This window comes from Frateuria sp. Soil773 (genome assembly GCF_001428405.1).
Taxonomy (GTDB): Bacteria; Pseudomonadota; Gammaproteobacteria; order Xanthomonadales; family Rhodanobacteraceae; genus LMSL01.
In genome coordinates, this window is record NZ_LMSL01000041.1 from 261,659 (window position 1) to 316,257 (window position 54,599).

50 protein-coding genes and 1 pseudogene are annotated in these 54,599 nt (G+C 65.5%); 32 read left to right on the top strand and 19 right to left on the bottom strand.

Translation table 11 applies throughout. From position 1 onward, the window contains the following. On the top strand, positions 1-86 hold an 86-nt coding region (locus tag ASG87_RS21105; protein WP_326937910.1), incomplete at its 5' end, for a Fe-Mn family superoxide dismutase. Between the two features lie 101 nt (positions 87-187). Here the strand turns inward: ASG87_RS21105 and ASG87_RS17000 are convergent. Further along, positions 188-1,348, bottom strand: a complete 1,161-nt coding sequence (locus tag ASG87_RS17000; protein ID WP_056007981.1) for a 5-(carboxyamino)imidazole ribonucleotide synthase — start codon at positions 1,346-1,348, stop codon at positions 188-190. Then, positions 1,345-1,848, bottom strand: a complete 504-nt coding sequence (purE, locus tag ASG87_RS17005; RefSeq protein WP_056007984.1) for a 5-(carboxyamino)imidazole ribonucleotide mutase — start codon at positions 1,846-1,848, stop codon at positions 1,345-1,347. The genes ASG87_RS17000 and purE overlap by 4 nt, the downstream gene beginning before the upstream one ends. Positions 1,849-1,909: 61 nt before the next feature. Between purE and ASG87_RS17010 the strand changes: the two genes are divergently transcribed. The 4 genes from ASG87_RS17010 to ASG87_RS17025 all read left to right on the top strand — a co-directional run bounded on the left by ASG87_RS17010 (position 1,910) and on the right by ASG87_RS17025 (position 5,950). After that, complete coding sequence (locus ASG87_RS17010) at positions 1,910-2,182, top strand: Trm112 family protein (RefSeq protein ID WP_056007987.1); 273 nt, start codon at positions 1,910-1,912, stop codon at positions 2,180-2,182. Positions 2,183-2,350: 168 nt separating this feature from the next. Beyond that, positions 2,351-4,594 (top strand): DUF1631 domain-containing protein, encoded by a 2,244-nt coding sequence (locus ASG87_RS17015; RefSeq protein ID WP_056009043.1) that lies wholly within the window; start codon positions 2,351-2,353, stop codon positions 4,592-4,594. After that, the gene (gene nadC, locus ASG87_RS17020) at positions 4,591-5,448 is read left to right on the top strand and encodes a carboxylating nicotinate-nucleotide diphosphorylase (RefSeq protein ID WP_056007990.1); all 858 of its coding nucleotides are present in this window, start codon (positions 4,591-4,593) and stop codon (positions 5,446-5,448) included. The genes ASG87_RS17015 and nadC overlap by 4 nt, the downstream gene beginning before the upstream one ends. A gap of 55 nt (positions 5,449-5,503) precedes the next feature. Beyond that, positions 5,504-5,950, top strand: a complete 447-nt coding sequence (locus ASG87_RS17025) for a DUF3301 domain-containing protein (protein WP_056007993.1) — start codon at positions 5,504-5,506, stop codon at positions 5,948-5,950. A gap of 34 nt (positions 5,951-5,984) precedes the next feature. Here ASG87_RS17025 and ASG87_RS17030 read toward each other — a convergent pair whose 3' ends face one another. The 5 genes from ASG87_RS17030 to petA form a co-directional block, all read right to left on the bottom strand. Continuing rightward, entirely contained in the window at positions 5,985-6,413 is a 429-nt protein-coding gene (locus ASG87_RS17030; RefSeq protein ID WP_056009046.1) for a ClpXP protease specificity-enhancing factor, read from the bottom strand. Positions 6,414-6,430: 17 nt separating this feature from the next. Next, entirely contained in the window at positions 6,431-7,057 is a 627-nt protein-coding gene (locus ASG87_RS17035; protein WP_056007996.1) for a glutathione S-transferase N-terminal domain-containing protein, read from the bottom strand. A 70-nt stretch (positions 7,058-7,127) separates the two neighbouring features. Further along, positions 7,128-7,859 (bottom strand): cytochrome c1, encoded by a 732-nt coding sequence (locus ASG87_RS17040; protein WP_056007999.1) that lies wholly within the window; start codon positions 7,857-7,859, stop codon positions 7,128-7,130. A 13-nt stretch (positions 7,860-7,872) separates the two neighbouring features. Beyond that, positions 7,873-9,174, bottom strand: a complete 1,302-nt coding sequence (locus tag ASG87_RS17045; RefSeq protein ID WP_056008002.1) for a cytochrome bc complex cytochrome b subunit — start codon at positions 9,172-9,174, stop codon at positions 7,873-7,875. Then, a complete protein-coding gene (petA, locus tag ASG87_RS17050) occupies positions 9,174-9,779 on the bottom strand; it encodes a ubiquinol-cytochrome c reductase iron-sulfur subunit (RefSeq protein WP_056008005.1) in 606 nt (201 codons plus the stop codon). Before petA ends, ASG87_RS17045 begins: the two co-directional genes overlap by 1 nt. Before the next feature lie 187 nt (positions 9,780-9,966). On the opposite strand from petA, the gene ASG87_RS17055 reads away from it, so the two are divergent. Beyond that, the gene (locus ASG87_RS17055) at positions 9,967-11,145 is read left to right on the top strand and encodes a trypsin-like peptidase domain-containing protein (RefSeq protein WP_056008008.1); all 1,179 of its coding nucleotides are present in this window, start codon (positions 9,967-9,969) and stop codon (positions 11,143-11,145) included. Between the two features lie 17 nt (positions 11,146-11,162). Here ASG87_RS17055 and ASG87_RS17060 read toward each other — a convergent pair whose 3' ends face one another. Further along, entirely contained in the window at positions 11,163-12,263 is a 1,101-nt protein-coding gene (locus tag ASG87_RS17060) for a lytic transglycosylase domain-containing protein (RefSeq protein ID WP_235499678.1), read from the bottom strand. Positions 12,264-12,554: 291 nt separating this feature from the next. Between ASG87_RS17060 and miaB the strand changes: the two genes are divergently transcribed. The 6 genes from miaB to ASG87_RS17090 all read left to right on the top strand — a co-directional run bounded on the left by miaB (position 12,555) and on the right by ASG87_RS17090 (position 19,255). Next, entirely contained in the window at positions 12,555-13,913 is a 1,359-nt protein-coding gene (gene miaB / locus ASG87_RS17065; RefSeq protein WP_056008010.1) for a tRNA (N6-isopentenyl adenosine(37)-C2)-methylthiotransferase MiaB, read from the top strand. A gap of 274 nt (positions 13,914-14,187) precedes the next feature. Further along, positions 14,188-15,171: a PhoH family protein gene (locus tag ASG87_RS17070; protein ID WP_056008013.1), complete on the top strand. Its 984-nt coding sequence runs from the start codon at positions 14,188-14,190 to the stop codon at positions 15,169-15,171. A gap of 77 nt (positions 15,172-15,248) precedes the next feature. After that, positions 15,249-15,692: an rRNA maturation RNase YbeY gene (ybeY, locus tag ASG87_RS17075; protein WP_056009051.1), complete on the top strand. Its 444-nt coding sequence runs from the start codon at positions 15,249-15,251 to the stop codon at positions 15,690-15,692. Between the two features lie 135 nt (positions 15,693-15,827). Then, entirely contained in the window at positions 15,828-16,676 is an 849-nt protein-coding gene (locus ASG87_RS17080) for a transporter associated domain-containing protein (RefSeq protein WP_056008016.1), read from the top strand. A gap of 130 nt (positions 16,677-16,806) precedes the next feature. Then, on the top strand, positions 16,807-18,030 hold the full coding sequence (locus ASG87_RS17085; protein ID WP_056008019.1) for a DUF4105 domain-containing protein: 1,224 nt from the start codon (positions 16,807-16,809) through the stop codon (positions 18,028-18,030). Between the two features lie 256 nt (positions 18,031-18,286). Further along, positions 18,287-19,255 (top strand): magnesium and cobalt transport protein CorA, encoded by a 969-nt coding sequence (locus ASG87_RS17090; protein ID WP_157511142.1) that lies wholly within the window; start codon positions 18,287-18,289, stop codon positions 19,253-19,255. Positions 19,256-19,432: 177 nt separating this feature from the next. On the opposite strand, the gene ASG87_RS17095 is transcribed toward ASG87_RS17090, so the two are convergent. Further along, positions 19,433-21,544: a S9 family peptidase gene (locus ASG87_RS17095; protein WP_056008025.1), complete on the bottom strand. Its 2,112-nt coding sequence runs from the start codon at positions 21,542-21,544 to the stop codon at positions 19,433-19,435. A 290-nt stretch (positions 21,545-21,834) separates the two neighbouring features. Here ASG87_RS17095 and tfpZ point away from each other — a divergent pair, with 290 nt between their 5' ends. The 14 genes from tfpZ (at position 21,835) to ASG87_RS17165 (ending at position 37,575) form a co-directional block, all read left to right on the top strand. Continuing rightward, entirely contained in the window at positions 21,835-22,617 is a 783-nt protein-coding gene (gene tfpZ / locus ASG87_RS17100) for a TfpX/TfpZ family type IV pilin accessory protein (RefSeq protein WP_056008028.1), read from the top strand. Between the two features lie 313 nt (positions 22,618-22,930). Further along, the gene (locus ASG87_RS17105) at positions 22,931-23,356 is read left to right on the top strand and encodes a pilin (RefSeq protein WP_056008031.1); all 426 of its coding nucleotides are present in this window, start codon (positions 22,931-22,933) and stop codon (positions 23,354-23,356) included. Positions 23,357-23,375: 19 nt separating this feature from the next. Beyond that, a complete protein-coding gene (locus ASG87_RS17110; RefSeq protein ID WP_157511143.1) occupies positions 23,376-25,346 on the top strand; it encodes a hypothetical protein in 1,971 nt (656 codons plus the stop codon). A gap of 322 nt (positions 25,347-25,668) precedes the next feature. Next, positions 25,669-27,750, top strand: a complete 2,082-nt coding sequence (locus ASG87_RS17115) for a hypothetical protein (protein WP_235499679.1) — start codon at positions 25,669-25,671, stop codon at positions 27,748-27,750. Positions 27,751-27,950: 200 nt separating this feature from the next. Beyond that, entirely contained in the window at positions 27,951-28,721 is a 771-nt protein-coding gene (gene rfbF, locus ASG87_RS17120; RefSeq protein WP_056008037.1) for a glucose-1-phosphate cytidylyltransferase, read from the top strand. Further along, positions 28,712-29,806 (top strand): CDP-glucose 4,6-dehydratase, encoded by a 1,095-nt coding sequence (rfbG, locus tag ASG87_RS17125; protein WP_200949136.1) that lies wholly within the window; start codon positions 28,712-28,714, stop codon positions 29,804-29,806. The genes rfbF and rfbG overlap by 10 nt, the downstream gene beginning before the upstream one ends. After that, on the top strand, positions 29,803-30,354 hold the full coding sequence (locus tag ASG87_RS17130) for a dTDP-4-dehydrorhamnose 3,5-epimerase family protein (RefSeq protein WP_056008042.1): 552 nt from the start codon (positions 29,803-29,805) through the stop codon (positions 30,352-30,354). The genes rfbG and ASG87_RS17130 overlap by 4 nt, the downstream gene beginning before the upstream one ends. Next, positions 30,351-31,574 carry a class I SAM-dependent methyltransferase gene (locus ASG87_RS17135; protein WP_082583050.1) on the top strand — a complete coding sequence of 408 codons (1,224 nt, stop codon included), beginning with the start codon at positions 30,351-30,353 and terminating at the stop codon, positions 31,572-31,574. The genes ASG87_RS17130 and ASG87_RS17135 overlap by 4 nt, the downstream gene beginning before the upstream one ends. Further along, positions 31,571-32,695 carry a DegT/DnrJ/EryC1/StrS family aminotransferase gene (locus tag ASG87_RS17140; protein WP_056008045.1) on the top strand — a complete coding sequence of 375 codons (1,125 nt, stop codon included), beginning with the start codon at positions 31,571-31,573 and terminating at the stop codon, positions 32,693-32,695. Before ASG87_RS17135 ends, ASG87_RS17140 begins: the two co-directional genes overlap by 4 nt. Before the next feature lie 5 nt (positions 32,696-32,700). Beyond that, entirely contained in the window at positions 32,701-33,354 is a 654-nt protein-coding gene (locus ASG87_RS17145; protein WP_200949138.1) for a formyltransferase family protein, read from the top strand. A gap of 1 nt (position 33,355) precedes the next feature. Then, complete coding sequence (locus tag ASG87_RS17150) at positions 33,356-34,075, top strand: WbqC family protein (protein WP_056009060.1); 720 nt, start codon at positions 33,356-33,358, stop codon at positions 34,073-34,075. Then, positions 34,062-34,838, top strand: coding sequence for a cephalosporin hydroxylase family protein (locus ASG87_RS17155; protein ID WP_056008051.1), 777 nt, complete (start codon positions 34,062-34,064; stop codon positions 34,836-34,838). The genes ASG87_RS17150 and ASG87_RS17155 overlap by 14 nt, the downstream gene beginning before the upstream one ends. Positions 34,839-34,846: 8 nt before the next feature. Further along, entirely contained in the window at positions 34,847-36,346 is a 1,500-nt protein-coding gene (locus ASG87_RS17160) for an oligosaccharide flippase family protein (protein ID WP_056008054.1), read from the top strand. A 14-nt stretch (positions 36,347-36,360) separates the two neighbouring features. Continuing rightward, positions 36,361-37,575, top strand: coding sequence for a glycosyltransferase (locus ASG87_RS17165; RefSeq protein ID WP_056008057.1), 1,215 nt, complete (start codon positions 36,361-36,363; stop codon positions 37,573-37,575). Here ASG87_RS17165 and ASG87_RS19655 read toward each other — a convergent pair. The 6 genes and pseudogenes from ASG87_RS19655 to ASG87_RS21110 form a co-directional block, all read right to left on the bottom strand. Then, on the bottom strand, positions 37,559-38,608 hold the full coding sequence (locus tag ASG87_RS19655) for a glycosyltransferase family 4 protein (RefSeq protein ID WP_162258385.1): 1,050 nt from the start codon (positions 38,606-38,608) through the stop codon (positions 37,559-37,561). The two genes, ASG87_RS17165 and ASG87_RS19655, sit on opposite strands and share 17 nt — an antisense overlap. Further along, the gene (locus ASG87_RS17170) at positions 38,605-39,792 is read right to left on the bottom strand and encodes a glycosyltransferase family 4 protein (RefSeq protein WP_082583085.1); all 1,188 of its coding nucleotides are present in this window, start codon (positions 39,790-39,792) and stop codon (positions 38,605-38,607) included. Before ASG87_RS17170 ends, ASG87_RS19655 begins: the two co-directional genes overlap by 4 nt. Further along, a complete protein-coding gene (locus ASG87_RS19660) occupies positions 39,785-40,498 on the bottom strand; it encodes a class I SAM-dependent methyltransferase (RefSeq protein WP_082583053.1) in 714 nt (237 codons plus the stop codon). Before ASG87_RS19660 ends, ASG87_RS17170 begins: the two co-directional genes overlap by 8 nt. Before the next feature lie 11 nt (positions 40,499-40,509). After that, positions 40,510-41,370 (bottom strand): glycosyltransferase family 2 protein, encoded by an 861-nt coding sequence (locus ASG87_RS17180; protein ID WP_056009065.1) that lies wholly within the window; start codon positions 41,368-41,370, stop codon positions 40,510-40,512. A gap of 118 nt (positions 41,371-41,488) precedes the next feature. Continuing rightward, positions 41,489-42,457, bottom strand: coding sequence for a DegT/DnrJ/EryC1/StrS family aminotransferase (locus tag ASG87_RS17185; RefSeq protein ID WP_235499680.1), 969 nt, complete (start codon positions 42,455-42,457; stop codon positions 41,489-41,491). Positions 42,458-42,482: 25 nt separating this feature from the next. Then, a pseudogene (locus ASG87_RS21110) lies at positions 42,483-42,713 on the bottom strand (DegT/DnrJ/EryC1/StrS family aminotransferase); the annotation flags it as partial. Between the two features lie 152 nt (positions 42,714-42,865). Here ASG87_RS21110 and pilB point away from each other — a divergent pair. The 4 genes from pilB to coaE all read left to right on the top strand — a co-directional run bounded on the left by pilB (position 42,866) and on the right by coaE (position 47,583). Next, a complete protein-coding gene (gene pilB, locus ASG87_RS17190; protein ID WP_056008063.1) occupies positions 42,866-44,587 on the top strand; it encodes a type IV-A pilus assembly ATPase PilB in 1,722 nt (573 codons plus the stop codon). A 176-nt stretch (positions 44,588-44,763) separates the two neighbouring features. Then, positions 44,764-46,032 (top strand): type II secretion system F family protein, encoded by a 1,269-nt coding sequence (locus ASG87_RS17195; protein ID WP_056009068.1) that lies wholly within the window; start codon positions 44,764-44,766, stop codon positions 46,030-46,032. Positions 46,033-46,111: 79 nt separating this feature from the next. Next, entirely contained in the window at positions 46,112-46,969 is an 858-nt protein-coding gene (locus ASG87_RS17200) for an A24 family peptidase (RefSeq protein WP_056008065.1), read from the top strand. Next, the gene (gene coaE / locus ASG87_RS17205) at positions 46,966-47,583 is read left to right on the top strand and encodes a dephospho-CoA kinase (RefSeq protein WP_056008068.1); all 618 of its coding nucleotides are present in this window, start codon (positions 46,966-46,968) and stop codon (positions 47,581-47,583) included. Before ASG87_RS17200 ends, coaE begins: the two co-directional genes overlap by 4 nt. A 114-nt stretch (positions 47,584-47,697) precedes the next feature. Here coaE and ASG87_RS17210 read toward each other — a convergent pair whose 3' ends face one another. The 3 genes from ASG87_RS17210 to ASG87_RS17220 all read right to left on the bottom strand — a co-directional run bounded on the left by ASG87_RS17210 (position 47,698) and on the right by ASG87_RS17220 (position 50,111). Next, positions 47,698-48,648, bottom strand: coding sequence for a Nudix family hydrolase (locus ASG87_RS17210; protein ID WP_235499681.1), 951 nt, complete (start codon positions 48,646-48,648; stop codon positions 47,698-47,700). Between the two features lie 15 nt (positions 48,649-48,663). Next, positions 48,664-49,152 carry a dihydrofolate reductase gene (locus tag ASG87_RS17215; protein WP_056008071.1) on the bottom strand — a complete coding sequence of 163 codons (489 nt, stop codon included), beginning with the start codon at positions 49,150-49,152 and terminating at the stop codon, positions 48,664-48,666. Positions 49,153-49,316: 164 nt separating this feature from the next. Further along, on the bottom strand, positions 49,317-50,111 hold the full coding sequence (locus ASG87_RS17220) for a thymidylate synthase (RefSeq protein WP_056008074.1): 795 nt from the start codon (positions 50,109-50,111) through the stop codon (positions 49,317-49,319). 255 nt (positions 50,112-50,366) lie between these two features. Between ASG87_RS17220 and ASG87_RS17225 the strand changes: the two genes are divergently transcribed. After that, the gene (locus tag ASG87_RS17225) at positions 50,367-51,383 is read left to right on the top strand and encodes a TIGR00266 family protein (protein WP_056008077.1); all 1,017 of its coding nucleotides are present in this window, start codon (positions 50,367-50,369) and stop codon (positions 51,381-51,383) included. Between the two features lie 40 nt (positions 51,384-51,423). On the opposite strand, the gene lgt is transcribed toward ASG87_RS17225, so the two are convergent. Beyond that, positions 51,424-52,239, bottom strand: coding sequence for a prolipoprotein diacylglyceryl transferase (gene lgt, locus ASG87_RS17230; RefSeq protein ID WP_056008080.1), 816 nt, complete (start codon positions 52,237-52,239; stop codon positions 51,424-51,426). Between the two features lie 195 nt (positions 52,240-52,434). Here lgt and ASG87_RS17235 point away from each other — a divergent pair, with 195 nt between their 5' ends. Next, entirely contained in the window at positions 52,435-54,390 is a 1,956-nt protein-coding gene (locus ASG87_RS17235; RefSeq protein ID WP_056008083.1) for a S9 family peptidase, read from the top strand. Positions 54,391-54,599: the final 209 nt, after the last annotated feature.

Below are 54,599 nucleotides of genomic sequence, written 5' to 3' on the forward strand. Positions count from 1 at the left end.
TCGACTACCGCAACGCCCGCCCGAAGTACCTCGAGGCGTTCTGGAACCTCGTCAACTGGGACTTCGCGGCGAAGAACCTCGCCTGACCGCGACGCCTGCCGCCAGGCAGGCCCATCGACAAACAAAAGGCGGAGCCGTTGCCGGCTCCGCCTTTTGTTTGTCCTCGACGCACCGGATGCGGGCGCGCCTACCGGTCCTTCAGGACCTGCAGCGCCGGCGCGACCTGCGCCCCGCGCCCCAGCGCCTGCGCCACCGCGTCCAGCCTCGCCGCGAGCTGGTGCGCATCCGGTGCGCACACGGTGGCGTGCCCCACCTTGCGCCCCGGCCGCGACTGCTTGCCGTAGTCGTGCCAGTGTGCATCGGCCGCGGCAAGCACCGGCGTGGCATCGGGCAGCTCGCCGATCCAGTTGAACATCGCCGACGACCCGCGTGCGGAGATGTCGCCGAGCGGGAGGCCCAGCACCGCGCGCACGTGGTTCTCGAACTGGCTGGCCAGCGCGCCCTCGATCGTCCAGTGGCCGGAGTTGTGCACGCGCGGCGCCATCTCGTTGCCGAGCAGCTCGCCGTCCTTCACGAACAGCTCCAGCGCGAACACACCCACGTAGCCCAGCCGCTCGGCCAGCGTGCGGGCCAGGTCGGTCGCGCGCGCCTGCAGGGCCCCCACGTCCGGCGCCGGCGCCAGGCTCAGCGAGAGCACGCCGTCGGTATGCCAGTTCTGGGTCAGCGGCCAGGTGCGGAAATCGCCGTCGCGGCTGCGCACCGCGATCACCGACAGCTCGCGCTCGAACGGCACGAAGGCCTCGAGGATCAGCCCGTGCGCGCTCGCCTGCGCGCCGAGCGCGGCCCAGGCCGCGTCGGCGTCGGCCAGCGCGCGCAACCGGAACTGCCCCTTGCCGTCGTAGCCGAGCCGGCGCGTCTTCAGCACCGCCGGCGCACCGATGGCAGCCAGCGCGCGGTCCAGGTCGGCCCGGGTTTCGATCGCCATGAACGCGGGCGTATCCAGGCCGCATTCGCGGAACAGGGTCTTCTCGGCCAGCCGGTCCTGCGCCACCGCCAGGGCCTGCGGCGCCGGGAACACCGCCACCCGCCCGGCCAGCCAGTGCGCCGTCTCGGCCGGCACGTTCTCGAAATCGAAGGTGACCACGTCGACCCGGCGCGCGAAATCCTCCAGCGCCGCGTAGTCGGTCCAGTCGGCCACCACCAACGGCGCGACCTGGCCGGCGCAGGCGTCGGCGGCGCTGTCCACCACCAGGGTCTTCACGCCCAGCGGCGCGGCGGCCAGGGCCAGCATGCGCGCGAGCTGGCCGCCGCCAAGGATGCCCAGTACGGGTTGATGGCGCTCGCTCACGTGCGCGGGTCCGGCCGGTCGAGCACGCCCTGGGTCTGGCGCCGGCGGAAATCGTCCAGCGCGTCGGCCAGCGCGGGATCGTGCAGCGCCAGCACCGCCGCGGCGAGCAGCCCGGCGTTCACCGCGCCGGCGCGGCCGATCGCCAGCGTGCCGACCGGGATGCCGGCCGGCATCTGCGCGATCGACAGCAGCGAATCCATGCCGTTGAGCGCCTTCGACTGCACCGGCACGCCGAACACCGGCAATCGCGTCTTGGCCGCCAGCATGCCCGGCAGGTGCGCGGCGCCGCCGGCGCCGGCGACGATCACCTCGATCCCGCGCGCCGCCGCTTCCTCGGCGTAGCGGAACAGCAGGTCCGGCGTGCGGTGGGCGGATACCACCCGCACTTCGTGCGGCACGCCCAGCTCGTCGAGTACGCCGGCCGCGTGCTCCATCGTTTCCCAGTCCGAGCGCGAGCCCATTACCACGCCGACGCGTGGTGATTTGGCAGTCGAAGTCATGGTCCCGCCATTCCAAAAAGGCTATTGTACGGGCTTTCCGCATTCCGGCACGATCCGCTCCATGGACAAGCGCCTGCTCGACATCCTGTGCTGCCCGGTCAGCAAGACTCCCGTCCGCCTGCTCGGCAAGAGCGAGCTGGACGCGCTCAATGCCGCCATCGAACAGGGCCAGGTGGACACGGTGGCCGGCGCCCCGGTGCGCCAGCGGCTGGGCGAGGGCCTGATCACGACCGACCGCAAGGTGATCTACCGCATCGACGACGGCATCCCGGTGATGCTGCCGGAGGAAGGCATCGGCACGGTGCAGCTGCGCGATTTCCCGCCGGCCGCCTGAGCGGCGGCCCGTATCCACGGAAATGGCGCTCCACGGCCGTTTCCGGTCCGCAAATGTGAGCCGTTCGACCCTGGCGCGACATGACATGGTCATGCCTTTTCGCTTATCGTCAGGCGTCGGACGGCGTTTTGTCCGCGATCGCAGACGGCACGCTTCAGGGGTGTGGCGGTGAAAGAAGCCAGTGAGCCATCCAAGATAGTCAACCTGAGCCAGCGGCTTGATCCTTCCAGCCAGCGGGTCGGCGACCTGCTGAACGCCGTGCGCGGCGTGGCCGGGCGCCGCCTGCAGCAGTTGCTCGGCAACATGTTCGAGCACGTCGACGACGCCCTGTTCGACCTGGCCGAGAAGGCCGAGAACAACGCCGCGCAGATGCACTACTTCGACGGCATGCGCGAGGTGCGCAAGCGCCGCCCGGCGGTCGAGCGCAACTACCTGACCCAGGTCAACCGCGAACTGGCCGACATGACCATGGGCCAGCGCCAGGCCGCGCCGGAAGCCCTGCCCGGCGGCCCGATCGAGCTGGCCCTGGTGGCCGACAACGAGCTGGAGGAGTCGCTGGCGATCACCAGCATGATCGGCAAGAACGAATCGCGCTTGGCGCGCGACCTGTTCGCGGTCAACCAGCGGCTGTCGGTGATCTGCGGCGGCCTCAAGATCGACGAGGCGAACAACCCGATCGCCCCGGCCGCGCTGGCCCAGGCCTTCCGCCAGGCGATGCGCGAGCTGACCGCGGACATGCGCGTCAAGCTAATCATCTACAAGCTGTTCGACCGCTACGTGCTGTCCGCGCTGGAAGACCTCTACCAGGACGTCAACGCCGAGCTGATCCGCGCCGGCGTGCTGCCGCAGCTACGCCACGAGATCGTCCGCGGCGGTGCGGCCAAGGCGGTCGGCGACGGCGCCCCGCGCGGCGCGGAGGGAACGCCCGGCGCCGACGAGGCGGTCGAGGTCTCCGACGACCTGCTGCAGACCCTGCGCAGCCTGTTCAACGCCCGCCGCCACCCGGCCGGCGAGACAGGCGCGATCGCCGGCTCGATGTCGATTCCCACGGCGAACGAGCTGCTGGGCGCGCTCAGCGTCCTGCAGAGCCAGCTCGCCAGCGGCCCGCTGCCGGTGCAGGACCTGGACACCGCGGCGCTGAACCGCGAAGTGGCCCAGTTGAAGGAGCACCTGCTCAGCCAGCTCGGTGCCCTGCGCGGCGAACGTCCGGGCCAGGTCGCCACGATCGACGAAGACACCATCGACCTGGTCGGCATGTTGTTCGAGTTCATCCTCGAGGACCGCAACCTGCCGGCCGAGATGCAGGTGCTGCTCGCACGCCTGCAGATCCCCTACCTGAAGGCCGCGATCATCGATCGCCGGCTGTTCGCCCATCGCCAGCACCCGGCCCGCCGGCTGCTGGACAGCCTCGCGGAACTGGCCAAGGGCTGGTCGGCCGAATCCGACCGCGACCACCGCGTCCACGAAAAGGTGAAGTCGGTCGTCGACCGCCTGCTGCACGACTTCGACGACGACATGGGCATCTTCGAGCGGCTCGGCCAGGAACTGCAGGAGTTCCACGACCTCAGCCGCCGCCGCGCCGAACTGGCCGAGCAGCGCGTGGCCGAGTCCACCCGCGGCCGCGAGCGCCTGGAACAGGCCCGCCGCCGCGCCGCGCGCGAGATCCTCGACCGCATCGGCGGGCAGACCCTGCCGCCGCTGGTCCACGGCGTGCTGGCCCGCGCCTGGGCCAACTACCTCGTGCTGACGATCCTGCGCCAGGGCGAGGAGTCGACGGAATTCGCCGAGGCGCTGCGCTTCATCAACGAATTCATCGCCAGCACCCGGCCGGCCCGCGACCCGGAGAGCCAGCGCCAGCTTCGGCAGATGCTGCCCGGCATCGAGCGCGCGCTGCGCCGCGGGCTGGCCAACGTCGCCTTCCAGGAAAGCGACATCGAGCGCCTGCTGGGCCAGTTGCACACCTATTACCGCCAGCAGCTCGGCGAGGTCGTCGAAGATACGCCCCAGGAAGCGGCACCGCTGCCGATCCCCGACAGCATCCAGCCGATCGTCGAGGCCGAGGCGCCGGTCATCGCCGCCGAGGCGGAGCAGCTCGCCAACCCACCGCAGGACCTGCCCGAACTGGAGCAGGTGGCCGCGCTGAAGCCGGGCACCTGGCTGGAGTTCTGCCCCACCGGCGATGCGAACGAGCGCGCCAAGCTGTCGTGGATCAGCCCGATGAGCGGCCGCTACCTGTTCGTCAACCGCCGCGGCCTCAAGGTGGCCGACTACGCGCCGCACGAGCTGGCCGCGGCGCTGGCCGCCGGCAGCGCGCGCGTGCTCGCCTCCGAACCGCTGTTCGACCGCGCCCTGGATGCCATCGTCGGCCGCCTCAGCCAGGCGGCCCCGGCCGATGACACGGATACCGAATGACTGCCAAGCTTGCGCTCGACCCGCCCGCCCCCCCGCTGATCGACGCCGACGTCGCCCGCGCCTTCGCCGAGGACCTCGGCAGCGGCGACGCCACCGCCGACCTGCTGCCCGCCGACGCCCAGGCGCATGCCGCGCTGACCTCCCGCGAGTCCGCGGTGATCGCCGGCATTCCCTGGTTCGACGCCTGCTTCCGCAAGCTCGACCCGGACGTGCGCATCGACTGGAAGGTCGCCGACGGCGAGCGCGTGGCGGCCGGCAGCGTGATCTGCGAACTGCGCGGCCGCGCGCGGGCCCTGGTCAGCGCGGAGCGTTCGGCGCTGAACTTCCTGCAGTTGCTGTCCGGCACCGCGACGATCACCGCCGCGCACGTCGCCGCCGTCGCCGGCACCGCGGTGCGCGTGCTCGATACGCGCAAGACCCTGCCCGGCCTGCGCCTGGCGCAGAAGTACGCGGTGCGCTGCGGCGGCGGCCACAACCACCGGATCGGCCTGTACGACGCGATCCTGGTGAAGGAAAACCACATCATCGCCGCAGGCGGCATCGACGCCGCGGTCGCGGCGGCCCGCCTCCGGCATCCGGACCTGCTGCTGGAAGTGGAGGTGGAAAACCTCGACGAGCTGCGCCAGGCGATCGCCGCCGGGGTCGACCGGATCATGCTGGACAACTTCACCCCGGACCTGATGCGCGAAGCCGTGGCCCTCGCCGCCGGGCGGGTTCCGCTGGAGGTTTCCGGCAACGTCGACCTGGACAGCATCGGCGAGCTGGCACGCACCGGCGTCGACTTCATCTCGGTCGGCGCACTGACCAAGCACGTGCGCGCCGTCGACCTCTCGCTGCGCCTGCGGCTGGACTGAGCCACCTTCCCGGCGCCCGCTTGCGTACGCCCGACCGCGTACCCACACTGCCGCGATGGGTAAATTCGGCGACCTTTTCCTGCTGCTCGCGTTCGGCGCCCTCGTCGGCCTGTGGCTGAAGCTGATCCGCGCGCGCGAGCATGCCGTGGCCGAGGCGCGCCGGCAGTGCGAACGCCACGGCCTGCAACTGCTGGACGAGAGCGTGGGCCTGCGCGGCCTGCGCCTGCGCCGCCGCGACGGGCTGAAGCTGGAGCGCTGCTACGGCTTCGAGGTGAGCGTGGACGGCGACGACCGCCAGCCCGGCCGGATCTGGATGGCCGGCGGCGCAATGAGCGGACTGAGCCTGCCCACCCTCGAATCGGGACCGGCGGAACATCCGCCCATCGAGCATCCGTCCGGCCTCCCTTCAGCCGCCGGGGCGCCCGACGAACCGGACTCCCGCCCGCTGCCGGACAACGTCATCTCGCTGCGCCGGTTCCGCGACGAGCGCAAGGGACAGTGAGCTTCTTCCGCCACCGGCGCAGGCCGGCGGCCGGTCATTTCACCACGCGCAGGTGCGGCGTGCCGCGGCGCGGCTTGTCGCCGTCGTCGTCGCCGGGAGGAACCGGCGGGGTGCCGTCCGGCTCCGGGGACGGCGGCGGCGGTGCGTCGCCTCCTTCCTCGGCGGGGAACATCATGCCCTGACCGTTTTCCTGCGCGTACAGCGCCAGCACCGCCTGCACCGGGATGTGGATCGCCTGGCTGACGCCGGAAAAGCGCGCCTGGAAACTGATCCACTCGTTGCCCAGGTCGAGGTTCGCCACCGCACGCATCGCCAGGTTGAGCACCACCTGGCCGTTCTTGACCACCTGCGGCGGCACGCGCACGCCGTCGACCGTGGCGTCAACCAGCACGTAGGGAGTGAGGTTGTTGTCGCTGATCCAGTCGTAGATCGCCCGCAGCAGGTAGGGGCGGTTGGAGGTCATCGGTACGGCTTCGTCGTTCATTGCGGCCGCATGGCCCTTTCTTCGGCGGTGAGACTGCGGGCATAGCCCTGGCTGTGGAACAGGCGCTCGCCGTAGTCGACGATCGGCTTGCCCTCGCGGCCCAGCTCCACGCCCAGCCAGGGCAGGCGCCAGACCACCGGGGCGACCAGGCAGTCGATCAGACTCATCTCGGGGTTGAGGAAGAACTTCGCGGCCTTGAACAGCGGCAGCGAAGCCAGCAGTTGCTCGCGCAGCCGCTTGCGCGCCGCGTCCGCAGGGCGGCCGCCGGCACGGATGGCATCCACTTCCGGCAGCCAGTCGCGCTCGATGCGCACCGCGGCCAGCCGCAGCCGTGCGCGCGACAGCGGGTCGATCGGCATCAGCGGCGGATGCGGATAACGCTCGTCCAGGTACTCGCAGATCACCGCGGTGTCGTACAGGCTGAGCTCGCGGTCGACCAGGGTTGGCGTATTGCCGTAGGGATTGAGGTCGATCAGGTCTTCGGGGGGACGGGCCGGGTCGACCTGCACCCGCTCGTAGCTGACACCCTTGGCGGCCAGCACCAGCCGGACACGATGGCACTGGATGTCATCGGCGGTGGTGTACAGGGTGAGTACGGCACGCGAACGAGCGCTTTGGACCATGCATGGTCTCCCCATCAACCGGCAGGGCGGCGCCAGGCGCCACCCTGCCCATCATGACCGGACGGCGTCCTCAGTGGACGTCCTTCCAGTATTCCTTCTTGAGCATATAGGCGAGCAGGCTGAAGCCGGCCAGGAACAGCAGCACCCAGATACCGTACTTCTGGCGCTGCAACGCGGCAGGCTCCGAGACGTATTCCAGGAAGCTGGTGAGGTCGCGCGTGGCCTGGCGGTACTGCTCCGGGGTCATCTTGCCCGGCGAGGACAGCTCGAGCTTCTCGATCTCATCCTCGCTGCCCGGCTTCTTCACCGCGGTCTGCACGCCCTGCAGCTCCCACATCGGGAACGGCATGGAGGCGTTCGGGAACACCGAGTTGTTCCAGCCCACCGGGCGGCTCGGATCGACGTAGAACGAGTTGAGGTAGGCGTTGACCCAGTCGGCGGTCTTCGCGCGCACTTCCAGCGACAGGTCCGGCGGTGCCTTGCCGAACCACTGCTTGGCCGAGTCCTCCGGCATGTGCGAAACCACCGTCTCGCCGAACTTGGCGCCGGTGAAGTTCAGGTTCTGCATCACTTCCTGCTCGGACAGGCCCAGATCCTCGGCGATACGCGAATAACGCACGTACTTCAGCGAGTGGCAGCCCACGCAGTAGTTGAAGAACAGCCGGGCGCCGCGCTGCAGCGAAGCCTGGTCGCTCACGCTGGTGCCGGCCGGCGGCAGCCCGCCCTCTTCCGAGGCCTGGACGGATGCGCTGCCCAGCAGCAGGCCGAACGCCAGCGCAAGCGAGAAGATGTAGTGCTTCATGTGGAGCTGCCGCTTAGTCATGCATCGTCACCCGTTCCGGAACCGGCTTGGTCTTTTCCCAGCCGAGGCGTGTATAGAACCAGAGGAACACGAAGAACCCGAAGTACAGCAGGGTCATCGCGCGGCCGAACAGGTTCTCCCAGAACGTGACGTCGACATTGCCGAACCACTCCGGAATCACCTCGGCGGTGATGCCCGCGCCGACGGCACCGAGCATGAAGAACGACACCACGAACAGCCCCAGCGCCACCTTGTAGCCGGTGCCGCGGTAGCGGATGGACTTGACCTTGCCCGCGTCGATCCACGGCAGCACGAACAGCACCGCGATCGCGCCGAACATGCCCAGCACGCCCCACACGGCGGTGCCGAAGAACGAGGGGATCATGCGCAGGATCGCGTAGAACGGGGTGAAGTACCACACCGGCTTGATGTGCGACGGCGTCGCCAGGTTGTTCGCCGGGATGAAGTTGTCGTGCTCCAGGAACCAGCCGCCGAAGGTCGGCGCGAAGAAGATGATGAACGCCGCGATCATCAGGAAGAAGCCCACGCCGACCAGGTCCTTCACCGTGTAGTACGGGTGGAACGGGATGCCGTCGGCCGGCTTGAGCGCGTCCCAGCGGTTGCCCTTCGGGCCCTTCTTGATCTCCACGCCGTCCGGGTTGTTCGAGCCCACCTCGTGCAGCGCGGCGATGTGCAGCACCACCAGCAGCAGCAGCACCAGCGGCAGCGCGATCACGTGCAGCGCGAAGAAGCGGTTGAGCGTGGCGTCGGCCGGGATGTAGTCGCCCATGATCCACTGCACCAGCGTGTCGCCGATGACCGGGATGGTGCCGAACAGCGAGATGATCACCTTGGCGCCCCAGAACGACATGTTGCCCCACGGCAGCACATAGCCCATGAAGGCTTCGGCCATCAGCACCAGGAAGATCAGCATGCCGAGGATCCACACCAGCTCACGCGGCTTCTTGTACGAGCCGTACATCAGGCCGCGGAACATGTGCAGGAACACCACCACGAAGAACAGCGAGGCGCCGGTGGAGTGCATGTAGCGGATCAGCCAGCCCCACTCCACGTCGCGCATGATGTACTCGACCGAGGCGAACGCTTCCGCCGCGCTGGTCTTGTAGTTCATGGTGAGGAAGATGCCGGTGACGATCTGGTTGACCAGCACCAGGATGGCCAGCGAGCCGAAGTAGTACCAGAGGTTGAAGTTCTTCGGCGCGTAGTACTCGGTCATGTGCTTGCGGTACGCCGGCATCATGTTCGGCGCGCGCTCGTTGACCCAGTTGCCGATGTTGGTGAAGACGTTAGCCATCAGCCGGCCTCCTTGGGATCGACGCCGATCTGGATGGTCTTGTCATCCACGAAATGGTACGGAGGCACCTGCAGGTTCTTCGGTGCCGGCACGCCGCTGAAGACGCGGCCGGACATGTCGTAGCGCGACTTGTGGCAGGGGCAGTAGAAGCCGCCCTTCCAGTCGGGATCGAACGGCTCGGGCTTGATCACCGGCACGTAGTCGGGCACGCAGCCCAGGTGGGTGCAGATGCCGACCACCACCAGCCATTCCGGCTTGATCGAGCGGTTCTCGTTCTGCGCGTACTTCGGCTGCTGGTCGGCCGAGCCCTGGTCGGACTTGGGATCGACCAGGCGGCTGTCCACCGACGGCAGCGCATCGAGCTGCGCCTTGGTGCGGTTGACCACGAACACCGGCAGGCTGCGCCACGCCACGATCAGCTGCTGCCCCGACTCGATCTTGGAGAGATCGACGGTGACCGGAGCGCCGGCGGCCTTGGCGCGCGCGCTGGGTTCCCACGACTTGATGAAGGGCACGACTGCCGCAACGACCCCCACGCCACCGACCACCGCGGTGGTCGCTGTGAGGAATCGGCGGCGGCCGTGATCGACGACTTCGTTCGCCATCAGGCTCTCCGGTACTTGCAATGCCATTGAGACGCAGGCTATCGGTGCCTGCAAAAATCGCGTTAGTGTAGCGTCAGGGCCTGCCCCGTACAATCAAACCCCACGGGGGAAGCCATGGTCCCGCCACGCTGCCCGTGGTCCCCGCCGCGGCGGCGCCGCCCATGGTCTGGTCAAGAAATCACTGCCTATGAAAGATGCCGCCGGCCTGCTCGCCTTCGTCGCCCGCTTCGTCGTCCTCGGACTGGCCGTGGCGTTCGTGGTCGGCCTGTTCTGGCCGGGCAGCGGCGACCGCCTGCGCGCGCGCTTCGGGCTCGCCCCGGCCGCCCAGGCGCCCGCCGCGACCGCGCCGGCCGGCCGCGGGCCGGCCTCCTACGCCGACGCGGTGGCCCGCGCCGCGCCCTCGGTGGTGAACATCTACGCCAACAAGATGGTCACCGAGCAGGCCGTGCGGATGTACAGCGACCCGGTCCTGCAGCGCCTGTTCGGGGGCCTGCCGACCGGCCCCGCCTACAAGCGCCCGCAGCAGGTGCTCGGCTCCGGCGTGATCGTCAGCGCCGAGGGCTACGTGCTGACCAACAACCACGTGATCGCCAACGCCGACGACATCCAGGTGCTGCTGTACGACGGCCGCATCGCCAAGGCCACCCTGGTCGGCGCGGACGAGGAGACCGACCTGGCCGTGCTGAAGATCGAGGCCGGCAACCTGCCGGTGATCCGCATCGCCGACCAGCACGCGGTGCGCGCCGGCGACGTGGTGCTGGCGATCGGCAACCCGCTGGGCCTCAACCAGACCGTGACGATGGGCATCGTCAGCGCGATCGGCCGCCAGCTCAGCAGCGGCAGCCCCGAGGACTTCATCCAGACCGACGCGGCGATCAACCTGGGCAACTCCGGCGGCGCCCTGGTCAACGCCGAGGGCGAGCTGGTGGGCATCAACACCCTCTTGATCGGCAAGGCCGCCAACGCCGAGGGGATCGGCTTCGCCATCCCGGTCGACAATGCCAAGAAGGTGCTCGACCAGTTGATCGCCACCGGCCACGTGGTGCGCGGCTGGATGGGCGCCGACTACGCCTTCGTGCCGGTCGCGGCGGACAGCGGCCTGCCCGCCGCCGCGCGCGGCGCCCAGGTCACCGACGTCTACCCCGGCGGCCCGGCGGCCCTGGCCGGCATCCAGCCGCACGACATCCTGCTGCGCATCGGCACCGACGACATCCTCGACCCGGCCGACCTGCGCCGGCACGAGGCGGCGCTGCAGCCGGGCAGCAAGGTGCAGGTGTCCGGCCTGCGCAACGGCGCCCCGTTCCACAGCGAGGTCACCATCGCGCAGCGCCCGCCGATGCTCGGCAGTAGCGCGCTGGACGGCTGATCCCTCAGACAGGCCGGCTAAAGGTCGCCGGCAATGCGCGCTGCCGGCTTCACCGCCGCCAGCGAGGGGTGCGCCGCCGCGCCGTAGCGCTTGCGCAGCGCGCCGACGCGCTCGACGTAGACCCGGGTCTCGGCATAGGGCGGCACCCCGTTGTAGCGCTGCACCGCCGCCGGCCCCGCGTTGTAGGCGGCCGCGGCCAGCCGCTCGTCGCCGCCGAAGTTGCGCAGCAGCAAGGCCAGGTAGCGCGCGCCGCCGCGGATGTTCTGGTCGGCGTCGAACGCGTCCAGCACGCCCATGTCGCCCGCCGTGGCCGGCATCAGCTGCATCAGCCCCTGCGCGCCCTTGATCGACAGCGCGCGGGGGTTGAAGGCGCTTTCGGCATGGATGATCGCGCGCAGGAACGCCTCGTCGACGCCGAACTCGACGCTCGCCGCGCGGATCGTGGCGGCATACGCATCGAAATTCAGCCGCACGCTGTTCCAGTTGATCGGCGAGTGCAGGTTGCAGGCCATGCAGGTGGAGATGTAGCTGAACAGCATGGTCACCGCGCGGCCGCGCTGCGCGGCCGGCGGCAGGTTGGTGTACTCGACGCTGCCGTCCTTGCGCACGACCCGGTAGACCGCCCCGCGCAGGACGCGGTCGCCGGCCGCGCCGCTGGCGGCCGCGGCCACCGCGGGATCGGGCTGCGCGCGCGATTCGCTGTAGCTCCAGCGCCCCGGCACGCCGGCCGGCGTCGGGGCCGTCGATACCAGCTCGACCATCCGCGCGGAGGTCCGCACCGAGCCTTGCACGTCGGCGAACAGGGTCTTGCGCGGCAGCGGCGCCCGGGCGGTGGTCTGCACCGAGCCCTCGACCCCGTCCAGCGACGCCGGGGCGGTGGGCCGGGCGGTGGTTTCGACCGAGCCGCGCACCGCCGCCAGCGAGGCTTCGGCTTTCCGCGCAACCGGCGGCGCGCGGCGCCCCGACGGCGCGTACGAGCCCAGCCGCCTGCAGCCGGCATAGCCGGCGGTGCTGCTGCTGAAGACGGTCTCGCCGCCGCTGCCGGTGCAGCGGTAGAGCGTGGCGGCATGCGCCGCCGGCAGCGCGCCGATGCCCAGCAGCAGCGCGCAGGCGGCCACGACCCTTTGCAGGATCGCATGGCGCGGGAGGGCCCCTGGAGGCAGGCCGACGCTATCCCCTTGGCGCACGGCGGCAGACATGGCGCGCAGTGTGCCGCCATCGCACGGGCGATCTCAAGCGCGGGTCGTCCGTTCCGTGCGCCGCGTAGCATCCCGCGCCCCGCCATGGATGGCGGCGCAAGTGCTTGATCCGCCTTGCCGCTTCACTGGCAGGCGGCCGGAGGCAGGGGTAGACTGCGCGGTTCGGCGCCCGGCGCCCTATGCCTCGCGAAAGAAACGGTAATCCATGCCATGAGCGGCAAGCCAGCTCTCCATAAACTTTTCATCAAGACCCACGGCTGCCAGATGAACGAGTACGACTCGGCCAAGATGGCCGACGTGCTCAAGGCATCGCATGGCCTGGAACTGACCCAGGACGAGTCCGAGGCGGACGTGATCCTGATCAATACCTGCTCGATCCGCGAAAAGGCGCAGGAAAAGGTGTTCAGTCAGCTCGGCCGCTGGAAGGAGCACAAGCGCGGCGGCAAGCCGGTGCTGATCGGCGTGGGCGGCTGCGTGGCGAGCCAGGAGGGCGAGGCGATCGTCAAGCGCGCGCCCTACGTCGACCTGGTGTTCGGCCCGCAGACCCTGCACCGGCTGCCCGAGCTGATCGAGAAGCAGCGCGCCAGCGGCAAGCCGCAGGTGGACATCAGCTTCCCCGAGATCGAGAAGTTCGACCGTCTGCCCGAGCCCCGCGCGGAAGGGCCGACCGCCTTCGTCTCGATCATGGAGGGCTGCTCGAAGTACTGCTCCTACTGCGTGGTGCCGTACACCCGCGGCGAGGAGATCAGCCGCCCGTTCGACGACGTGCTCGTCGAGGTGGCCCAGCTCGCCGCGCAGGGCGTGCGCGAGGTGAACCTGCTCGGCCAGAACGTCAACGCCTACCGCGGCCCCACCCACGACGGCGGCACCGCCGACCTCGCCGTGCTGATCCACGCCATCGCGCAGATCGATGGCATCGGCCGCATCCGCTTCACCACCTCGCATCCGCTGGAGTTCTCCGACTCGCTGATCGAGGCCTACGCCAGCGTGCCCAAGCTGGCCAACTTCCTGCACCTGCCGGTGCAGGCCGGCTCCGACCGCATCCTCAGCGCGATGAAGCGCGGCTACACCGCGCTGGAGTTCAAGCAGAAGATCCGCAAGCTGCGCGCGGTGCGGCCGGACATCTGCGTCTCCTCCGACTTCATCGTCGGTTTCCCCGGCGAGACCGACGAGGATTTCGAGAAGACCATGAAGCTGATCGACGACGTCGGCTTCGACCAGAGCTTTTCCTTCATCTTTTCCTCGCGCCCAGGCACGCCGGCCGCCAACCTCGCCGACGAGACGCCGGCGGCGGTGAAGCACGAGCGCCTCGCGCGCCTGCAGGCGGCGATCAACGCCAATGCCAGGAAGATCAACGAGGCGATGGTCGGCACCGTGCAGCGCGTGCTGGTGGAAAAGCCCAGCACGCGCAACCCGAACGAGCTGAGCGGCCGCACGGAGAACATGCGCTACGTGAACTTCCCGGGCAACGCCCGCCTGATCGGCCGGTTCGTCGACGTGGAGATCACCGAGGCGATGAGCAACTCGCTGCGTGGACGGGTGCGACTCGTCGACGAAGTGGCGGCTTGATGCGGGCCCGGAGAGGCCGCAGTAAAGCTCCCCTGCATGACCAGCCATCCCGTCATCCGCACTCCCAAGTCCGTCATCCCCGCGAAAGCGGGGCTCCAGCGTCTTGCGTGCCTCGCAAAGGCACTGGATCCCCGCTTTCGCGGGGATGACGGGTCCGGGCATCGCGGCACGACATGCGTGACATAGCCTCCTCCGGCATCGTCCCGCAGCCTCATCCGGCGCCCTGCCCCATCAAGCGCCCCGGCCAGAAATACCATCCATCCGACAGATTCCCATGACCGACGGCCTCAACCAGCGCGATTTCGCCCTCGACCCCGAGGACAACGCCCGCCTCTCCAACCTGTGCGGGCCGTTCGACGAACACCTGCGCCAGGTCGAACTGCGCCTCGGGGTGGAGATCAACCATCGCGGCAACCTGTTCGAGGTGATCGGCGAGGAAGCCGCCGCGCGCGCCGGCGAGAAGGTCCTGCGCGCGCTCTACGAAGCCACCGCAAGCGAGGCATTGACCGGGGCGAAGATCAACCTGCACCTGGCCGAATCGGGCATCGACGCGATCGCCGACGAGGCGGCCGAGGGCGCGCAGGAAGTCGTCATCAAGGTCAAGCGCGGCGTGATCAAGGGGCGCGGCCCCAACCAGGCGCGCTACCTGCACGCGATCACCACGCACGACATCAGCTTCGGCGTGGGCCCGGCCGGCACCGGCAAGACCTACCTCGCCGTCGCCAGCGCGGTGGAGGCGCTGGAAGCCAACCGCGTGCAGCGCCTGCTGCTGGTGCGCCCGGCGGTGGAGGCCGGCGAGAAGCTGGGCTTCCTGCCCGGCGACCTCAGCCAGAAGGTCGATCCCTACCTGCGCCCCTTGTACGACGCGCTCTACGAGATGCTCGGCTTCGAGAAGGTCGCCAAGCTGATCGAGCGCAACGTGATCGAGATCGCGCCGCTGGCCTACATGCGCGGGCGCACGCTCAACGATTCCTACGTGATCCTCGACGAGGCGCAGAACACCACCGTCGAGCAGATGAAGATGTTCCTCACCCGCATCGGCTTCGGCTCGGTGGCGGTGATCACCGGCGACGTCAGCCAGGTGGACCTGCCGCGCAACGTGCGCTCGGGCCTTCGCCATGCGGTGGAAGTGCTGCGCGGCGTGGACGGCATCAGCTTCACCTTCTTCACCTCGCGCGACGTGGTGCGCCATCCGCTGGTGGCGAAGATCGTGCGCGCCTACGAGGCGTTCGAGCAGAAAGACGAGGACGCCAAGTGAGGCGATCCGCGGCCGCGACGAAGTCCCCGGCGGACGCGGCGCGCCCGGAGCCGCTCGCGCAGGACTCCGCGGCGAGGTTGTCCGTCGGCTACGCCGTGCCGCGCGCCGGCCTGCCCTCGGCGGCGAGCTTCCGCCGCTGGGCCGGGGCGGCGCTGAAGGGGGCAAGGCGGCGCAAGCCCGCCGAGCTGGCGATCCGCATCGTCGGCCTCGACGAAGGCCGCACGCTCAACCGCGACTACCGCGGCAAGGACTACGCCACCAACGTGCTGTCGTTCCCGGCCGAGCTGCCGCCCGGCATCGCGCTGCCGCTGATCGGCGACCTGGCGATCTGCGCCCCGGTGGTGGCCCGCGAGGCCGCCGAACAGGGCAAGCGCGAACGCGACCACTGGGCGCACCTGACCGTGCACGGCGTGCTGCACCTGCTCGGCTACGACCACGTCGAGGAAGCCGAGGCCGAGGCGATGGAGGCGCTGGAGACGCGCATCCTGGCCGGGCTCGGCATCGCCGATCCCTACGCCTGACGCCGTGCAGGCCGGCGGAAGCGGTCCCGCGAATCGCCCGCACGCCCCGGCCGGCATGGCTTGTGCCCTGAATCGTCACGCTTTTTCCGCTAGACTCCGGCTTCCGCCCGCATCCGGGCCGAATACCCAAGAGTGATGAGCGACGACCCAGGCAGTACCAACGGCCCGGCCCACCGATCCTGGTGGGATCGACTGGGCCACATGTTTTCCGGCGAACCCCGCAACCGCGACGAACTGATCGAGGAACTGCGCGCCGCCCAGGCCAACGGCCTGCTCTCCAACGACACCCTGACCATGGTCGAGGGTGCGCTCAAGGTCACCGAGCTGAGCGTGGACGACGTCATGGTCCCGCGCGCGCAGATCGTGATGCTGTCGGAAGATTCCCCGCTCGCGGACATCCTCGCCGCCGTGGTCGAGTCCGGCCATTCGCGCTTCCCCGTCCACGGCGAGGACAAGGACGAGATCATCGGCATCCTGCTGGCGAAGGACCTGCTGAAGTACTTCGGCGACAGTTCCGGCTTCGACATCCACACCCTGGTCCGCCCGGCCGTGCTGATTCCCGAGTCGATGCGGCTGAACGTGCTGCTGGCGGAGTTCCGCCGCTCGCGCAACCACATGGCCCTGGTGGTGGACGAATACGGCGGCGTCGCCGGCCTGATCACCATCGAGGACGTGCTGGAGCAGATCGTCGGCGAGATCGACGACGAGCACGACGACGAGGAAGAACCGGACCTGATGCACGAGCAGGCCGGCGGCGGCTGGCAGGTCAGCGCGCTCACCCCGATCGCCGATTTCAACGAGGAAACCGGCGCGGCGTTCTCCGACGAGGAGTTCGACACGATCGGCGGCATGGTCACCTCGGAGTTCGGCCACCTGCCCGAGGTGGGCGAGGAGATCGGGGTCGACGGCTACCTGTTCCAGGTCACCCAGGCCGACGACCGGCGCGTGCAGCAGTTCCGCGTGACGCGGCAGAAGCCGGACTGAGCGCCCGCCCTCCCCTGCTTGCGGGGGAGGGCGGACGGGGTAAAGCTTCGGCCTTCGACGCGCCGGATCGCCGGCGCACCTCTTCCCTCCCCTGCATGCAGGGAAGGCACCACGGAGACTCCCCCGCGCCATGCGCCTCACCCGCTGCCTGCCACTCCTGTTCGCCCTGTTCCTGCTCGGCGCCACGGCCGCCCGCGCCGGCGTGGCCGATGCGCCGGGCGCCAACCTCGACGTCGCGCTGGTCACCTACGGACCCGGCGAAACCTACTGGGAACGCTTCGGCCACGACGCCATCGAATTGCGCGACACCGCAAGCGGCGAGGCAGTGAGCTTCAACTACGGCGTGTTCGATTTCGACGAGCGCGGCTTCCTGCTCAACTTCGCCCGCGGCCACATGCACTACCTGATGGACGCCGCCCCCAGCGGGCAGGACGAAAGCTACTACCGCGACGCCGGCCGCTCGATCACCCGCCAGCAACTGGCGCTGACCGGCGAGCAGGCCGCCGCCCTGCGCGATTTCCTGCTGTGGAACCTGCGCCCGGAGAACGTCGGCTACAACTACGACTACTACGCCGACAACTGCACCACGCGCGTGCGCGACGCGCTCGACAAGGCGCTCGGCGGCGTACTCAAGGCCCAGTTGGCCAACCGCCCCGGCGGCATGACCTATCGCCAGCAGACCGTCCGCCTGATGAGCGCCCAGCCGTGGCTGATGCTGGTGCTGGACCTGGGCCTGGGACCGTACGCCGACCAGCCGCTCGACGGATGGCGCGAAAGCTTCCTGCCGATGGTGCTGCAGCGCGAGCTGCGCAGCGTGCGTGTCGCCGATGCCCAAGGCCGTACACACCCCCTGCTGCGCAGCGAGCGGGAACTGTCGCCCAACCGCCTCGACGTCCCGCCCGCCAGCCCCCCCGACCTGCGCCTGCCGCTGGCACTCGCCGGCCTGGCGACGGCCGCGCTGTTGCTGGCCGTGCGCCGCTACTGGCCGCTTGGGTACGCCCTGCTTGGTGCGCTTTACCTGCTGCTGGCCGGACTGGTCGGGCTGGTCTTGCTGATCCTGTGGACCCTGACAACGCACCACTCCGCCTGGGCCAACGCCAACCTGCTGCTGTTCAGCCCGCTGGCCTTCCTGCTGCTGCCGGCCGTATGGCATGCCTGCCGCGGCTTGCCGCCGTCGCGCTTCGCCAATCTCGCGCTCGTGCTGCAACTGCTTGCCGCGATGATCGCCGTCCTGCTGCACCTGCTGCCCGGCACCGTGCAGCAGAACCAGCCCTGGCTGCTGTTCGCCCTGCCCTGCTGGCTGGCGCTGGCATGGTCGCTGCGCAATCCCCGCCGCCCGTCGCAGGGTTCGTAGGCAGCGGCCTCGGTCGCGGCGGCTCTGGCTACATGCCGGGCCGATCCCGTCGAAACCCCGGACGGTTACAACCGAAGCAGCCTCACGAAGCTCCAGGAGCGCCCCCATGCGCGATTGCCTGCAACCGAGTGTGCCTGGCAGCGAGAGCCCCTCGGGCGAAGCCGCCGCATTGCCCCCTCCATGCGGCCGCGTGCATCATGCGTCCATGGAACCGTCGAATCCGCTCGCTTCCGCGCAGCCCGTCGCCAGGCAAGACATGGTGGTCAACTGTGTCGCCTACCGGCGCGACGGGCAGCGCATCGGCGACATCACGATCGATGCGATCAGCGACGTGCTGCAGCAGCAGGACACCTTCGTCTGGGTCGGCCTGCACGAGCCGGACGAAGCGCTGCTGCTGAAGCTGCAGGAGGAATTCGACCTGCACGACCTCGCCATCGAGGACGCGCACAAGGCCCACCAGCGCACCAAGATCGAAACCTACGGCGATTCGCTGTTCATGGTCGTGCAGACCGCGCAACTGGTCGACGGCAACCTCGCGTTCGGCGAGACCCACATCTTCCTTGGCCCGCGCTACCTGGTCACCGTGCGCCACGGCGCGTCGCTCTCGTATGCGCCGGCGCGGCGCACCTGCGAGCACGCCCCGGAGCTGATGGCCAACGGCCCCAGCTACGGCCTGTACGGCGTGCTCGACTTCATCGTCGACAACATGCTGCCGATCGTGCGCGACTTCCGCGAGGAACTCCACGATCTCGAAACCGACATCTTCGCCGATACCTTCAAGCGCAGCACCGTGCGCCGCCTGTACGACATGCAGCGCGACCTGATGACCCTGCGCCTGGCCGTGGCGCCGCTGCAGGACATCATCAGCCAGCTCGTGCGCCTGCATCCGCAATTGATTCCCGACGAGCTGCGCCCGTACTTCCGCGACGTGTACGACCACGTGTTCCGCGTCAACGAATCGATCAGCGCCATGCGCGAGATGCTCACCGCCGCGATCAATGTCAACCTCTCGCTGGTCACCTTCGGCCAGAACGAGGTGATGAAGAAACTCGCCGGCTGGGCCGCCATGCTCGCCGCGCCCACCCTCATCACCAGTTGGTACGGCATGAACTTCCACCACATGCCCGAACTCGACAAGCCCTGGGCCTACCCGGCGATGATCGTGCTGGTGGTCGGCGTGGTGGGCGGGCTCTACGCGTGGCTGCGGCGCTCGAAGTGGCTTTGAGCCGGGCTTGAAAGTCCTGGCGGAAGCCACGCAGGCAGGCAAGGCCCGCCTGCGCCATGCTCCCCGTGGGACTTCGGCCGCGGCCACTCGAAACCCGCGGGCCTCATGGAGCCGGAATCCCGTCGCACAAAAAAACGGCGGCCTTCCGGCCGCCGTTCGTCTTCATCCGGGCATGGCTTACCGTGCCGCCGCAGATGTGTCCTTGTCCGTCCACTTCTTCAGCCACGCATTCACCGTCTCGTGCCACTGCACGCTGTTCTGCGGCTTCAGCACCCAGTGGTTCTCGTCCGGGAAGTGCAGCAACTGGCTCGGGATGCCGCGGCGCTGCAAGGCCGTGAACGCGCCCAGCCCCTGCGTGTCGGGAATGCGGAAATCCTTCGCCGAATGGATCACCAGCATCGGCACGCGCCAGTCCTTGACGTGGTTGACCGGGTTGAAGCGCTCGTAGTTCTCCGGATGCTCAAACTGGGTGCCGCCGCTCTCCTTCTCCTCGAACCACAGCTCCTCGGTGTCGTAGTACATCGCGCGCGCGTCGAACACGCCGTCGTGGTCCACCAGGCACTTCCAGGGCTCGTTCCAGACGCCGGCCATCCAGTACACCATGTAGCCGCCGTAGCTGGCGCCGAGCGCGCAGGCACGGCTGCCGTCGAGGAAACCATACTTGCCCAGCGCGGCCTGCCAGCCGGCCTTGAGATCCTCCAGCGGCTTGCCGCCCCAGTCGCCCGAGATCGAGTCGGTGAACGCCTGGCCGTAGCCGGTGGAACCGTGGAAGTTCACCGTCACCACCGCGAAGCCCTGGCCGGCATAGGTCTGCGGATTCCAGCGATAGCTCCAGCCGTTGGCCATGGCACCCTGCGGGCCGCCGTGGATGATGAAGGCCACCGGGTACTTCTGTCCGCGCCTGTAGCCGACCGGCTTCACCACGTAGCCCTGCACCGGCTCGTCGTTCCAGCCCTTGAAGGTGAAGAACTCGAAGTCGCCCACCTTGGCGTTCTTCAGGCGCGCCGCGTTGAAATGGGTGACCTGCTTGAGCCCGTGGCCGTTCGCGTCGGCAACGTACAGGTCGGCGGGGCGCTTGAGGTCGTCGCGCGCCAGCAGCAGGCGCTTGCCGGCCAGGGCGTAGGCGCCCACCGTGCCGTCGCCGACCAGCTTGGTGGCCTTGCCGCTGGCCACGTCGATCGCGAACAGCGGATGCTGGCCCTGGTCGTCGGCGGTGGCGTAGAGGGTCTTGCCATCCGCGGAAACCGACAGGCTGCCGGCGGAACGATCCCACTGCGGCGCGACCTCGCGCTTCGCGCCGCTGTCCAGGTCCAGCGCCATGATCGCGAAGCGGTCGGCCTCGGAGCCCGGCTCCTTCATCGCCAGGTAGTACAGCGTCTTGCCGTCGGGCGAGGCCACCGGATACGCGTCCCACGCCTGGTTCGCGGCCGTGAGGTTGACCGGCGCCGACGAGCCGTCGGCCGGCACGCGGTAGACGTCGAAATTGGTCGACCACGGCTCGCTGGTGCCGGCGATGCGCACGTCGAAATACACCGTCTGCCCGTCCGGCGAGAACGAGAACTCGCCCTCGTCACCGAACGGCTTGCTCGGGATGTCACCGTCGATCTGACGGCTCAGCAGGGTCGGTTCCGCCGGCAAGCGGCCGTCCGCGCCGAACGTGCCGATGTAGAGCTGGTTGCGGCGGCCGTTGGCCCAGGTATCCCAGTGGCGCACGAACAGCTTGTCGTACACCGTGCCGCTGGCCTTGTTCGCCTCGCGCCCGTCGATGCGCTCCTTCGTACAGGCCAGGTCCGCGCAATCGGTGAATACCTCGTAGGAGAGCAGCACCGACCTGCCGTCCGGCGACAGCTTGTAGCCGCCCAGGTCCAGCGGCGCATGGCTCACCTGCACCGGCGCGGCGTGCCCGGTCAGGTCGAGCCCGGCCTTGCTGCTGGTCAGGTCCAGCCGCCACAACTGCGACACGCCGTCGGCCGCCGCCACGTAGTAGAGGCTGCGCCCGTCCGGCGACCAGCGCGCGGAGCCGCCCCTGTCCACCACCTTCACCGGCTGCCGGCCCTTGGTCAGGTCGAGCACGTAGATCGCGCTGACGCCCTTGTTCGCCGCGTAGTCCGTGCTGCGCAGGCCGAACGCCGCATAGCGCCCGTCCGGCGACAACTGCGGATCGCCAACCCGGTCCATCATCACCAGGTCGCGCACGTTGAACGGATGGAGCGACTGGCTTTCCACGTCCGCGGCCACCGCCGGCGCAGCGGCCAGCGCGAGAACCAGCGCGGCAAGAAGAGGTTTCATCGAAGCTCCCTGTTGCATTGAGGCGAAAGGCCCACGGTAAGCATGTGGCGGGGGCGGTGCAAGCATCGGCGGCAGCCGGGCCTGAACCGGCCGCTTGCGGGAGCGGCTGCGGCCCGGCGGCTTTTGCCCGAAAGCCATCTACCCGTCAAAACGCCGCGGCCGGCTGCCCGCTGGGGCCTACCCTGACAGCCCGAGAGCTTCCGGCGCCCCAGGAACTCCGGAATCCCCATACTCAGCCGACGCGAGATTTTCTATCCTCTGCCACCGGCTCCCTGACCCATCGCGCACCCATGACCCGCTGGAAAGCCGCCGCTACCCATCTCGCCATCAGTCTCGTCCTGGCCCTCCTCGTCGGCGGCCTGCTCTACCTGCTGTGGTTCCCGCCGCCCTATTTCGTCGCCGCCGGCGCCAGCACGCTGATCATGCTGCTTATGGGCGTCGACGTCGGCATCGGCCCACTGTTGACCTTGCTGGTGTTCAATCCAGCCAAACCCAGGCACCTGCTGCGGCTGGATCTATTGGTCATTGGCGTGCTGCAGCTTGCGGCGTTCTGCTATGGAGCCTACGTCATCTGCCAGGCCCGCCCGGTATTCATCGTCGGCGCAGTGGACAGGCTTGTCGTCGTCGCGGCCGACCAGCTTACTGACACCGACCTGGCCAAGGGCAGTCTTCCCGAATTTCGCCGGCGCTCATGGAGCGGACCGCAGTTGGTGGGCGCACTCCCTCCGCAGGGAGGCATTGCCTCCGACATGGCCATGCAAGCATTCACCGGCGGCAAGGACATCGACCAGCTACCCGCCTTCTACGTTCCTTACGGGCAGGTTGCCGATCAACTGATGAAACGCGCCAAACCACTCTCCCAGCTAAGAACGACCAAACAGCAGCGGGAGCAACTTGACGAACTGCAGGCACGGACACCGGCAAAAGATCGGCCCCTGTCCTACCTCCCGATCGAACGGGGCGACAACGACTACACCGCCATCATGTCGCCCGTTACCAAGCGCCCTCTTGCCATTCTGCCCATCGACCCTTGGGGCGCGGACGACGCACGAACCAAATCCAGCAGCAGATAGTGACCAAAAACGTCACGTGATGACACCTGGCGTCATCACATCTGGTCACTACGCGATCCGATCCACACAATCGCCGATTCGGCCGCAAACCAAGCTTGTAGCCATCTGCGACCCTATGCACAATCTTGGCGTCCGCAGCGACGCGGGCATCCGACGGCGGCAGGCATGGCACACAACATGCTGCGACTGCCGCGAGCTTCCTGGTCTGTTCCAAGACCGCTGTTATGGAGGACCGATCCTGTTTAGGGGGATTCGGGACCGGGACTCGGGGGCATCACTACGGTTTACGGTTAGCAACCACAGAGGAACCACCATGAAGAAAAACATCCAGAAGGGCTTCACCCTGATCGAACTGATGATCGTGATCGCGATCATCGCCATCCTGGCCGCCATCGCGCTGCCGGCCTACCAGGACTACACGATTCGCTCCAAGGTCTCCGAAGCCGTCGTTATGATGGACGCCGCCAAGCTGGCCGTGACCGAAACCGCGTCGAGCAAGGGCATCCTTGCCACGGCCGTCACCACTGCGAACGCGGCAGGCTATTCGTCGCCGGTCACCACCTATGTTTCCGGCGTTGCAATCGCAAATGGTGTCGTTACGGCGACCACCACTGCGAAGACCGGTACTGGTTCCTTCAAAATCTCGCTGACCCCGACCCAGACCAATGTCGGAACCCCCGTCCAGTGGACCTGCTCGACCGATGGCCCCAAGAAGTACGTTCCGGCTTCTTGCCGCTAAATCGTCGATCAAGTCGTAGTTGACCAAGATCGAACAGAAAGCACCGATCCCGCCCCGGTCCGCCTTGCGCGACCGGGGCGGTTTTTTTGGCGACCCCAAATTCTGGCTGCTGCTGATACTGGCATTGACAGCCCTGGTCTACGCGCCAGGCCTCAACGGGCCCTTCGTATTCGATGACACTCCCAACCTGCGCCCGCTGCATGATTGGTTGAGCGGCATCACCGGTTGGCAAGAGGCACTGTTCGGCAATCGTTCGGGCATGTTTGGCCGCCCCCTGTCCATGCTCAGCTTCATCCTGAATGCCGAGTTGTTCGGGTTGGCTCCATTTTCGTTCAAAGTCACTAACCTGCTGATTCATCTGGTCTGTGGCGGGCTCATTTACGCCTTGCTGCGAAGGCTGTTGTCGCGCGACCCGCAATTGGGCCAACGTGGAACGCAGGCAGCCTTGACGCTCAGCGCGATCTGGCTGCTGCATCCACTGCAAGTCAGTACAGTGCTGTACATCGTGCAGCGCATGGCGCAATTGAGCACGTTGTTCATCCTGTTGGCCCTGCTGGCCTACGTGCATGGACGCGAAGCATTGGAACAAGGGCGCTCGCGCGTAGGCTCGGCTTGGCTGTTTCTGGCAGTGCCCACCGCCACCGCGCTTGGCCTTCTCTGCAAGGAGAATGGGGCCTTGGCGCCGCTACTGTGCGCCGTACTTGAACTGGGCTATTTTCGTAGCAGCGCGCAAGCTCCCCGACCACGAATTGTCAAGGCTTTCTTCTGCCTTGGGCTGATCCTGCCCATGCTGGCAGCCATCTTCTGGTACACATGGCCGCCCTCGCGACTGCTGGCTGGCTACAGCGTACGCACCTTTACATTGGGCGAAAGATTGCTCAGCGAACCGCGAGCGCTATTCGACTACATCGGCTGCCTTCTGCTGCCACGAGGTCCGACGCTCGGCGTCTATACCGACGACTTCCCGGTATCACACGGGTTGCTGCACCCCGTCACCACCTTGCCGGCGTTGCTCGGATTATTGGCACTGGCCGCAATCGCCACAGGAGCGCGCCGGAACTCTCCGGCCATATTTACCGGTATCGCATTTTTTCTGGCTGGGCATGCGATGGAATCCACCGCTTTCCCGCTGGAACTTTACTTCGAACATCGCAATTACCTGCCTTCGGTTGGAATCTTCCTCGCTCTGGCAGGATCCGTAGTCTGGATCGCCGGCAGGCTGCCCGCGCCAGCCTCGGACTCTCCGCGCCCCCAACTGTGGCGGTTGGGTATCTGGGCGCTATGCGCCATGCTTGCTGCCGCCACTGCTGCACGCTCATGGGTCTGGCAGTCCTGGACGGTCATGGTGAAACAGGCCGTGCGCCAGCACCCCGATTCGACCCGGGCGCAACTGGACAACCTCAGCCTGGTATGGAACACCGGCTCGATGGAAGAAACACGGCAGCTCCTGGACAAGCTCATTCACAGCAGCAACCCAGTGACGAGGCAGTTGGCGCTCATGGCCAGCCTGAAACAGCAGTGCGTGGCCGATCATGCCATTGAGCCTGCGACCCTCGCCCAGGTGAGAGCCCTTGCCGGCATCAAGTTGCAATTGGCCGACATGCAAACGCTGGAAGCACTAGGCGGTTACTTGCGCGAAAGCGATTGTTCCGGGCTCAGCAAAATCGACCTGGCCGATACCATGCGAGAGATCGTCGATGCCGCTCCGCAGCCTCAATCAAATACCGCAGTCTGGCGTGTGCGATTCATGGCAGCCGACTTGTACGCCAGAGGCGGGCAACCCGACGAAGCCCAACGCCAGGCGGAACTCACCTGGAGTACCGGCGTTGCCGACCCCGCTGTGGGGGTACTTCTCGCTTACCTGCAGATCTTCAATAGCGACTTCGTTGGAGCTCGTCGAACACTCGCTCAGCTACGCGCACGTATTGCCCACTGGGACCGTCGCGGGCAGAACGCATTGCTCGATATCCAGCAACGCCTTCCTCAGTAGACATCCATTGCGGTCATGCCCGTCATCTTGCGGCTCAAAGCCAACCACGCCAGGTCAACTCCAACAAAGGCAGGCGCATATGACCGCGTACTGCGGGAGTATCGGTCACAGCCCGACCATTCGTAGCATCAAGACGGGGCCCCGCTTGACGTTGGCCTCAACGAAAGCCTGCACAGCCGCTCACTAGAAGTCACGTCGCAATAGCCAGCTCCTTACGATGCCATCCGCCCATCACCGTGCCTTCTTGGACAAGATGCAGTCCGTTATGCTCAAGCATTGCCCAGGCAGAGCAACGCTCATGCAATCCGTGGTGGAGCCTTGAATGTTTCAGGCATTGCTTCGTTGGCGCATCGATCTCTTGCTGCTGGGCTTCGCATTGCTCATGGCGAGCGCGATCTACTGGCCCGGACTGCACGGCGGCTGGTTGTTCGACGACTACCCGAATATCGTCGACAACAAGGGCGTGCAGCCAACAGACATCAACCTGGCTTCACTGCTGAATGCCGCGCTTTCCTCGCCGGCAAGTGAGTTCAAACGCCCCTTGGCCTCGTTGAGCTTCGCGGCGAACTACCTCGTCAGCGGCCTCGATCCTCATGCGATGAAGTTGACCAATTTGATCATCCACCTGCTCAATGGCGGACTGGTATTCATCTTGGCACGGGCACTGCTCGACTCTATCGCTACGAAAGAGTCTCTTGCATGCGACAGCCCGAAGCTTTCCGCGGAATCGCCGCGCGCAGGGCGACTTTCCACGGCTCGATCATCGCCGGCTAGTGTTACTGCAGCATTGATTGCAGCAGGCTGGATGCTATTGCCGATCAATCTGACCGGCGTACTGTATGTAGTGCAGCGCATGGAAAGCCTGGCGAACCTGTTCGTGCTGCTTGGCTTGATCGGCTACGTGACGGGACGTCGGCGCATGTCCCTCGATCACGAAACCCATCCGGATACAAAGCCGCGCCCGCGCATGACGTTCGACCGCGGATTCATCCTCTGCTCGCTCAGCCTCTGCATATCCTCGGCACTCGGCCTGATGGCCAAGGAAACCGCCATCATGCTGCCGCTGTATGCATCGCTGATCGAATGGATCCTCTTTCGCTTCCGTACGCCAACGCCAACCCGCGACCTTCCAGCGGACCACCTGCGTAGAGATCGGCGCATTCTCGCGCTGTTTGCGTTGACGCTGGCCCTGCCAATGGCTCTCGGTCTGGCAAAGATATTGCCCGGCCTGCTGAACCCAGCGAACTGGGCCACACGCGACTTCACCCTCGGTACGCGCCTGCTCAGTGAAGCCCGCGTTGTCGTTGATTACATCCAGTGGACCTTGTTGCCCACTCCACAAGCCCTGTCGTTCTATCACGACGACTTCCAGGCATCCTCAGGCCTGCTCACTCCGTGGACCACCCTTGCCAGCATGGCGGTACTGGCCTGCTTGCTGATATCGGCATTCTGGCTGCGTCGACGACAACCGCTGGCCGCACTGGGTATCGCGCTGTTTCTTGGCAGCCACCTGCTTACCGGCACGATCCTGCCATTGGAGCTCGTTTACGAGCATCGCAACTATTTCGCCAGCCTCGGCTTGCTGCTCGCCATCGTCCCCCCGCTGCTGGCGCTGAATCCCGGACCACGCACCGCCACCTTCGCCCTGCCACGACGCACACTGCTCGCCTGCCTGCTGGCCTGGTGGACCGTCAACACGGCCATTACCGCCCATGCCTGGGGTGATCCGCTAAGCCTGGCCGAAGAGCTGGCCGAACGCGCACCTGAATCGCCTCGCGCCCAGTACGAATTGGGCCGGACATACATCATCTACTCGCACTATGACCCGGATTCGCCCTTCACCCGACTCGCATACGCACCGCTGGAACGCGCCGCCGCACTGCCCAAATCGTCGATTCTTCCACAGCAGGCATTGATCTTCATGAACTCGCGCATGCATCTGCCGCTGAAAGAAGCATGGTGGGACAGCATGATCGCCAAGCTCAGGGCCAGGCGCTCGGGGGTACAAGATGAAAGCTCTCTTCAGACGCTTACCCAGTGCGCACGGGAGGGCGAATGCAAATTGCCCGCCGATCGAATGACCGCGGCATTCCAGGCCGCCCTGTCGTTTCCCAACCCGAGCGCACGCCTGCTGGCCACTTATGGCGACTACGCATGGAACCTGCTGGATGACCGCAAGCTGGGCCTTCGCATGACCGAAGCCGCCATCGCTTCGGCCCCCGGCGAGCCCGCCTACCGCATTACGCAAGTCCGCATGTTGGCAGCGCTGGGCCGCGCGAACGCGGCTCGCGCGGCATACCGGCAACTGGAAACACTGAACATCGGTGGGCGCCTTGATGCCAGCATCCTCGACCTGCGCCAGCAAGTCGACGAAGTGAAAGCACCTGCGGCACCGTCATCGTAGAGCCAGCCATCAACACAGCTTCCGGCCCCTGACCGCAGCCCCGAATATCCCAGCAAAGCCTTGTAGCTTATGATTCCAAAGTCGCCACTCACAAGCATGCGCAATTCCACGGTCATGGCCATGATGCCCCCCGCCAGGGCTCGTTCAGGCGCCTTCGAACCAATACCCTTCCATCCAAATCATCTTGTGAACATAACCTCGTGAAAGCTGTCATTCTCGCTGGCGGTCTCGGCACTCGCCTCAGCGAGGAAACCGTGGTGCGCCCCAAGCCGATGATCGAAATCGGAGGAAAGCCGGTGCTCTGGCATATCCTCAAGATCTACTCGTACCACGGCGTCAACGACTTCATCATCTGCCTTGGCTACAAGGGCTACGTGATCAAGGAGTACTTCGCCAACTATTTCCTGCACATGTCCGACGTCACCTTCGACATGTCCACGAACAAGCTGGAGGTGCATCACAAGCATGCCGAGCCATGGCGCGTCACCTTGGTCGATACTGGCGACGGCACCCAGACTGGCGGGCGGCTCAAGCGCATCGCCAACTACCTCGATGGAGACACATTCTTCTTCACCTATGGCGATGGCCTCGCCGACATCGACATCAGTGCGGAACTCGCTTTCCATCGCGAAAAGGGCACGCTGGCGACGATGTGCGCCGCACAGCCACCCGGGCGTTTCGGTGCAATCGACATCAAGGACCACCGCATCACGCGCTTCGAGGAAAAACCTGCCGGGGATGGCACCTGGATCAACGGAGGGTTCTTCGTGCTCGAACCCGGCGCGCTCGACTACGTCGAAGGCGACTCGACGGTCTGGGAACGCGACCCTCTCGAGCGCCTGGCACGCGACGAACAATTGTCGGCCTACACGCACCGTGGCTTCTGGCAGCCCATGGACACCTTGCGCGACAAGCTCAAGCTGGAAGAGCTCTGGCAATCCGGCAACGCCCCGTGGAAAGTATGGCGCTGAACCTGTTCGGCAATATCTATGCTGGCCGGCGCGTGCTCGTCACCGGCCATACCGGCTTCAAAGGCTCCTGGCTGGCCCTATGGCTGCGTTCGATGAACGCTCGGGTCGCGGGACTTGCGCTCGCCCCCAACACCCTGCCGTCGCACTGGACGTCGTTGGAGCTTGAAGGCATCGCCGACCATCGGGTGGATTTGCGCGATGCCGAGGCTGTTCGCCGGGTTTTCGATGCCCATCGCCCCGAGATCGTTTTCCATCTCGCCGCGCAGCCCCTGGTGCGGCATAGCTATCGCGATCCGGCAGGTACGTTCGACACCAATGTGATGGGGCTGGTCAACCTGTTCGAGGCAGCCCGCAATTGCAGTTCCGTGCGGGTACTCGTCAATGCCACCACCGACAAGGTCTACGCCGATCGCACAAGCCCGAATGGCTACCGCGAAACGGACGCCCTCGGCGGCCATGATCCATACAGCAGTTCCAAGGCCTGTGCCGAGCTGGTGACGGATTGCTATCGCAAAAGCTTCTTCGCCGTCGGCGACAACCATGGCTCTCCCGTGCGGATTGCCACCGCACGCGCCGGCAACGTGATCGGCGGCGGCGACTGGGCCGACGACCGGCTGGTTCCCGATCTGGTCAGGGCAGCCACATCAGGAAAATCGTTGATGATCCGCAACCCGGCGGCAGTACGTCCCTGGCAACACGTACTGGAGCCGCTTTCGGGATATCTTCGGCTCGGGCAAATGCTTTGGGACAATGCAGACCTCGCTGGCCCCTGGAATTTTGGCCCTGGCGCATCGGGCGAGATCAGCGTCCACTCGCTCACCACGCAACTGAGTGCGCACTGGCCAGTCCTGCATGTTGAGCACGACCAGACTCCTCACCCCCATGAGGCCGCAATCCTTCGCCTGAATTGCGACAAGGCAAGACGGCAACTTGCTTGGCAGCCCGTCTGGGGCATCGACGCCACGCTGGCCAGAACCGCCGCCTGGTATCGCTGTTTTTACGAATCCGGCCAGGTCGACAGCACTGCCGACCTCGTGGCTTACGTCGACGCTGCCCGACGTCTTGGCCTCGAGTGGGCTGCATGAAACTCCATCCGACCCAACTCGATGGGCTTTACGAGATCCATGGCACGTCGACCGGGGATACCCGCGGCCGCTTCACGCGCCTGTTTTGCGAGCGGGAACTCGCACCGATACGTCCCGCCCTGCATTTCACCCAGATCAACCTTTCCGAAACCCGCGGGCTCGGAACGCTTCGCGGACTACACTACCAAGTGCCCCCGGCGGCGGAAGCCAAGCTGATCCGCTGCCTGCACGGGCGTGTATTCGATGTGGCAGTGGACTTGCGTTCGGGGTCGCCGACGTTCCTGCGATGGCACGCGCTGGAACTCTCCGCAGACAACGACCGCGCCGTGTTCATCCCTGAAGGCTTTGCCCATGGATTCCAAACGCTGACTGACGAGGTCCATTTGCTCTACATGCACACCGCACCATGGACACCGGCATGCGAAGCCGGCTTGCTCTACAGCGACCCACGCATTGCCATTGCCTGGCCGCACGAAGTGGCCTTGATCTCTGCGCGTGACCGAAGCCACGCCCCCATCGACGAGTCGTTCGCTGGAGTGCGGGTATGAAATGCCGGCATTGCCAGACCCCCTTGGACAGTGTGTTTCTGGATCTTGGCAGCGCACCGCCATCCAACGCCTTTCTCAGCGCTGCCGACCTGAACGCGGCGGAGACACATTTCCCGCTTCGCCTTTACACTTGTGCCAACTGCCATCTGGTGCAAGTGGACGAACTACAGAAGCATGACGCTCTGTTTTCGAGCGATTACGTCTATTTCTCGTCGTACTCGCGCACCTGGCTCAACCATGCCGAACGCTACGTCGCCCGGGCCGTGGAGCGACTGGCCCTGAATTCGCGAAGCCTGGTACTGGAAGTCGCTTCCAACGATGGTTATCTGTTGCAGTACGTCAAGGCACGCGACATTCCTTGCGTCGGCGTCGAACCGACCGCGAGCACGGCCACCGCTGCACGCAATCGCGGCATCGAAACGCTGGATGGCTTCTTCGGCGAACGCTTCGCGCTGAACTTCGTGGCAACGCGGCATCCGGTCGATCTGGTAATCGCCAACAACGTATTGGCGCACGTGCCCGACCTCAACGACTTTGTGGCCGGGCTCGCCACCGTACTGGCCCCCGCCGGGGTGATAACCGTCGAGTTTCCGCATCTCCTGCAACTGGTCGCGCAGCGCCAGTTCGACACCGTCTATCACGAGCACTTCTCGTATTTCTCATTCCATACTGCACAGCGAATCTTCAACAGCCACGGGCTGCGCGTTTGGGACGTGGAAGAACTTCCGACACATGGCGGCTCATTGCGCTTGTGGATCTGCCACAACGATGCCGCACATGGCGAAACGCCGGCAGTCGCCACATTGCTGACGAAGGAAGCATCTGCCGGCATGTTGGGCCAGGACTATTACCATGGCTTCCAACCGCTGGCCGACGACATCAAGAATGCATTCCTGACCTTCCTTCTCGATTGCAAGCGCAACGGGAAACAAGTCGTCGGCTACGGTGCCGCAGCGAAGGGAAACACCTTGCTGAACTACGCCGGCGTCCGTCCCGACCTGCTCGGTTACGTAGTGGACGCTTCGCCCCACAAGCAGGGACGCTACCTCCCTGGCTCACGCATTCCCGTGCTCACCGAATCGCGCATCCGCGAATCGCGTCCCGACTTCGTGGTGATCCTCCCATGGAACCTACGCGAGGAGATCACCGAGCAGTTGGCCTACATCCGCGAGTGGGGCGGGAAGTTCGTCACCGCAATCCCGCAATTGACCGTGTCATGAACGATAAAAGCGAAAAGAGCCGCATCTACTACACCAAGCCATCGATCACGGAGCGGGAAATCCGCTATGCCACGGATGCGGCCGCGAACGGCTGGGGCGAGCACTGCTACGAATACATCGAACGCTTCGAGCGACAATTCCGGCAGCATCTCGGCGTTCGCCACGCCATAGCCACATCCAGCGGTACCGGTGCATTGCACATGGGCATGGCCGGACTCGGCATCGGACCCGGCGACGAGGTCATCCTCGGCGATATCAACTGGATAGCATCCGCCGCCCCCATTGCCCATCTCGGCGCAAAACCTGTACTGGTGGACGTACTGCCGGATACATGGTGTCTCGATCCCGCCGCCGTGGAAGCCGCCATCACTCCACGTACCAAGGCGATTCTGGCCGTGCATCTGTACGGCAATCTTTGCGACATGGATGCCTTGGCTGCCATAGCGCAGCGATACGAGCTGCACCTGATCGAGGACGCAGCCGAAGCCATAGGATCGATCTGGCACGATCGCCGCGCCGGATCGATGGGCATTTTCGGGGCGTTCTCGTTCCACGGCACCAAGACCATCACCACCGGTGAGGGCGGCATCTTCGTTACTAGCGATGACGCTCTGTACGAGCGCGTGCTGACGTTGTCCAATCATGGGCGCGCACGGAGCGAATCACGACAGTTCTGGCCCGACACCATCGGCTTCAAGTACAAGATGTCCAACCTGCAGGCAGCCGTAGGCTGTGCGCAGATGGAGCGCATCGAAGAGCTGGTTGCGGGCAAGCGCAGAATCTTCGAATGCTATCTCGACGCCTTGCGCGACCTGCCGTTACGCATGAACCCGGAAGCCGCAGGCACGGTAAACGGCTACTGGATGCCGACTATCGTCGTCGACGCCGACAAGGCATTCGACCGCGCAACATTACTGGCCGCCTTCAAAGCCGACAATATCGACGGACGCGTATTCTTCTGGCCGCTTTCGTCGCTGCCGTTTTTCCAGGACCTGCCACGGAACATCGTGAGCCAATCATTGGCCGGACGCGCCATGAACCTGCCGAGCTATCACGACATGGCCACTGCGGATATCGAGCGCGTCTGCCGGGTTGTTCGTTCTGTTCTTCGCCAGCAATGACACGTATGCCGCTTTCTCGCCCACTTGGCATCATAGGCTCGAGCGGCGGCTCGGCGCTGGCTGCCGCAGTCGACTGCCTGTCAAATGCGGGGCTGGAACAGCCGTGGTACGTAGTGACAGACCGGGACTGTGGCATGGCGGCGTGGGCCGAGGCCAAGGCTGCCGCGGTAACGAGGATCGACTACCCGGATTCACGGATGTTTTCGGAGGCGGCCTTTTCCTTCTTTCAGCGCAAAGGCGTACAAGAGATTTTGTTGTTCTACACGCGCAGAATAGACAGGCCACTGATCGATCGAATGAAGGTCTACAACATCCATCCCTCCCTGCTGCCGGCATTCCCTGGAATGGGCGCTGTCAGGAAGGCACTTCGTGCCGGGGTTGATCGCATTGGCGCCACTCTGCACCGTGTGGACGCCGGTCTGGATACCGGGGACATCGTATTGCAGACAGCCGCGACCGTCGGTTCCGACTGCTCGCTTGAATGCGCCGAACGCATCAGCTACGTCCAGAAGACATGGCTGACCTTGCGCTGGCACGAGATGATGACCATCGGGGTGGACTCGCCCGCCCTGGCTCCTCTCTCTCCTGCGACCTACGAGGCATTCTCCCGCTTTGTGGAGCGCCTTGGCTGCGAAGCGATCTCCGGGCTGGATGGATGACATGCGAGTCGTCATTTCGCAATCGATGTACTTCCCGTGGGTTGGCCTTCTCGAGCAGGTCAAGCTCGCAGACGTCTTCGTTCACTATGACGACGTGCAGTTCACCCGGGGTTTCTACAACCGTGTGCAGATCAGATCCGAGAACGGTACCCGCTGGCTGACCGTCCCCACCAAGAAGCACCCACGCGAAACCCACATCGACCATGTACTGGTCGACGACTCCCAAGACTGGCGCGAGCAGCATCGAAACGCACTCGTGCAATGCTATCGTCTCTCGCCCTACCTCGAGGACATGCTTGCCGTATTCGACGACGCGCATTCGAGACATGCCGCCAATCTAGGCGACGTATCCCGTGAATCGATCATGGCGCTGGCTCGATACTTCGGCCTAAGCGAGAATCGCAGTTTCACCCGCTCCGCATCGCTAGATGCGCCCGGTCGCAGCAGCGAGCGCCTGCTCGCCATCTGCCGAAAACTGGGAGCCACGGCATATGTCACCGGACATGGGGCACGAAATTATCTCGACCATGAGCTGTTCGAGACGTGGGGCATAGAAGTGCGGTACATGAATTATCAGAAGCTGCCATATCCGCAGCCTTATGACCACTTCACCCCGTTCGTCTCCGGATTGGACTTGATCGCCAACTGCGGGCGCAGCGGCGCAAAATACATATGCTCAGGAACGGTTTCCTGGAAGGACTTTATCGATGAATCCCACTGAGGAATTCAAGGCCGAGGTTGCCGACAACATTCGCCGACTGAGTCTCGACGAAAGCATAAAGCGCAAGTCCGCCGAATGGCTGAGTGACATCACCACGCTTCGCTACGCATACAACTTCCAATGGATGGGCCGCCCCATCATCCAGGTGCCACAGGATATGGTGGCCATCCAGGAGCTGATCTGGCAGATCAAGCCCGATCTCATCATAGAGACGGGTATCGCACATGGCGGGTCGCTGATCCTCAGCGCATCCATGCTTGCATTGATCGACTATTGCGAAGCGGTCGAGAATGGCCAACTGCTTGATCCCAAGACCCCCCGTCGGCGCGTGCTGGGCGTGGACATCGACATCCGTGCGCACAACCGGGCAGCGATCGAAGCCCACCCTATGGCGCACCGCATCGACATGATCCAGGGCTCGTCGATCGCTCCCGGAATCGTCGCCCAGGTGCGCAAGATGTCGGCAGGATACGAGCGCGTGATGGTAATTCTCGATTCCAACCATACCCATGCACATGTGCTGGCCGAGCTCGACGCATATGCACCGCTGGTCAGCTCTGGCAGCTACTGCGTGGTGTTCGATACCGTGATCGAGGATCTGCCGGCAGGCATGTACCCAGACCGCCCCTGGGACGTAGGCAACAGCCCCAAAACGGCCGTACGCGAATTCCTGTCCCGCAACCGCGATTTCGAGGTGGACGAGGCTATCGAGGCCAAATTGCTGATCACGGTCGCACCTGGCGGCTATCTGCGCCGGCGCTAGGTAGCCGCGTGGCCACCCTGCGCATCAATATCCTGGCCAATTACGCAGGACAGGCCTGGATGGTTGCCATGTCCATGGCCTTCCTGCCTTTGTATATCCGCATACTCGGCATGGAGGCGTTTGGCCTGGTCGGCCTGATGCTGAGCTTCCAATCGATTTCGCAATTGTTCGATTTCGGTATCGGCGGCGCAGCCAATCGCGAGCTTTCGAGGCGGTCGCATGATCACGCGCTTGCCGACAGTGCGCGCGATCTGGTGCGCACGTCGGAAAGCGTGATCTGGCTGCTGACGATCCTGGTGGGGCTGCTCATCTGGATCTGCAGTGGCCTGATGACCGATCACTGGCTGCATCTGCGCAGCATGGGCCGGGATGAAGCCAAGCATGCCATCGCGATCATGGGCATCGCCATAGCCTTGCTGTGGCCCAATGCGTTCTACGCCAACTGCCTGTCGGGCTTGGAAAAGCAGCCTGCGCTGAACGTCATCAATGCAGCATTTGCCACCCTGCGCAGTGCGGGTGTTCTGGCGGTTCTGCTGTGGATCTCGCCATCCATCGCGGCATTTCTATGGTGGTATGCGGCAGTCGGCGCCTGCCAGTCGATCACGACCGCCATCGCTGTGTGGCGAGCACTGCCGCAGGGCCAGCGCCATGCACGCTGGTCTCGTCGCGAGCTGCATGGCAATAGTCGGTTTGCCGGTGGCCTGTTCGCCATCGGCTTGTTGTCGATGGGCGTAAGTCAGCTCGATCGCCTGAGTATGGCGTCGTTGCGCCCACTGGCGGAACTCGGCTACTACACGTTGGCATTGAGCGTAGCCGCCGGGCTCGGCCGCATGGTATTGCCCATGTTCAATGCACTCTATCCGCGCTTCAGTCGCCTGGTAATGCGCGGCGACAAGGCGGCATTGACCGAACTCTACCACCTCAGCAGCCAGTGCCTTGCCGTAATGATCGCCGCAGTGGCGATGGTACTGATCGTGTATGCGCACGACGTGCTGTACCTGTGGACGGGCGATGCCAACCTGTCCGGTAAGGTTGCATTACCTTTGGCGGTTCTCGTCCTTGGATCGGCACTCAACGGATTGATGAACATTCCTTATGCACTACAGCTTTCATACGGCTGGACACGGCTAGCCATGGGCCTGAATGCCGTCACCTTGCTCCTCGGGATCCCATTCTGTTTCTGGGCAGTCTCCCGTTATGGCATGGCTGGCGCCGCGTGCCTATGGATGCTGGCCAATCTCGCCTCGGTAACGATCGGCATCCCGCTCATGCATCGACGCCTGCTGCAGAGAGAAATGGCAAACTGGTACTTGAACGATCTTCTTCCGCCGCTGCTTGCAGCCATGGTCACCACTCTTGCCCTGAGTCTCCTGCTGCCGCCGCTACCGCGTACGATCACCGGCTTCGCAATGCTGGGCTTCGTCAGCATCATGACCCTGACCATGAGCGCACTGGCATCGAAAGCCGTGCGCGGAATGATCCGGGCCAGGCTGGCCATCGCATTCTGATCTTTTAGCGCCCCATGACCGACCCCAAGATCACTGTCATCATTCCCACTCGGGAACGCTGCGACGTTCTGGAATCGTCGCTGCGCACGGCAACGTCGCAGGACTACGAAAACCTGGAAATCATCGTCAGCGACAATTGCAGCGGCGACGACACCCCTGACGTCGTTCGCCGGGCGCACGACCGCCGCATCCGCTATCTGAACACCGGCAAGCGCTTGAGCATGTCGCACAACTGGGAATTCGCGCTTTCGCACGTGGACGAAGGCTGGGTCACCTTCATGGGCGATGACGATGGATTGATGCCTGCCGCCTTGTCCTCTGTCGCGGACATCATCCGCGCGACAAATGCCAAGGCCATCAGATCGAGTTTCTGCACATACGACTGGCCCATGATCACGGGCAACAAGCATGGACAACTGATTGTCCCCAGAACCACCCGGCTTGAGGTTCGAGAAACTTGCCGTTGGTTGTCCAGAGTCATGCATGGCCGCGCCAGATACAGCCAACTTCCCATGATCTACAACGGCGGCTTCATCCATACCTCCATCCTGAAAGAGATCAGGGCCAAAACGGGATCGTACTTCCTATCGGCCAGCCCAGACGTCTACTCGGCCATTGCCATCTCGAGGAGCATCGATCGTTACGTCTATACCGGCGTACCGTTAGCGATCAGCGGGACCTCCGGCCACAGCAATGGGCATTCCTTTTTCTCGGCCAACAAGCAACGCAACGAAATCCCTCGCACGAAATTCGCCAATGAAGGCAACATTCCGTTCCATGCCAGCGTCCCCCTCTGCGTCGACGGATCCTATCCTTTGTCGCTTCAGGTCTGTGCCTATGAGGCGTATATGCAATCCGAATCACTCGGCAACCCCGTCCCCGGGATCAATCCTGCACAGCAACTCGAAGTGATCATGGCAACCGCCGGAAAACACCGAACCTCCATAGCCAAATGGGGCGAGGCGTTTGCAGAGATGCACCAACTCGACTACGGAACAGCCCAGCGATCAGCCGAGCTGAAACGTTACCTCCTGCAGTCGACCGCCATGATTCGGAAGATATTCAACGCCGCGAATTCCGTCATCACGGAGACCTTGCCGATCAGCAACATCCACGAAGCAAGCATCGCCGCGGCGGTAATCAGGTCGTCGCCAGGGAGGATGGACAGCCTGCGTTTTCTGGCAAGCCGACTGGCCAGCCTGAGCAAACAACTCACGCAGTCCGATTGAACAGCACGCTCCGATATGCCTTGAGATAAGCTGACAGCGCGGCTTCCTCCCCAAAGCATTCGACTGCCCGCAGGCGTCCGGCCTGACCCAGCCGCAGGCCCAAAGACCTGTCCGAAGCAAGCTCGCGCGCATAGGCAACCAGTTGCCTTACGTCATCCACTTTCGCCAGCAATGCCGTTTTACCGTGCTCGCAAATCTCCGCAGTACCCGTACTGCTGAATCCGATCACGGGCAATCCACATGCCATTGCCTCGAGTGCGACATAGCCAAAGGGTTCATAGCGGGAAGGCACCAACACGGCATCGACAGAGTGGTATACCGCCGGCATTTCTTTCGGCGCGATGCGCGGTACAAGCCTCATGTTCGGAGGCCGATGGCGAGAACGAAAGCCTTCGCGCAGACCTCCAAGGCAATGAAGCTCGAACCCTGCCCCCAGCATACCGGCAATTGCCGGAAGCAGGTCCGCCCCTTTCCGACGCGAGGGGTTTCCCACAAACAAGAGCCTGAACGGACGCTTGATCGGTCGCTTCTGTTCCCGCCCCGGTCCTGCTGCAACCGGCGTCGGGGAAAACTGATCGGCATCTATCCAGTTGTGGATGACGGTAACCGGCTTGCTCAGATCCATGCGCATCGAAGCAGCGCAGAATTCACTCACAGCGACCACCGCGTCGGCTGCATGAAACGATCTTCGCATGCACGGCTCGATGAACCAGCGGTGGTAAAGGCGCTGCAAACGTCCCTGCCAGCTCGCGAATGCAGGGTGAGCGACATACTGATGCTCCGTGACGATCAACGGAATGCCGTCGCGCTTGAACGCGAAGGCCTGCCAGCTGTTCGCATGCACGACATCGGTTCCTGCCGGCGGGTCGAATGAGGTCAGCCGCCAAGGCGTCAGCTCATAATGATGATCGAACCACTGCACGCAAGGCTCGTGACCCGCCCGCATCAATCCATCCGCAAGGCGCTGGACGAAAACGTCTGCACCGCTGCCGGCGCGAATAGCGGGAAGCCAAACCCTGAGCGCGGCACTCATGCCGATGCGCGTTGATTGACGAGGCATGACAAGGCTTCGCGCATCTTCGCGCCGAAAAGCCCCCATTCGAACGCCTCCGAAAAACGCCGCGCCTCGGCACAGACTTCAGGCGTGCGCCCCGTTTCCAGCACTTGCTGGATCCGCTTGCCCATGCCGGCGTAATCTCCAGGCGGGACCAGCCAGCCCGAACGTCCGTCGGCAATCGCATCTGCCACTCCACCGACTTCAAACGCAACCGTGGGCAGGCCATGGGCGGCGGCTTCGATGGCTACCATGCCGAATCCCTCAACGTCTCCCGGCAGATCGAGGAGAGGGAACACGCACACGTCCGCCGCGGCATATGCTGCCGCCAGCTCCGACTCGCTGCACGCTCCCAGCATCTGAACCGCATGATCAAGACCCAATGCATGGGCACATTCGCGTATGTCCTGCACATTGCCCACGCCTGCGCGCTTGAGCGCATCCGGAGCACCATCGCCTATGACAACGAGGACAGCATCCGGATTGACGGTCATTATCTGCGGCAAGGCATGGCGCACGAATTCGCGCAGTCCCTTGCGCGCAGTCAGCCGCCCCACGGACAGCAGCAACTTCTTGCCAATCAATCCATGCCGTTGCCTGAAACCCATACCGATCCCATCGCCGTTTGGACCGGGCAACTCCACCCCAGGATGGATGACGACGATCCTCTCAGGGCTCACACCGACCTGCTCGGCAAGCATGGCCGTATTGCGGCTATTGACGATGCATAGCTCGCAGCGACGAAGAAATGGAAGCCACAAGGCTCGATACAGCGGATGCCTCACGACGAGGTCCAGACCATGCGCATAGACTGCGCTTCGGCCACCTGCGAGCCATGCTGCGAACATGGCAATGGGAGCGGTCAAGCCACTACCGGCCAAAACGATTCTCGGCTTGAACTCGCGGGCACACCACATTGCACGCAACCAAGCCTTGAGCAGGAAACGCCATAACGGACGCACTCCCACCTCGTGCACCTTGAGCGTTGCCGGGAGTTCCTGGCGACTACCCTCCGGACCTATGACATGCACGTCGAATCGCGCTTGGAGTTCGATGGCAATGTGCCTGTTCAACCGCTCCATTCCCCCGCGTAGCGGAGGCAGATTACGGGTGACCAGCAGGACCGGCACCGACTCACCCAGGTCGTCGACTGGCTCACGCATGGTCGGCACGGCAATAGTGATACACCTGATACTGCCAACCCAATGGCCAGACAGCCAATGCAAAAGCCTGCAATGCACGCACGGGCCAAGCCAATGGATTTCCACGTGCGATCCACGACCATGAAATTGGATGGAGATCCGGCCAACGCTCGGTTACCTGCAAACCCGCTGCTTCGAACAGCTGTTGCCAGACGGCCAACTCGAATACATCCTCCTTCGCCTTGACTTGCTGAGTGCCTCCATAAAGGCCCAGCCGGCGTGTCAGGAAGCCGGCGTTCGGCACCAGGATGAGGAATGTCGCATTGGGCTTGGCGACCCGCCGCATCTCGACCAAGGCGCGCGGCTTGTCGAGAAAGTGTTCAAGCGATCCCATGCAGGTGACGAGATCGAAACGCGCATCGGCGAATGGCAGCGACTCGGCCTGACCGCACGCAAATTCGCCACCCGGAAAACGGCGCAAGCATTCGTCGATCGCCCGCTGCGACAAATCGATGCCGGCGACTGACGAACCTTGCCGATGGAAGAAGCCCAGCCACTCGCCGGTGCCACAAGCCACATCTAGCACCGCACGATTGGACATGTTGCCCAGCCGCGCGCCTATCCTCCGGCAATGCCAAGGCAAGGACGCCTCGCCGGCGATGCGCGCGTAATACTCGTTATCGTAAAATTTTCGAATCGAATCGAACTTGTCTACGGGCTGGGCCATATTTGCTTCAATCAGGGATTTCCATCCCGCCGATACGTCAATGCCGTGATCTGCTCGGAAATCAGGCCGATCAGGAAGATGATAACCGCCGAACTCCACAGCGCCACGCTGATGAGGCTCAGGCGATGGAAGTTGAAGAAGGTGTAGAAGTAATAGCCCAACCCCAATGCGAAAAAGCTCATCGCTGCCGGCACAAAGAGCTTCAGCGGGGAATACAGGGTGGCAATCTTGAAGATGATGAGCAGAAAGCGGATGCCGTCCTTGAACGGCCTGATGTGGCTCTTTCCCACGCGCTGCGCGGCCTTGACCGGTATGTAGGCCAAGGGATACGCACTGCGGAAAAACGCCATAGTGCTTGTGGTGGGGTAGCTGAATCCGTTCGGCAGGAGATGCAGGAATTCACGGAACCTGCCCGCACGCACGGCACGGAAGCCGGAAGTCAGATCGGCCACCTTATGACCGGTCATGCGCGTTGCGAGCCAGTTGTAGAGCGTATTGGCTAGACCGCGCCCGACTCCGGCCTGGCTCCCCCAATCGCGTGCGCCGACGACCATATCGTAGCCCTCGTCGAGCCTGGCCACCAAGCGTGCGATATCCGCCGGATCGTGCTGGCCGTCGCCATCCATGAACACGAGGACGTCTCCCGCGGCCGCTCGCGCTCCGCGCTTGACGGCAGCGCCATTGCCCATCGAGTACGGCGAGGACAAGCATTGAACGCCGCAGGCTGCGCAGATCGCCCGGGTATCGTCGGTGGAACCGTCGTCGACCACGATGATCTCCGCCTGCGGTTGTGCATCAAGCAACCCAGGCAACAAATCGGCCAATGCGACAGCCTCGTTCTTGGCTGGCAGGATAATGCTGAGACGGTTCAAGAGCGCTCCCCCGAGTGAGGCCGGATCATAGCGCAGGCCGTCTTCCACTGTTGTGGATCGGGTTGCCTGATGGCCGGCAATGCCTTTCAGAGGCTTTCAAGTATGGAAGGCACTCGGCTCAACGTGCATGCAACAGGTCGGTAACGGCCTGGATCACACGTTCGGCATCGCTATCGGACATGGCCGGCGACAGTGGCAAGCTGACGGTCTCGCGCCCCAGTTGCATGGCGCAAGGCCATTGCTCCGGACGCCAGCCGAAGCGCTGCTGGTAATAGGGGTGCTCGGGAATCGAGAGATAGTGCACGCCCGTACCGATTCCTGCGGCGTTCATGGCATCGAGGAAGGCGTCACGTCCCAGTCCGGAGCGTGCAGCGTCGATCATCACCGTGTAGAGGTGGTAGCCATGACGCGTACCGGCGTCGGGCGGTGCCGGCAACCCCAGGGGAAAACCTGCGAATGCTTCGTCGTAGCGTTCCCAGAGTTCACGGCGACGTCGCCAGTTGGCTTCGACGCGAGCGAGCTGATGCAGGCCGATCGCCGCCTGCAGATCCATCATGTTGTATTTGAAACCGCACTCGACCACTTGGTAGTGCTTGTAGCCCTGGTCGCCGAAGCGGTGCCAGGCATCCTTGCTCATGCCGTGCAGGGCCAGGATACGCGCCCGGGCGACATGCTCTTCATCGCGCCCCAGGATCATGCCGCCCTCGCCGGTCACCACGTTCTTGGTGGCATAGAAACTGAAGCAGCCGAAATCGCCGAAAGTACCCACCGGTTGCCCATCGAACTCGGTTTCGATCGCATGGGCGCAGTCCTCGATCACGACAAGGCCATGCTTGCGGGCAATCGCCATGATGCGATCCATCGCACAGGGCCGGCCGGCGAAATGCACGGGCAGGATCGCGCGGGTACGCGGTGTGATCGCGGCCTCGATCGCGTCCGGGTCGATGTTCTGGCTGGAAGGATCGACATCGGCCAGCACCGGGGCGAGGCCGGCATGCAGAATGGCATTGACGGTGGCGCAGAAGGTAAGCGGCGTGGTGATGACCTCTCCCCCCCGGTTCGATGCCGGCAGCCACCATGCCGACATGCAGGGCAGCCGTGCAGGAATTGACCGCGGCCACCCGCGACGGCGGGACACCGCGCCATGTGGCGAAATCGCGCTCGAACTGCGCCACCCGCGGACCTGTCCCCAGCCAGCCCGAACGAAGGCAGGCTTCGACCTCGGCGATCTCCTCTTCGCCAATGGCGGGTTTGCCGAATACCAGAAAGGGCTTTTCGGGAGCTGGCATGAACGGGCCTGGGCAAAACCGCAGTTCTATACCAGTCGGCCCGACATCGTCCATCTCTGTTGCAGCGCAAGATAATTCCCTCGCGCGTGGCTTTGGCCTCCGCGTCTTGTGCGTCAGGTCACCCCCAGCGGCACCGCCGGGATGACCCCGGAAGGGTATCTAGGGTAAATTCCACGACAATCAGGGGGCTGGGTCGGATTCTGCATATGTCGTCGCAACTGCAACCATCGCTCGCCGGCTTGTCCGGCATGGCACGCCGGCTGGTTTCCGAAGGCGTATTGCCTGAAGCGGACGTGCGCAAGGCGGTCGCCGACTCGGCCCAGCAGAAGACCACGTTGGCAGCCTGGCTGCTGGACCACAACCTGGTCGATAGCGTCAGGCTCACCCAGGTCGCGTCGGCCGAATTCGGCATGCCGATGATGGACGTGAGCGCCCTCCAGCCCGCGTCCATGCCGCTGAACCTGATCAGCGAGGCATTGATCAACAAGCATCATGCCCTGCCCCTGTTCAAGCGCGGCAAGCGATTGTTCGTCGGCATTGCCGATCCCATGCAGTCGCATGCGCTGGACGAAATCAAGTTCCATTCCAACTGCATGGTGGAGCCGATCCTGGTGGATCGCCAGCAGTTGCTGCGGACGATCGAGCACGCGCTCAGCACCATGAATGCGGCCATGCCGGACATGGGCGAAAGCGAACTGGACGAGCTTTCGCTGGAGTCGGGCGAGGACGAGGCCGAGAGCACCGGCATCGACGCCACCGGCGGCGACGACGCACCGGTGGTGAAGTTCGTCAACAAGATCCTGGTCGACGCGATCCGTCGCGGTGCCTCGGACATCCATTTCGAGCCGTTCGAGACCAATTACCGCGTGCGCCTGCGCATGGATGGCATGCTGCGCGCGGTGGCCAGCCCGCCGATGAAGCTGGCCAACCGCATCTCCTCGCGTCTGAAGGTGATGTCGGGCCTGGACATCGCCGAACGGCGCGTGCCGCAGGACGGCCGCATCAAGCTCAACCTGTCCAAGAGCCGCGCGGTGGACTTCCGCGTCAGCACGCTGCCCACGCTGTTCGGCGAGAAGATCGTGCTGCGTATCCTGGACGGCTCCTCCGCCAAGCTCGGCATCGAGAAGCTCGGCTACGAGGACGACCAGAAAAAGCTCTACCTGGATGCCATCGCCAAGCCCTACGGCATGGTCCTGGTCACCGGCCCCACCGGTTCGGGCAAGACGGTGTCGCTGTATACCGCGCTGAACATCCTCAACACCACCGAGCGCAACATCTCCACGGTGGAAGACCCGGTGGAAATACGCGTCGAGGGCATCAACCAGGTGCAGCAGAACGTGAAGCGCGGCATGACCTTCGCCGCCGCGCTGCGCTCGTTCCTGCGCCAGGATCCGGACGTGATCATGGTCGGCGAGATCCGCGACCTGGAAACCGCCGAGATCGCGATCAAGGCCGCGCAGACGGGTCACATGGTGCTGTCCACCCTGCACACCAACGACGCGCCGCAGACCATCGCACGCCTGATGAACATGGGCATCGCGCCGTACAACATCACCTCCTCGGTCACCCTGATCATCGCCCAGCGCCTTGCGCGGCGCCTGCACGACTGCAAGAAGCAACAGACGCTTCCTCCGCACGCCCTGCTTGCCGCGGGCTTCACCCAGGAAGAGATCGACGCCGGCCTGACCCTCTACGAGGCGAACGGCTGCGACAACTGCAACGAGGGCTACAAGGGGCGCGTGGGCATCTACCAGGTCATGCCCATGCTGGAAGACATCCAGAAGATCGTGCTGCAGGGTGGCAATGCTCTGCAGATCGCCGAGGCAGCGCGCAAGGCCGGCGTGAACGACCTGCGCGCCTCGGCCCTGCTGAAAGTGAAGAACGGGGTGACCAGCCTGGCCGAGATCGACCGCGTCACCAAGGACTGAGTCACCGGAAGGCGGGCCGGGAATGCCTGTAAAAATATAAAAATAGCTGTTTGGGGGCTCCACGATCCGGACTTGCGTCCGGTTCCACGGATTGCCCCCGGGGAATGACATAAGCTGCAAGCTGTCGCGCCACCGCCATGGCGGTGGCTGATCGAATCACCAGGGGGAACATGCGCATGGCCACGGCTACCGCAACCGCAAAGAACGCGCGCGCCATCGGCGCCCAACGTGCCCAGGTCAGCCAGATGACCACGTACGACTGGGTGGCGCTGGACAAGCGCGGCAAGCGCATGAAGGGCGAGATGCCGGCGAAGAACGCCTCGCTGGTCAAGGCGGAGCTGCGCCGCCAGGGCATGAATCCACAGACTGTGCGCGAGCGCGGCAAGCCGCTGTTCGGCGCCACCGGCAGTACCGTCCAACCACGCGACGTCGCCGTCTTCAGCCGCCAGATCGCCACCATGATGGCCTCGGGCGTGCCGATGGTGCAGGCCTTCGAAATCATTGCCGACGGCCAGAAAAACGTCCGCTTCAAGAACATGCTGGTCGACGTCAAGCAGACGATCGAAGGCGGCTCGACACTCCACGAGGCGCTGGGCAAGTATCCGGTGCAGTTCGACGAGCTCTACTGCAATCTGGTGCACGCCGGCGAATCGGCCGGCGTGCTGGATACCGTGCTCGATACGGTAGCCACCTACAAGGAGCGGATGGAGGGCCTGAAGAAGAAGATCAAGAAGGCCCTGTTCTATCCGGTGATGGTGCTGGTGGTCGCGCTGCTGGTCAGCATGATCCTGCTGATCTTCGTGGTGCCCGTATTCCAGAAGACGTTCAAGGATGCCGGTGCCGAACTGCCGGTGCCCACCCAGATCGTGGTGAGTGCATCCGAATTCATGCAAAGCTACTGGTGGGTCGTGGTCGGCATCATCATCGGCAGTGTCGTTGCCTTGGTGATGGCCAAGCGACGCTCACTGAAGTTCGCCCACTTCCTCGACCGGATGATGCTGAAGCTGCCCGTCATCGGCAACATCCTTCGCCAGTCCGCCATCGCACGCTTTGCCCGCACGCTCGGCGTCACCTTTCGTGCCGGTGTACCGCTGGTGGAAGCCCTGGACGCCGTCGCCGGCGCCACCGGCAGTATCGTCTACGGCGATGCGATCAAGCAGATGCGCGACGATATCGCCGTCGGTCACCAGTTGCAGTTGGCCATGCGTCAGACCGGCCTGTTCCCGAACATGGTGGTGCAGATGACCGCGATCGGCGAGGAATCCGGCGCATTGGACAACATGCTGTTCAAGGTAGCCGAGTTCTATGAGGAAGAGGTCAACAACGCGGTCGATACCTTGTCGACCCTGCTCGAACCCATGATCATGGTGATCCTGGGCGTGCTGGTCGGCGGCATGGTGATTTCGCTGTACCTGCCGATCTTCAAGCTCGGCGCCACCATTTAAGGCACGACCTTTCGAGCGCGCCGCACTGTTGCCGTGATACGGCGATAATGCGGCGCGTTTTCTTTGCATAGGAACCGGCATGTCCGCCTTGCCACCGTCGCTCTGGATCGCCTTCGCCGCCGCCCTCGGCCTCCTGGTCGGCAGCTTCCTCAACGTGGTGATCCTGCGCCTGCCCGAGCGGATGGCGGCACAGTGGCGGCGCGAGGCGCGCGAGGTGCTGGAGCTTGAGGACGATGCCGCGCCGATGCCGCCGGGGATCGTGCGCGAGCCCTCGCATTGCCCGCACTGCAAGCACCGGCTGTCCCCGCTGGACAACATCCCCCTGTTCGGCTGGCTGCTTTTGCGCGGGCGCTGCCGTTATTGCAAGGCGGCGATCTCGATCCAGTATCCGCTGGTGGAACTGCTCAGCGGCGTGCTGAGCGCGGTCATCGTGTGGAAATTCGGGCCGACCTGGCCGGCCCTGGCGGGGCTGGCGTTCACCTGGCTGCTGATCGCCCTGGCCGGCATCGACTTCCGCACGCAACTGCTGCCTGACCAACTGACCTATCCGCTGCTGTGGCTGGGCCTGCTGCTGTCGCTGCTGCCGATGTTCGTGCCGCCGGCGCCGGCGATCCTGGCTGCGGCGATCGGCTACCTGAGCCTGTGGAGCGTGTACTGGCTGTTCAAGCTGCTTACCGGCAAGGAAGGCATGGGGCATGGCGATTTCAAGCTGCTGGCCGCGCTGGGAGCGTGGATGGGGGCGTCGGCCCTGCTGCCGGTGATCCTGCTGTCTTCGCTGATCGGCGCCCTGGTCGGCGGCGCCCTTGTCGCACTGCGCAGGCACGGGCGCGAGGTGCCGATGCCGTTCGGTCCGTTCATCGCCGCCGCCGGCTGGGTCTGGTTCGTCGCCGGCGATTCGCTGATGCACGCCTATATGCGGCTGGCCGGGCTGCAATGAGCGAACGCCACGGCTACGTCGTCGCGCTGACCGGCGGCATCGCCGCCGGCAAGAGTGCGGTGAGCCGGCGTTTCGAGGCACTGGGCATCCATGTGTACGACGCCGACGTCGCGGCCCGCGAGGTGGTCGAACCGGGCACCGCCGGGCTGGCCGCCGTCGTGGCCGCCTTCGGCCAGGTGCTGGACGCCGAGGGCCGGCTCGACCGCCCGGCCATGCGCCGTCGCATCTTCGCCGAGCCATCGGCGCGCCAGGCGCTGGAGGCCATCGTCCATCCTCTCGTGCGCGAACGGCTGCACGAGCAGGCACTGGCCGATCGCGGCCCCTACTGCCTGCTGGCGGTCCCGCTGCTGGCGGAGAACATCGCCCACTACCGCTGGGTGGACCGCGTGCTGCTGGTCGATGTGCCCGAAGCGGTGCAGATGCGCCGCCTGCTCGCCCGCGACGGCATCGATGCCGCGCTGGCCGAGCGCATGCTGGCGAACCAGGCCAGCCGCGCGCAACGCCAGGCGATCGCCGACGACGTCATCGACAACGGCGGCGAAGAGGCGGCGCTGGACGAGCAGGTCGCCGCCCTGCACCGGAAATACCTGGAACTGGCCGCAAGCCGCGACTAGGCGCACCAGCGGGGCCGCCCTAAAGTACGGCTTCCCACGCGATGGGCTCTGTCCAAGGACTAGGGTGCCGCGCCCAAGACCGCTCCTGCAAAAACCCGGCATTTCGCTGCGCCGCTACGGCTCGCCCCAGAAACCGCGGATGCCGGCGACGCCCTGCCCGCCGGCTTCGCATGCCCGCGAAACGTCCGCCGCCGCCACGCCGCCCAGCGCATAGACCGGCAATGCCGCCGCTTCGGCCAGCGCCTGGAATGCGCGCCAGTCCAGCGGAACGGCATCCGGATGGCTGGCCGTGGCGAGCACCGGCGACAGCGCCGCAAAATCGGCGCCGAGCCTTACGGCATGCGCCAATTCGGCGGCATCGTGGCAACTGGCGCCGACCAGCTGCCGCCACGGCAGCGGCCGTTCGGCCAGCAGGGACAACTGGCTGCGCTTGAGCTGGACGCCTGTCCCCAGTTGCCGGGCGCCTTCGACGTCGGCATTGAGCAGCAGCGGCACGCCGAGGCGCCGCGACTCCGGCAGCAGCGCCGCCGCCAGGTCGCGCACGGCCTGGCGCGACCACGTCGGCAGCCGCAATTGCAGCAGCATGCCGCCCTGGGCGATCCGCCGCCGCAGCCGCGCCAGCGCCTCGGGAAACTCGGCCTCGCGCCAATCCGCTGGCGTGACCGCGTAATGCCGGGGCAGGCGCAGCGCCTGCAGGATCGGCCGGTCGGCCGGGGCGAGCAGCGCCGGGTCGACCTGCTCCGGCCGGGCCCATTGCAGGGCCTGGCCTTCCAGCGACCTGGCCTCGCCGCGCCAGTGCGCGATCTTCCAGGCATCGAGCAGCAGCCCGCGCTCGCCGTAGCGCCACGGCACCCGGATCAGCGGCGTACCGGGCCCGGCATCGATACCCAGCTCTTCGTGCAGTTCGCGCGCCAGCGCCGCCTGCGGCGATTCGCCCGGTTCGGTCTTTCCGCCCGGGAACTCCCACAGGCCGGCCAGGTGCTTGCCGGGCGGGCGCTGCGCCAGCAGCACGCGCCCGGCGCCATCGCACAGCACCCCGGCCATCACGTGCATCGGCACGTCCATGCCGGCGCCCGGCGCTCAGCTATTGCGGATGTATTCGACCATGTCGAAATCGTAGCTGTGCTCGGCGTCGTGCTTGTGGTGCGTGCGGGACACCTCGGTCCACTCGTCGAAATGCACGCCGGGGAAGAACGTATCGGCGCCGTCCACCGCCGCATTGACCCAGGTGAGGTACAGGCGCCGTGCGGAGGGCAGCGCCTCGCGGTAGACCTGGCCGCCCCCGATCACCATCAGGCCGGTGCCGCCGGCGCGGGCCTGCGCCTCGGCGAGCGAGCGCACGGTGACCTGGCCGGGGAACGGTGCCTCGTGCTTGTGCGACAGCACCAGGTTGTGCCGGTCGGGCAGGGCGCGCCCCACCGAGACCGCCGTGTTGTAGCCCATCAGCACGTACTTGCCGAGGGTGAGCTGCTTGAACCAGCGCAGGTCGTCCGGCAGGTGCCAGGGCAACTGTCCCTTGCGCCCGATGGCGAAGTTCTCGTCGAGGGCGGCGATCAGCGAAATGGCCATGGGGACTCCAGGATGACGATGGTGAAATGACTGGCAACCGCGGCGGCCCGGGCTTTCGGGCTGAGCGTCAGCCGGTGATTCTAGCGAGGATTCCTGCCGCGGTGACGATCCGGTCGGGCTTGCCGAATCGAAACTTCTCGCGCCGCAGCGGCCGTGTCGCCGGCCTAGACGGCCACCGGCGCCTTGATCGCCGGATGCGGCGCGTAGCCCTCGATGACGACGTCCTCGTAGCGGAAATCCTCCAGCGCCGCGACGTCCGGGTTCAGCACCAGCCGCGGCAGGGGCCGCGGCTCGCGCGCGAGCTGCAGCCGCGCCTGCTCCAGGTGGTTGCTGTACAGGTGCGCGTCTCCCAGGGTATGCACGAAATCGCCCACGCCCAGCCCGCACACCTGCGCCACCATGTGGGTCAGCAGGGCGTAGCTGGCGATGTTGAACGGCACGCCGAGGAAGATGTCGCCGGAGCGCTGGTACAACTGGCAGCTCAGCTTGCCGTCCGCCACGTAGAACTGGAACAGCGAATGGCAAGGCATCAGCGCCATTTTCGGCAGTTCGCCGACGTTCCACGCGCTGACGATCAGCCGGCGCGAGTCGGGATTGCGCCGGATCTCGTCCACCACCCAGCGGATCTGGTCCACCGTGCCGCCATCAACCGTGGGCCAGGCCCGCCACTGCTGGCCGTAGACCGGGCCGAGGTCGCCGTGCGCGTCGGCCCACTCGTCCCAGATGCTGACGCCGTGCTCCTTCAGGTACGCGATGTTGGTGTCGCCGCGCAGGAACCAGATCAGCTCGTGCACGATGGATTTCAGGTGCAGCTTCTTGGTGGTGACCAGCGGGAAACCCTCGCCGAGGTCGAAGCGCATCTGCCAGCCGAACACGCTGCGGGTGCCTGTGCCGGTGCGGTCGGTCTTTTCGGTGCCGCGTTCGAGCACGTGGCGGAGCAGGTCGAGATAGGCGCGCATGGCGGGAAGCATAGCCTCAACGCTCCCGCCGGTGCGATTTCCGCTGGCCGTACGGGGCCCGGCCAGCCTGCGCAGACGGCCTGCAGCCGTCACCGCAGCCTGCCGGGGGGAAGACCGGATTCCCGCCTGCCGGGAAGGCCCGAAGCAGTGCCCGGGAAGCGGCGGCCCGGGCACGCCTTGCATGACGACGGTCACTCGCCCGGCCGCCGATCCCGCCCTAGACTCGGGGCCTTCTCCCCCGACGAGACGGACACCATGGCGCAGTGGTACTTCAGTTACGGCAAGAACACCGACCGCATCGGCCCGCTCGACGACGAGGCCGCGCGCGAGCAGGCGCGCAGCCGGCCCGACGGCTATTGCTGGAAGGAAGGCTACGCCGAGTGGAAGCCGATCCGCAGCGTCGCCGAGCTGGGTGCCGGCGCGCCCGCGATGGCGCCGCCGCCGGTGCCGGCCATGCTGCGCGGCACCGGCGCCGACGAGATCGACTACCGCATCGTCGGCTCCGACATGCAGTTCGTCGAGGTCGAGCTGGACCCCGGCGAAAGCGCGATCGCCGAGGCCGGCGCGCTGATGTACAAGGAAGCCGCCGTGCAGATGGACACCGTGTTCGGCGACGGCTCCACCTCCAGCCAGGGCGGCGGCCTGATGGACAAGCTGCTTTCGGCCGGCAAGCGCGTGATCACCGGCGAAAGCCTGTTCACCACCGTGTTCACCCACACCGGCCAGGGCAAGGCCAAGGTGGCCTTCGCCGCGCCCTACCCCGGCACCGTGATGGCGATGAAGCTGTCCGAGCACGGCGGCCGGCTGATCTGCCAGAAGGATTCGTTCCTGGCCGGCGCACGCGGCGTATCGCTGGGCATCTTCTTCCAGCGCAAGATCCTCACCGGCCTGTTCGGCGGCGAGGGCTTCATCATGCAGAAGCTCGAAGGTGACGGCTGGGTGTTCGTGCACGCCGGCGGCACCGTGGTGCAGCGCGAACTGAAGGCCGGCGAGCGGCTGGACGTCGATACCGGCTGCGTGGTGGCCTTCCACGACACGGTGAGCATGGACGTCAAGCCGGTGGGCGGCATCAAGAGCATGCTGTTCGGCGGCGAAGGCATGTTCCTCGCCACGCTCACCGGCCCGGGCACGGTCTGGCTGCAGTCGCTGCCGTTCTCGCGCATGGCCGGCCGCATGCTGGCGGCGGCGCCGCAGGGCGGCGGCCAGCGCCGCGGCGAGGGCTCGATCCTCGGCGGCCTGGGCGACCTGATCGGCGGCGACCGCAACTTCTGATGCCTGGCCGCGGGAGCGCACCGCGTGCGCTCCCGCGAGGTCAGGCGGCCACCGGCGGCAAGGTAGGCGACCGGCGCGACATGCCGATCAGCAGCAGCCCGACCGCGATCAGCGGCAGCGACTGCATCTGCCCCATCGTCACCCACTGCGTGCCGAACAGGTAGCCCAGTTGCGCGTCGGGTACCCGCACGAACTCCACCGCGAAGCGGAAGCAGCCGTACATCAGCGCGAACAGGCCCGAGACCAGGTAGCGCGGCCGCGGCTTGAGCGAAACCAACCACAGCACCGCGAACATCACCACGCCCTCCAGCAGCATCTCGTAGAGCTGCGAGGGGTGGCGCGGCAGCCGGTCCGGCGCGTTCGGAAAGATCATCGCCCACGGCACGTCGCTGGGCTTGCCCCACAGCTCGCCGTTGATGAAGTTGCCGAGCCGGCCCAGGCCCAGCCCGATCGGCACCAGCGGCGCCACGAAATCGACCGTGTCGAAGAAGTGCAGCCGGTGCCGGCGCGACCACCACAACCCCGCCGCCAGCACGCCGAGCAGGCCGCCGTGGAAGCTCATGCCGCCGTCCCACACCTTGAACAACGCCAGCGGATCGGTCCAGATCCAGCGCACGTCGGCGTAGAACAGCATGTACCACACGCGCCCGCCGACGATCACGCCCATCATGCAGTAGAACAGCAGGTCGCCCAGCGCATCGCGGCTCACCGGCAGGCGCCCGCGGCGGCGGCGGTACTCGGCCAGCGTGCCCGCCGCGAGGAAGCCGAGCAGGTACATCAGCCCGTACCAGTGCACCTGGAGCGGGCCGAGGCCGAAGGCGACCGGATCGAAATGGACGACGTAGGGCTGGGACATGGGAGCGGGGCTGGCGGCAAAGCCCAAGTGTAGCCGGCCGGGCAAGGTTGCGCCGTCCTTCCGCAGCAAGCCCGCGGCTGGCTAGAATCCGCACGGGGATGCCGACCGCCGCGGGAACGCGCGCGGCCGGCGGGCCGGGCCGCGAAGCTCCGAGCGGCCGGCGCATCGACAGGGAGCGTGCCAGGGGGAACTGGGATGACGTACCGATTTGCACGGGCCTTGCTGTCCGCCGCGGGCCTGTGCCTGCCGATGGCGGCCGCGGCCGCCGACCTGATACCGGTGCAGGACTTCGCGCGCCGTCCGCAGTTGTCGATGCCGCGGCTGTCGCCGGACGGCCAGCACCTGGCGGTGCGCATGGACGACAACGACAACGGCACGCACGCGCTGGTGGTGTTCGGGATCGCCGACATGAGCCGCCCGGTCAGCATGCTGCGCATGCCCAAGTACGAGCTGCCGGCGAATATCGTCTGGGTCAGCCCGACCCGCCTGGTGGTGGAAAAGGGCAAGGAACTGGGCTCGATCGACAAGCCCGCCCTGACTGGCGAGATCATCGCCACCGACATCGACGGCAAGCACCAGGACTACCTCTACGGGTTCGAATCCAAGTACGGCACGCGCGCCGCCACGCGCGCCACCGACCGCGGCTGGGGCTTCTACGACGGCGCCCCGGAAACGGCCAACGGCCATTTCTACATGGCCGCCCATAGCTGGGACAACAGCGAGCACAGCACCCTTTACGACGTCGACGCCGCCAAGAACACGCGCCACCTGATCGGCGACATCGGCGTCGGCGGCCTGAACTTCATGGTCGGCGCCGACGGCCGCGCGCACTATGCCTACGGCCGCAACGAGGACTACGAATACGTCGTCTACCACCAGCAGGACAACGGCTGGGCGAAGATGTCCGCCGCGCAGATCGGGCGCAGCTTCGCGCCGATCGACTTCACGCCGGACCATCGGCGCATCTATGCCAGCTACGACGCCCAGGGCGGCCCCACCGCGCTGGTGGAGCAGGACGAGGACGGCGGCAACCGCAAGGTCCTGGCCCGTGACGGCTTCAGCAGCATCGGCGGCATCGAGTGGACGCCGATGCCGCGCCAGCCGTTCGCCACCGTGCCGGCCACCGGCATCCCCAGGGTCAGCTACATCGACCCGAACCTGCCGGCAGCCAAGCTGCATCGCGCGCTGAGCCTGAAATTCCCCGGCAGCTACGTGCATTTCATCGACTACAGCGAAGACGGCGGCCAGTTGCTGTTCGGCGTCAGCAGTGACCGCGACCCCGGCGCCTACTACCTGATCGACACGCACACCTACAAGGTGCGCAAGCTGTTCGATGCCGCGCCATGGGTCGATCCGTCGAAAATGGCCGAGCGCCGCCCGCTGCACTTCAAGGCCAGCGACGGCACCGAGCTGGAAGCCATCCTGACCCTGCCCCGCGGCACCGGCGAGAAGAACCTGCCGATGGTGCTGCTGCCGCACGGCGGGCCGATCGGCGTGCAGGACGATTGGTCCTACGACGGCGACGCGCAGTTCCTCGCCAGCCGCGGCTACCTGGTGCTGCAGGTGAACTACCGCGGCTCCAGCGGCCGCGGCGTCGATTTCAAGGAAGCCGCCAACCTGCAGTGGGGCACCCGGGTCCAGCAGGACCTGATCGACGGCGTGAAGTGGGCCGTCGGCGAGAACTACGCCGATCCCAAGCGCATCTGCGTGTACGGCGGCAGCTTCGGCGGCTACTCGGCGATGATGACGGTGATCCGCGCGCCGGGCCTGTTCAAGTGCGCCATCGGCTACGCCGGCGTCTACGACCTGGCGATGATGTACAAGAAGGGCGACATCCGTGAGAGCAAGTCCGGCCGCAGCTACCTCACCACGGTGATCGGCAAGGACGATGCCGACCTCGCCGCCAACTCGCCCGACAAGCTGGCCGACAAGATCGACGTGCCGGTGCTGCTGATCCACGGCGAAGACGACCAGCGCGCCCCGTTCGCCCAGGCCAAGGCGATGCGCGCCGCGCTGGATGCGGCGCACAAGCCTTACGAATGGCTGAGCAAGCCGGGCGAAGGCCATGGCTTCTACGACGAGAAGAACAACGTCGAGCGCTACGAGCACATGCAGGCGTTCCTCGAAAAGAACATCGGCAAGGGGGCCTGAAGCTGGGACTGGCCGTCGCCGGCTGAAGGACCCAGCCTCCGCTGCAGGCACGTCATCCCGGCTGCGAACCCATCATCCCTGCGGCAAATACGTCATCCCTACGGCAAATACGTCATCCCGGCGAAAGCCGGGATCCAGCGACTTTAGGCCGGCATGCAAAGGCACTGGATTCCAGCTTCCGCTGGAATGACGGCGTTGCGAGATGGTCG

What these genes read in the sequence shown, in the direction of transcription:
- purE (WP_056007984.1), bottom strand. Translation starts at nt 1,848, where the DNA reads ATGACTTCGACTGCCAAATCACCACGCGTCGGCGTGGTAATGGGCTCG.
- ASG87_RS17010 (WP_056007987.1), top strand. Translation starts at nt 1,910, where the DNA reads ATGGACAAGCGCCTGCTCGACATCCTGTGCTGCCCGGTCAGCAAGACT.
- nadC (WP_056007990.1), top strand. Translation starts at nt 4,591, where the DNA reads ATGACTGCCAAGCTTGCGCTCGACCCGCCCGCCCCCCCGCTGATCGAC.
- ASG87_RS17025 (WP_056007993.1), top strand. Translation starts at nt 5,504, where the DNA reads ATGGGTAAATTCGGCGACCTTTTCCTGCTGCTCGCGTTCGGCGCCCTC.
- ASG87_RS17030 (WP_056009046.1), bottom strand. Translation starts at nt 6,413, where the DNA reads ATGACCTCCAACCGCCCCTACCTGCTGCGGGCGATCTACGACTGGATC.
- ASG87_RS17035 (WP_056007996.1), bottom strand. Translation starts at nt 7,057, where the DNA reads ATGGTCCAAAGCGCTCGTTCGCGTGCCGTACTCACCCTGTACACCACC.
- ASG87_RS17040 (WP_056007999.1), bottom strand. Translation starts at nt 7,859, where the DNA reads ATGAAGCACTACATCTTCTCGCTTGCGCTGGCGTTCGGCCTGCTGCTG.
- ASG87_RS17045 (WP_056008002.1), bottom strand. Translation starts at nt 9,174, where the DNA reads ATGGCTAACGTCTTCACCAACATCGGCAACTGGGTCAACGAGCGCGCG.
- petA (WP_056008005.1), bottom strand. Translation starts at nt 9,779, where the DNA reads ATGGCGAACGAAGTCGTCGATCACGGCCGCCGCCGATTCCTCACAGCG.
- ASG87_RS17055 (WP_056008008.1), top strand. Translation starts at nt 9,967, where the DNA reads ATGAAAGATGCCGCCGGCCTGCTCGCCTTCGTCGCCCGCTTCGTCGTC.
- miaB (WP_056008010.1), top strand. Translation starts at nt 12,555, where the DNA reads ATGAGCGGCAAGCCAGCTCTCCATAAACTTTTCATCAAGACCCACGGC.
- ASG87_RS17070 (WP_056008013.1), top strand. Translation starts at nt 14,188, where the DNA reads ATGACCGACGGCCTCAACCAGCGCGATTTCGCCCTCGACCCCGAGGAC.
- ASG87_RS17080 (WP_056008016.1), top strand. Translation starts at nt 15,828, where the DNA reads ATGAGCGACGACCCAGGCAGTACCAACGGCCCGGCCCACCGATCCTGG.
- ASG87_RS17085 (WP_056008019.1), top strand. Translation starts at nt 16,807, where the DNA reads ATGCGCCTCACCCGCTGCCTGCCACTCCTGTTCGCCCTGTTCCTGCTC.
- ASG87_RS17090 (WP_157511142.1), top strand. Translation starts at nt 18,287, where the DNA reads ATGGTGGTCAACTGTGTCGCCTACCGGCGCGACGGGCAGCGCATCGGC.
- ASG87_RS17095 (WP_056008025.1), bottom strand. Translation starts at nt 21,544, where the DNA reads ATGAAACCTCTTCTTGCCGCGCTGGTTCTCGCGCTGGCCGCTGCGCCG.
- tfpZ (WP_056008028.1), top strand. Translation starts at nt 21,835, where the DNA reads ATGACCCGCTGGAAAGCCGCCGCTACCCATCTCGCCATCAGTCTCGTC.
- ASG87_RS17105 (WP_056008031.1), top strand. Translation starts at nt 22,931, where the DNA reads ATGAAGAAAAACATCCAGAAGGGCTTCACCCTGATCGAACTGATGATC.
- ASG87_RS17115 (WP_235499679.1), top strand. Translation starts at nt 25,669, where the DNA reads ATGTTTCAGGCATTGCTTCGTTGGCGCATCGATCTCTTGCTGCTGGGC.
- rfbG (WP_200949136.1), top strand. Translation starts at nt 28,712, where the DNA reads ATGGCGCTGAACCTGTTCGGCAATATCTATGCTGGCCGGCGCGTGCTC.
- ASG87_RS17130 (WP_056008042.1), top strand. Translation starts at nt 29,803, where the DNA reads ATGAAACTCCATCCGACCCAACTCGATGGGCTTTACGAGATCCATGGC.
- ASG87_RS17135 (WP_082583050.1), top strand. Translation starts at nt 30,351, where the DNA reads ATGAAATGCCGGCATTGCCAGACCCCCTTGGACAGTGTGTTTCTGGAT.
- ASG87_RS17140 (WP_056008045.1), top strand. Translation starts at nt 31,571, where the DNA reads ATGAACGATAAAAGCGAAAAGAGCCGCATCTACTACACCAAGCCATCG.
- ASG87_RS17145 (WP_200949138.1), top strand. Translation starts at nt 32,701, where the DNA reads ATGCCGCTTTCTCGCCCACTTGGCATCATAGGCTCGAGCGGCGGCTCG.
- ASG87_RS17150 (WP_056009060.1), top strand. Translation starts at nt 33,356, where the DNA reads ATGCGAGTCGTCATTTCGCAATCGATGTACTTCCCGTGGGTTGGCCTT.
- ASG87_RS17155 (WP_056008051.1), top strand. Translation starts at nt 34,062, where the DNA reads ATGAATCCCACTGAGGAATTCAAGGCCGAGGTTGCCGACAACATTCGC.
- ASG87_RS17165 (WP_056008057.1), top strand. Translation starts at nt 36,361, where the DNA reads ATGACCGACCCCAAGATCACTGTCATCATTCCCACTCGGGAACGCTGC.
- ASG87_RS19655 (WP_162258385.1), bottom strand. Translation starts at nt 38,608, where the DNA reads ATGAGTGCCGCGCTCAGGGTTTGGCTTCCCGCTATTCGCGCCGGCAGC.
- ASG87_RS17170 (WP_082583085.1), bottom strand. Translation starts at nt 39,792, where the DNA reads ATGCGTGAGCCAGTCGACGACCTGGGTGAGTCGGTGCCGGTCCTGCTG.
- ASG87_RS19660 (WP_082583053.1), bottom strand. Translation starts at nt 40,498, where the DNA reads ATGGCCCAGCCCGTAGACAAGTTCGATTCGATTCGAAAATTTTACGAT.
- ASG87_RS17185 (WP_235499680.1), bottom strand. Translation starts at nt 42,457, where the DNA reads ATGTCGGCATGGTGGCTGCCGGCATCGAACCGGGGGGGAGAGGTCATC.
- pilB (WP_056008063.1), top strand. Translation starts at nt 42,866, where the DNA reads ATGTCGTCGCAACTGCAACCATCGCTCGCCGGCTTGTCCGGCATGGCA.
- ASG87_RS17195 (WP_056009068.1), top strand. Translation starts at nt 44,764, where the DNA reads ATGGCCACGGCTACCGCAACCGCAAAGAACGCGCGCGCCATCGGCGCC.
- ASG87_RS17200 (WP_056008065.1), top strand. Translation starts at nt 46,112, where the DNA reads ATGTCCGCCTTGCCACCGTCGCTCTGGATCGCCTTCGCCGCCGCCCTC.
- coaE (WP_056008068.1), top strand. Translation starts at nt 46,966, where the DNA reads ATGAGCGAACGCCACGGCTACGTCGTCGCGCTGACCGGCGGCATCGCC.
- ASG87_RS17210 (WP_235499681.1), bottom strand. Translation starts at nt 48,648, where the DNA reads ATGGACGTGCCGATGCACGTGATGGCCGGGGTGCTGTGCGATGGCGCC.
- ASG87_RS17215 (WP_056008071.1), bottom strand. Translation starts at nt 49,152, where the DNA reads ATGGCCATTTCGCTGATCGCCGCCCTCGACGAGAACTTCGCCATCGGG.
- ASG87_RS17220 (WP_056008074.1), bottom strand. Translation starts at nt 50,111, where the DNA reads ATGCGCGCCTATCTCGACCTGCTCCGCCACGTGCTCGAACGCGGCACC.
- ASG87_RS17225 (WP_056008077.1), top strand. Translation starts at nt 50,367, where the DNA reads ATGGCGCAGTGGTACTTCAGTTACGGCAAGAACACCGACCGCATCGGC.
- lgt (WP_056008080.1), bottom strand. Translation starts at nt 52,239, where the DNA reads ATGTCCCAGCCCTACGTCGTCCATTTCGATCCGGTCGCCTTCGGCCTC.
- ASG87_RS17235 (WP_056008083.1), top strand. Translation starts at nt 52,435, where the DNA reads ATGACGTACCGATTTGCACGGGCCTTGCTGTCCGCCGCGGGCCTGTGC.